Below are 57,671 nucleotides of genomic sequence, written 5' to 3'. Positions count from 1 at the left end.
TTTTCATCTGCGTTAAGAATTTAGCTAAAGGGAAAGATGCGTATATATTACGGCATCCCTGTTCAATAGAAGGATACGCATTTTTCATGCCAAAACCAATGTTCATCCTTGTTAATAATAGACTTACACATATGTGGTCATCCATGAACGTGTTACGCCCTATTTGTAATGGCCGGGATTCCCCTTTATCTTGTTCCTTCCGTATCCATCCTAAACGGCGCCTGTATGAGAATTTTGTTGCTCCTTCTTTTTTTTCTAATTAGCCCACTTCTTCGTGCCCAAGCCGTGTTGGAGAACCTGACCTTTCGGATGCAGTTGGATGCGCGTGGGCGGGTGATATCCTTGTTCGACAAGACACAACAACACGAATATGCCCATCGAGACACTGTTTCTGTGCTGATGCAAGTTCGGCATATAGATCATACTTGGCAGGCGCCATCCGCCATGAAGTGGAATGCCCGGAACAAAGTGCTTTCCCTCTTTTTCCGACCAAGCCCGATTCGGGTGGACATTCGGGTGGAGCAAAAATCCACGCATCTGGTATTTGAAGTAACAAAAGCAACGCCTGCCCTTCAGATAGACCGGGTACTTTGGGGTTCATTCGCCACCACCATCCGAGAAACCATAGGAGAGATTGTGGGGGTGGTTCGCAATGACCAATTTGCGATTGGCATTCAGGCACTCAACCTCAAGACCATAGGCGGATACCCCAAAAATGACGAGGGGTACGACGGTTCACGAGGCTCCACCGCTTTGCCTACACGTTGGGGCAGTACGTTGCAGGCTTATTCCATCAACCGGTCGCGTCCTCGCTTTGCAGATGTATGGAATGGTGTTTTTAAAAATATGCCCATCGAGCCTTTGGAAAAGGAAACGGTAACGGGTTCTAAAATTGCATTATTCGGTGTTCCGGGAGGCGAGGCATTAGACACCATTGGTGCCATTGAACAGGCAGAAGGGTTGCCACATCGGGTTTATAAAGGGGTTTGGATTAAGAAATCCCCTCAAATGGGCCGATCCTACATCATTTCCAATTTCAACGAAGCGCAGGTGGACGAAATGATTGCCTATACCAAGCGGTCAGGTCTGATGTCGCTCTATCATGAAGGCCCTTTTAATACGTGGGGTACTTATGCCTGGAACCCCCTCTTTTTTCCGAATGGAACGGCAGGGGTGAAAAGGGCGGTCGAGAAAGCCCATGCGGCTGGCATTCATTTTGGTGTGCATACCCTAACCAATTTTATTCATCCAACCGATCCTTATGTTTCACCTGTTCCGGATAAACGCTTGGTCAAACGTGGGAGCAGCACCCTCGCCGAATCCATTTCTGCCGATGCCACCTCAATCCCCATTGAAACACCAACGTATTTTGATTATAACCAAGATAACTGGCTACGGCTGATACGTATTGGCGATGAATTGATCCGGTATAGGGCTGTTTCAAAAACCGCACCTTATCAATTATTGGATTGCCAGCGCGGCGCTTTTGGGAGCACGGCAACGGCACATCCAAAAACTGCCGAAGTAGCCAAATTATTTGATCACGCCTACGAAGTGGTTTTTCCCAACCTCTCGTTACAACACGAGATTGCCCGAAAGCTGGCACAACTGTTTAATGAGACAGGCATTGACCACCTAGACTTTGATGGGCACGAAGGGGGCGCTGCAAGTGGGCAAGGGGACTATGGCATCGAGGCGTTTTCTAAAGTATTTTACGATAACGCAAAGCATTTTGTGGTGAATGGGACCAGTAATTCCAAACACTTCTACTGGCATATGAATACGTATTGTAATTAGGGAGAACCTTGGTATGGCGGCTTTCGGGAAAGTATGCAAGAATACAGGATCAAGAATCAATCGCTCTTTGAACGAAATTTTATGCCCAATATGTTGGGCTGGTATCTGATGACGGCCACCACTTCGCTTTCGGAAATGGAGTGGATGCTGGCACGAGCAGCGGGTTATAAAGCAGGTTTTGCGATGGTGCTTCGCGTAAACGACGCCCAAAAAAACCCCTTAACGTCCGTGTTATTAGACGCTATTCGCGAATGGGAACAGGCACGCCTTTCCCATGCTTTTAGTGATGAACAACGCGAACGCCTGAAAAACCCTGAGAATGAATTTCACCTTAGAAAAATAGCCAATAATCAATGGGAACTGTATCCATTTCACTCGTCTCCTTCCTTCCAGCACCAAAAACGAGACCTACAGCCCGGAGAACCCACGGCCAGTAGTTTTCAGGTAACAAACCCCCATGAAAGCCAACCTTTGCAATTTCGGCTGGAAGTCCTCGCATCCAACACCGAAACCGGAGAATCCGGCGCCATCGAACATCCGGTGTTGGTACTCAATCGGTCGGCGGAGTTAAGGCTGCCTGTTAGCCTTCAACCCAATGAAAGCGTGGTGGTGGATGGTACGCCGCTTGTCCGGATTTATGATGCGAAAGGCCGCCAGCGTGCTACCCTAACCCTGCCAATGCCCCCCCCTTCGTTGACGAATGGAGTGAATCAAATATCATTGGAGGCTTCTTTCCGAGGGGAGGCCTATTCGGTTGTGCAAATTAGGTTTAAAACAAAAGGGCCACCAGAATCGGTTCAACCCCAATAAATTTCGGACAAGCTATGATGTGTTATATTTTTCGGACCGATGTGCCCCAAAGCCGTCGGCGTCGTTTAGGATGTCATCTAACGTAAATCCATGATACTGAAATCCGAAGCCATTGTCCTGCGCCGTATGAACTATGGCGAAACAAGCCAAATTATTACCCTTTTCACGCGAAAAAAAGGCAAGGTTTCGGTTTTAGCGAAGGGGGCAAGGTCCCTCAAAAGTCGCTTTGGGGCCACGTTAGAGCCTCTTTCGTATATTCAGGTGGTTTATTACCACAAGCCTACACGGGATCTACAAACACTGAGCGAAACCACCCGACTACACCCCTTTTACGACCTGCTCCGTGATCCGGCTAAAACCGCATTGGCATTTCAGATGGTGGAACTGGTGGATGCCGTTTCCGAAGCAGAGGCTATCAATATCCCGCTCTTTACCTTGTTATTAGAAGTACTTGCCACCTTGAATGATGCGACACAACATGCCGATAACATTTTGTTTTATTTTGAGTTAAGACTTGCCGTTCTGTTTGGCGTTGCACCCCACATTGAAAAAACAACCGTGGAAGCCGTGGGCGAAGAAGGGGGCTGGTTTTTGCTGGAGCAGGGAGCCGTTCTACCAGCGCATACCCCAATTCAAGGTATCGCGAAACGTGCCAGTCGGGCGGCCTTGCGTGCCTTGGCCATCCTTGCTTTGGCCCCTTTAGAAACACTGCTGAGATTTGCACTTAATCCGCAAACCCAAAGCGAGGTACGACAACTCATAGATGCCTATCTGGCCCACCATTTTGAAGGCTTGCACCGATCCCGTACCCGCGACGTATTGGCCCAAATGAACGCCTGATCCACCCTAATTTTATATTTAACATATGTGTGCCTCCTGAAAATGCTTGACAAGACCATTGAAATAATGTATTATATATGTAAGACACAAGTAAAAGCATTGTCATACCAAACCGCCATGATAAATCGCAACCCCCTCACTCCCAAACAAATGGCTTTTCTGCAATTCTTGCAGGATTATGTTCGCGAGACGGGCTTGTGGCCCACGTATAACGATATTTCAGACCGCTTTGACTTCCGCTCCCCAAACAGTGTGACCCAAAACCTGCAAGCCTTGCAAAAAAAAGGATACCTTCGGAAAGATCTTAATGGATACCAATTAACCACGCCCGAAGAAGAACGGCAAAGACGCAAAATCCGGATTCGAGGCGTTATTACTGCTGGTTGTTTGCAAGAAGCGGTTGAGGAAAATTTGGGAACCATTACGATAGACCTGCTCAACCGTCATCGGTATAATCGTATGTTTGCCCTCCGCGTGAAAGGTTCTTCGATGATTAATGCAGGTATTCAGGATGGGGATTTGGTCTTATTAATAGACGAAGACATTCCAAATGGCGGTATTGGAGCCGTTTTATATAATGGACAAACAACCTTAAAACGTATATATACTGACGAACAGGGCCTCCACCTGGTTCCGGCAAATGATGAGTTCCCCGGCGTAAAAATCCACCCAGCCCTCTTCGAGGAAGTTCGGGTACTGGGCCGATACATAGGGAGGGTGAACCACTCCGGCAGAATGGTTATGGCTGCTGCGGCTTAAACGATCAACCTTTTCTTTTACCATGATTAACAGAAAACAACTCACGCCCAAGCAACAAGAAGTGCTGCACTACATAAAAAACTATGTTCGATCCAGTTCTAATTGGCCGACATATGGAGATTTGGTAGATGAATTTGGGTTTCGGTCTCCCAACAGCGTTACCCAAAACCTACAGGCGCTTGTAAAAAAAGGGTATCTTGTCCGAGATGGAAACGGATACCATTTCCCGCATCAGGAATTGGAAATACCCCTTGTCTCGCGCGGCATTCCGGTGTCTGGGATTATTACAGCGGGTGCCTTGCAAGAAGCCGTGGGTGAGGACTTGGGCGATCTGACGTTAGAAGATTTGTTTCCGAAATTAGAGCGGATGTTTGCCCTCCGTGTGAAGGGTAATTCCATGATTGAAGCGGGTATCTTGGATGGTGACTATGTTTTGTTGTCGCAAGAAACCGATTTACCCAATGGAACAATTGGTGCGGTTATGGTAGATGGGGAAACCACCCTTAAACGGGTATTCCGTGAGTCAACCGGATTGCGACTGGAGCCTGCCAACCACGAATTGGAAGACATCCTTGTGGATAAGCAGCGCTTTGAATTTGAAGATGTGCAAATAATTGGTCGCTACATTGGCCGTATTGGGAAAGACGGTGCGATGATGACCATCGGTGGCCCTTAAGGAAGCAATACGGGAAAGAACTTGTTGCCACCACAAAAGCCGAACAAATGTGTTCGGCTTTTTTTTACACTTTTTAACCAGATGGCTCGGAATTCGTCCAAGCACCGTATATTAATCATGTGTTTCTCCCCCCTCAACGCCTACATTATCGTCTATGAAAGCCATGATTTTTGCTGCCGGACTGGGCACGCGCCTGCGTCCGCTAACAGAATCTGTTCCTAAAGCATTGGTCGAAGTAAATGGAACGCCATTGCTTGGCCTGATTATTCTTCGCTTGAAGCGATTTGGATTCAAGGATCTCATCATCAATGTCCACCACTTTCCAGACATGATTGTGGATTATTTAGCCGAGCATGACAACTTTGGGGTCAATATCACCATATCGGACGAGCGAGAGGCCCTTTTGGAAACGGGTGGTGGGCTTCAAAAGGCGGCGTGGTTTTTTGACGATGGCAAACCCTTTCTGGTACACAATGTGGACATTTTGTCTGACTTAAACCTGCTGGAAATTTATGAGGACCACATCAAAAGTGGTGCCTTGGCAACGTTAGCAGTTAGTGGCCGCAAAACCTCGCGGGTGCTTTTGTTTGATGAGCAAGAAGTGTTGTGCGGCTGGCGTAACCTGAAAACAGGCGAGGAAAAATGGGCGCGACCAACTCCGGGGTCTTGTCGAGAGCGCTCGTTTAGTGGCATACATGTCATTTGCCCAGAAATTTTTTCAGAAATCTCGCAAACAGGACGTTTCTCCATCATAGACACCTACCTTGAGTTGGGAGGGCGTTTTCCGATTAAAGCGCATTATCACGATGAATCACATTGGATGGATGTGGGCAAGCCAGAAACATTACAACAAGCGGTTGGACTTTTGGCCAAAATAGAAGCGATTGGGTGAGCACAACTTAGGCTAATCGTTTCGGAAGTGTTTCAGCTAAAATATTCCTTTGTGTTGTTTGGTGGCGTATTTATTGCCTTTTTAGTTCCCAAATCCTACCCAAGTTCAACATTGCTAATGGGTTATCTCCTGCCGATTTGGTCACCCGTAGGGTAAAGGCGTCTTTGGCCCATTGTGTGATCCCGGTTTCAAAAGACATTAACCTTCCATCGGGCATGGTCAGGTTCCAGAGACTCAATCGCAGATCATCGTCCCCCCAATAACCGCCCCCAAAAGCACTGAACAACAGAGGCATTGCCGTCCCCGAATGGAAGGTAAGACGGCCACCTGTTTTGCTTTTATACACCTCTAATGTTCCCCAATGTCCTGCAGTTCCATCAATGGTATGAATGTCCCATTTTCCGGCAATCTCACATTCAAAACCATCACAAGGCAACTCGCCCGAATCACAGCCCGCAACTACCGAGGCCAGAAGCAGTAAGAAAAACCATTTACTCATTGTTTTCGCATCGTCAAGGTCAATTTGTCGGTATAGGCTTCGTTTGGACCCACCTTATAATACGACCAAACCTGTTCTTGTGCGGTATTTTTCTCAACTGTCCAAGCTCGGTCACACCCAATGAGGCTGCTGCACTCCGAGAGAATGAAAATGACACGTTTTGCGGTGGCATCCACGCTAAACGAGCCTTGTCTGGGCATTGGGACTGCTCGAACAGGGCCAGAAAGGGGGCCGTTATAGGTGAAGTCATTGCAATAGGTAAGGGCGCCACCTAAGCCCTCTCCGCAAACGGGGCCTTTAAACGCAACAAAAGTACCCGCGTTTTCTTGCCGGAGTAAGGTCTGCGTGGTACCATTTTGCAGAATAGAAATATGATTCAATTCTGTGATGTCCCATGTCCCCAGCATTTTAGATATATAACGTTCTTTCGGCGCGTCGAAGAGGTCACAACCCGAAAAGAAGCAGATAATGGCCAAGCCAATACATGATAGCCGTAAGTCCATGATTTTCTTCCTAAAATTAAAAATATCAACGGGTTAATAAGATTTCTACTCCGATAGAAATCCGCATGCCGCGAAAGTTACCTTCGGTGATGGCATTTCCTTCGTCCACACCCAAGCGATCTTTGACCCAAAAGTCAAATTCACGCGGGAAGTCATTGGAACGGTAGCGACTGGTGTCGTAATCGGTCATGTTGATAAAGTCGCCTCCGGGAAGCCAGACTGGAAAAGCCACTTGAATGGGAATGATCACCCGCTTTCCGAGTTGTAAACCGGCAGAAACCCCTGCCATAATTTCGGGTGTGGACACCTCGTAATAACCGTTAATGTCAAATTCATAACCAATACTACGCGAACCATCCTGATAAACAGTATAATAGGTGATGGTGCTGTTGCGAAATTGCCCCTGCATCAGCGCATTCAGGAAGCCACGTTTGCCGCCAACGCCCACTTCTATTAACACATCGCGGTTCACGACATCTAAATCCAATTCATTTTTGAGGCCCGTACCCAATGTAGCAGATCGTGGTATATGATGTTTTCCCGTTTGGTATTGAAAAGCCATTGCCAATTTGCTGCCCGCCAATCCGGAACCTCGGTAACCCACTCGAATTACCGGGCCGGGTAATGCCTCTGGAAAAGAAGCATATTTGGCTTTGATATTCGCTGCATAATATGTATTAAACGATTCGACAAAGGAGTTAAGGCTCGCGCTATCTATCCGATCAATACCATAGGCAGCACCAACGGCGAGACCGCCAAAAGCAGATTGGGCATGAAGTAACGCGAATGAATGGAGTAACAACACAACGAGTAATGTTGATCTCATGGGTATGTAGATTCAGTGAACGGAAAGGGAAGAGATGCGAAGAATACTCTTTTTAGCCGTCAATGTCAAGTTATATTGTGTTTTCGTGAACGAGGACATCCATAATCGTTTTCCGACCGAGAAGATTGTTCTGAAGTGGGGTATAGCCCTTAAACTCGGCCCAAATAGAGGCAAAGAAAGTTAAGGTTGTTCTGGGTGTTGATTGGAGGCCGAAGGCTCGATGTATATTTTGCGGTTTGGGTAATCTACGGTCAGTTTATGGCCTAATAGCAATTTTCCGCCGATACTGCCGTCAAAGTCGTTGCGTGCAAAATCGCCAGTTTGTGTAATTTGGATCCGGCTGAGTACGTTTTGATATGTTGTCATGCCAATTAAGTAGGCTGTGTCAGTTAGTTTATGTTAAGCATTTTGCAAAATGGATTCCCGTTTTCGCGAGAATGACGTACTCGGCAATCAAAAGCCCATCATGCCTAACTTGATTGGGCATCCATATCATAAACTATCCAAAAGAACCTACTTAGCCTCAATGGTTGCTGATTAAAAACGTCATCAGGCACATTGGGGATAGCAGAAATAATGTTTTGGACGATTCGCGCTATTCGCGACATTGCCCGGCCATCGGCAACGGAAATAAACTCAACGCCCAATGCTGGCTGATAATCGGATAATCGGTACGCAATAAGGTCGCCAAGCCCGACAACGTAAAGGACAATTCGACGGCAAAAGTTACCAAAATTGCTTAGGTAAGTAAGACTTGGCTTGTTCAAAGGCTTTTTCTAAATCTTTTCCACGCGGACTTATACTCGATAAGCAGTTGGCCTTTCCATATAAGGTCTATAAAGCCTTGTTTTTGATTGGGCTTGCGGACGTTCTGCTCAAAGGTGGCCACCTACTGACGAGCAATGCCAAAAATGTTAAAAAAGCGATCCCAAAACGACTTGGCTGCTGCATCTTTGTTTGTATCACTTTCTGATTCCTTAGAAAAAGCCACCGTACGTTGTTTGATTTCATTCCAAGAGAGGGTCATAAGACAAGGCTATGTTGAATAAGGGATCAAGTCGCTAAATTTCCGGTGGAAACGAATTGGTTATCTATCAACCGCGTTTGGCCAATATACGCTGCAACTGCCACCAAATAATCGGTCTCTGGTTGTAAGTAGACAGGACGTTGGAGTTGCTCGGTGTCCACCACTTCGGCATATTGAACCGATACACCCGCCACCGATTCCATCACCTCGCGCATGGCGTTCTCTACCAGGGCGGGGTTTCGTTCTCCGCCAGCAATCAGGTCGCGCCCTAAAAAAACGGCCTTAGAAATAACCGATGCTTTCTGGCGGTCTGCTTCGGTGAGATACCGATTTCGGGAAGACATGGCCAAACCATCTGCCTCGCGCACGGTTGCCATGCCCACCATCTCGATGCCAAAGTGCAGGTCGCGCACCATCCGCCGAAGGATTAAAAATTGTTGGGCATCCTTCAGGCCAAAAACCGCTACGTGTGGCCGACAAGCCAAAAAAAGCCGTGCCACTATGGTGGTGACACCCCGGAAATGCTCCGGACGAAACGGGCCGCAAAGATGCGTATCTAACCCCACAACATACACCCATGTCTGGTCGTTAGGAGGATACATCTCGATAACGGAAGGGGTAAATACGCCCGATACCCCCCGCTCAGAAAGGGCCGAAAGGTCTGCTTCTAAGGTTCTTGGGTAACGACTGAAATCCTCGTTCGGGCCAAATTGTGTCGGGTTTACAAAAATGGAGACCACCACTTTTTCGGCATGGCGGCGGGCTTCGTCCACCAAACGTAAATGACCTTCGTGCAATGCGCCCATGGTGGGGACAAGCGCCAAACGAAGGCCTGATTGCTGGATACTGGAGGAAAAAGACTGGACTTCGGCAACGGTTTGAAAGATTTTCATATAGGAGGGAACGTTTTGACGGTGAATTCAAGCAGGCATACGTACCTTTTTTAATTGCGCCGGAATGCGCTTTCAATAATCAACAATAATGATATTCAGACCCTATAATCCAGACTGTTATGAGTGAATTTCGTATTGAACGGGACTCTATGGGCGATGTCCAGGTTCCGGCATCTGCTTGGTATGGCTCACAAACCGAACGTGCTAAGCATAATTTTCCCATCAGTGCCCTGCGCTTTCCACGCCGCTTTATCGAGGCATTGGGCATTGTTAAAAAATCCTGTGCCATTGCCAATGAAAAAATAGGTTTATTGGATGCCGAAAAGTCTGCGGTAATTCAGGCCGCTTGTGATAAAGTCATCGCGGGTGAAATGGATGCCGAATTTGTCTTGGATATTTTCCAGACAGGCTCCGGCACCTCAACCAATATGAATGCCAACGAGGTGATTTCTAATCTTGGCACGGTGGCAATGGGAGGGGAACGCGGGGGCAAACTCATTCATCCCAACGACCACGTAAATATGTCGCAATCCTCGAACGATGTAATCCCAACAGCCATGCACGTGGCAGCGCGGGTGGCCATCGAGCAGGAACTGCTCCCCGCCCTAACGACCTTCGAGGAATCGCTAAAAGCCAAAGCCGAAGCCTTTGATCATGTGGTTAAAAGTGGTCGTACCCATCTCATGGATGCCACGCCCGTTCGGTTGGGGCAGGAATTTGGTGGATATGCTGCACAAATCGCCAAAGCCCGCACCCGTATTAAACATGCTTCGGAAGAACTCTCGGAACTTGCACTCGGTGGAACAGCTACCGGAACGGGGATCAACTGCCCGCCTGCTTTTCCCGTGAATGCCATTGCGGCCATCTCCGAACAAACCTTTATCGCCTTCCACGAGGCCGAAAACCACATGGAGGCGCAGGCTTCCAAAGATGCGTATGTCTCGGTGGCTGGCGCCCTAAATGCGCTTGCGGTTTCGGTGATGAAAATCGTCAATGACATTCGTTGGCTCGGTTCTGGCCCAACCAGCGGCCTCAGCGAAATCTTATTGCCCGACCTTCAGCCCGGCTCTTCTATCATGCCCGGTAAGGTAAATCCGGTGATGAGCGAGGCCCTGATGATGGTTTCTGCACGGGTGCAAGGCAACCTGACAACCATTACCGTCGGCGGGCAAATGGGGAATTTTGAGTTGAATGTGATGATGCCTGTTATGGCATATGCCATGCTCGAAAGTGTCTCTATTTTGTCTAATGGTCTCGATGCCTTCCGAACGAAATGTCTTGATGGGATTGTGGCAAACGAAGCCCGTTGTAAAGAATTACTGGAACTCAATCCCTCAATTGCGACCGCCCTCAACCGAACCATCGGCTATGACATGGCCGCCAAAGTGGCCAAACAAGCAGCCAAAGAACACAAATCCGTTCGTGTGGTGGTAAAAGAATTGGGCTTGTTGACCGATGAAGAACTGGATGCTGTCTTGGATGTGCGGAGTATGACCGAGGCGGGAATTCCAGGAAGCTAATGCCCACTTTTCGGGTTTCGATTTGGAAAGAAAGGCTTTCTTGGAGGGAGTCTTTTTTTATCCCAAACACAATATTGGCCGTAGTAAGGCCGTTTCTCCTTCGCTACGATTCATGTTCTGTGGTTTGGAACATCAGACATGCGTCCGAATTCGTTCAGACGCATGTCTTTGGTTTTGTACCTGAAACCCAAGCCACATTTTTGCGTGAAAGCAACCATCTTGTAAACTCTAACCATTCAAAATCTTAACCCATAAGCTATGAAAGACATGAAGCGAAAAGTGCTCATGGGGATCCTGGTAGCGGTCTCCGCCTTTGGCGGTGGTATGGCATTTACCGCCGGTTCCAAATTTTTTGCGCCCAACGAAGTCCATGCTGCTTCCGAAATACCCACGCCGGAAGACCTTGGAAATGCATTTTCTGCGGTTGCCGAAGCCGTTAATCCTGCCGTAGTACAAGTGATCCCCACCCAAAAAGTAAAAGGCATGGCCAATCCGTTTGGTGGCAACTCGCCTTTCCGCTTTTTCTTCGAGGAACAAGAAGAAGGCGGTGAAAACAGTCCTCCCCGCTCCCGCGACCAATTCCAACAAGGGCTTGGTTCCGGCTTTCTGATCCGGGAAGATGGTTATATTGTGACCAATAACCACGTTGTTAAAGATGCAACCGAATTGGAAGTGAAAACCTTCGATAGCAAAACCTATAAAGCGAAGGTCATTGGTACGGATGCGAGCAACGACCTCGCCGTGATCAAAATCGAAGGTAGTGGCTTCCCAACCGTCCAATTGGGAGAGGTGACCAATTTACGGGTTGGACAATGGGTAGTGGCCATTGGTTCGCCCTTCGAACAAGAGCTTGGAAACACGGTTACGGCGGGTATTATTAGCGCGATGGGACGCAATAAAGCAGACCTTACCACTTTCTCTAGCTTTATCCAAACAGATGCCGCCATTAATCCAGGAAACTCCGGTGGCCCACTGCTGAACCTTCAAGGCAAGGTCATTGGGGTGAATTCGGCCATCCTTTCCCGTTCTGGTGGTTTTCAGGGCATCGGATTTGCGATCCCGGCAGACATTGTCCGCAATTCGGTGGACCAAATCATCAACAAGGGTAAGGTGAGCTATGGATTTCTGGGGCTGATGCCCGCACCTGTCCCAAGTGGATTGGCACGTGCGATGAACTTACCGACTGGCGGGGCATTGGTCAGCAGTGTGAATGACGATTCGCCCGCGCAAAAATCGGGGCTGGTCGCCGACGATGTGATTACCGCCGTAAACGGTCGTAAAATCAATGGTCCAGATCAACTACGCTCTATGGTGGCCAATATGCCACCCGGGACGAAGGTGGTTTTAACCTACTTCCGCGATGGAAAAGAAAAGAAAACGACGGTCACTTTGGCTGAACGCCCCGCCGAGACCCTTGCAGATGCCGGAACAGGTGCAGGAGGTGAGGCCGGAGAAGACGAGGATGCCAAAACCACACTCGATAAATTGGGCTTCTCGTTAGAAAACCTGACCACCGACGTGCGGCAGCGCCTGAAATTCGGTGAGAATGCTTCGGGGGTGCTCGTGACCGATGTCTCGCCAATTGGCATTGCCTTTAAAGAAGCCGACTTACGTACCAACTTCCTGATTCAGTTCGTGGGGAAGAGCCGGAATGACATGACGGTGGTGAAATCTAAGACGGATTTCTTGCGCGAATACAAAAGCTATAAGTCGGGGGATGTGGTTTATTTACGCGGCCAATACCCTGGTGGAAATACCGTACTGACGGCATTTACCAAGCCATAACCGAGCTTACATATAGGAAAAGGCTATCTGTCAAAGGTAGCCTTTTTTTATGAGAATTTGTTTTATCTAAGTGCGACTATATGTTGGCCAATCTTGCCAATCTTCTATCGTTATAGCAAGATCGTGAGCGCTGGTAAAAGTAGTAAACAGGTGTTGATGTAGCGTGTTATTCAAGTTTTACCGCAAACATCGCCCCAAGTTGTTTGATTTTGGCAGGCGTTATATAAGAATCAACACTTTGAGGCTGATCTTTAATAATGACCCGTGCGAGGTGTGCCGTCCTTCACAACTTTTGATGTTCGTGATGGAATAAACCGTTCGGGTGCAAGATTCCTCGTTTTTGTTCATATAATTGGTGTACGGAACACCCAGTATGCGATATAGACTTACCGTCGTAAAGACAAAGTTAATCCAGTTCTTCAAACCCAGTCCATGCGTTAATTTGAAGCCTTGTAAGGCAAACTCAGATTTTGCTTCCCGAATATCAATTTTGATCAAGCTACGTTGGGTGCTGTCAATAACATCCAGGCAAAAGACTGATGCCGATTGCTACCTTCTATGACCCTACTATACCTAAGCCAATATCCAGAAAGACCAAAGCCATGTTTTCCATACAAAAAAAGTGAGGAAAAAAATGATGTTGTTATGATCAGGAAAATTTTATACCACTATTGACTTTACTTTATAGTGGTTGTAACTTCAATTCAATTCAATTCAATTCAATTCAATTCAATTCAATTCAATTCAATTCAATTCAATTTCTAAAAGGGAATCACTTTAAAACAAAACAGGAGTTCGTTATGAAAAAGATGTATCTTTGGTTGTTTATCATGCTGTTGGTTTCTTTAGTTGGCTGTGACTTGGGCATTGTTCGGGAACCATTACGATTGCCGCCGCTTGCTAAATTAGACCATACTTGGAAGGTGGTTTCTGGCTCATTGGTCATCAAAAGTGTGGGCGATCAGGAAGCAATGGACTTGGTGGGCATTCTTACGCCGGATGGTGTGGAAAATCTCAATACCGATCCCACCCCCAAGGCTTATACGCTGCAAATGGAAAAGGGGCTGTCTAAACCACTTTCGATAGATTGGAAAAAAGTCCGCGCCTATTATCATTATGACGTACATCAGAAACTGCCATTGGGTGGGGTCGTTTTTATCAATTTAGAAACTACACAGGTGATGTACTTTAATGTAGAGCGAAAAGAACTCAAAAAAAGCGAAAAACAGCAATTATTTGCTCTCCTTGGTTTGTCCAATAATCAACAACGTAAAGTTGTGACTTACGAAGGGTATGGTTTGGCTGAATACCAAGGCTTAATGGTATCGGACGCCCTCAAATTGTCTAAAACAGAAACAGCACTTTTTAGACAATTTGCTCCGTGTATCACTTGGTCTGCCGACAAAGCCCAGCGCGAGCCTTACTGCGGAAGTAGTGCAACGGATCCGGATCGGGTTCCGTGTCTTGCCGGAGGCGAGGATGCGGTAAGTTGTGGGTACGGAACAGCAGGGAGTAACTGCACAATTGCTTGCGGAGATGGTAAAGATGCATGTTGTGGGGCAAAGGCGGGTTCGACGACAGTTGGGTGTAAATGCTGTGAGGTGAAAGACACCCATAATCCACCCAATGGAAGTATGAGAAAGTACTGATCGTAAGGGGTGGCAGACGTGTAAAGCAATTATCCGTGGGCAAAGTTTCTATGAGGATGCCCCTTTGTGTGGTGAAAAACCCATTTGCATCCGCACAATCAAAAGGCGTATGTCGTGCAAAATCTTTGAATGAAGACTTGAAGAAGGCTATTAAAGAACGTCCTTGAAAAGCCCTAATTTCTCTTCGTTTTTCTGAAATCCATTTTGATTCCCACCTCATGCACCTTCAACGCTTTGTAACAGGCCCATTCCAAGAAAACACCTTTGTCATCCATGAAGGAACCGATGCCGTTTTGATAGATCCGGGTTGCGCCACCACTACCGAGCGTCGCCGTGTTTTAGATTACATCAAAGGCAATACGCTCGAAATCCGGCACATCTTACTTACACACGGCCACATTGACCATATTCTGGATCTCAAGTTCTTCTGCGATCATTTTGAGATGGGTTATGAGATGCACGTCGAAGACCTGCCGATGATCACCGAAGCAGAACGAATTGCACAAAAGTACGAGATGCGGATTGCCGTCCCCGATCCACCGTTTCGCTTTTTGACCCCGTCAGACACCATCCAACTCGGAACTACCACTTGGCAAATCCGCCATACACCAGGGCACTCCCCTGGCTCCATCTGTTTTTGGGACGATAAAAACGGATTTGTGGTGGCGGGGGATGTCCTCTTTGCTGGTTCTGTTGGGCGTACAGATTTATGGAAAGGCTCGATGCAGGTATTAACCAACAGCATCCGAACCCAACTCTATACGTTGCCTTTGGAAACTGTGGTTTATTGCGGACATGGACGAGAGACCACCATAGGTGCCGAAATGAGTACCAATCCGTTCGTAAAAGGCTTATAAGGCCTTCTTTTGGGTTATTGCGCGGATCATGTGGATCAGAGCTGTGGCAGAATGAAGTCCGGTTGGTCCTTTGGGTTCTGTAAATACTTCTTGCACCAGTAAACCACGAAATCCAGCTTTGTAAAGAATGTCCAACATTTCGGACAGATTCAGGTCTCCTGTTCCCAAGACCTTCTCTTTCCATCCGGAAGATTGGCCAATGCCGTCGCGCAGTCGCACCAGTTCGGTCCTACCTGCCAGATTCTGGGTAGCCGTTTTTATGTCCTCGCCTAGGCGTATGGCGGTGTATGGATTCCAAGCGCCCCGAACATGGGGATGATTGACGCGAGAAAGTAATTCGGCAAGTTCTGCTGATGTGCCCGCTATTCCTCCTTGTTCGTTTAGAACGGCCAAGGTGGTATTGGCCTTTGCTGCTCGGTCTCCCGCCTTTTGTAGCACCTGAACAGCCTTTTCTATCGCCGATAAACGTTCTTGTGGGGTTTCTGGCGCGGTAAAGGCAGATACCTCAATCAGAGGACAGTTCATCTTTTGGGTAAACGTCAATACCTCATCTAATAAAAAGAGATCGTTCATCCATTGTTGAGTATGAAAAACAGACGATTCAAAAAGACCGGGTGAAACAGCCATAACTGGCATTTCGGCTTCTTCGAGGTGGTGCCGGAGTCGAGGAAGGTTAAGATGAGGTACTCGCCCCTTTTCTACTGTTCTGAGCATTACCCCTTCAAGCCCCCAGAGCATGGTGTAATAGAGGGCACGTTCGGGATCTGGTGTGACGGTATCGGTCAGTAAAATCGGTATCATATTGTAAAAACGAGGCTGTGGGTGAAAATAGAAGGCGTTGGGGAAAATTGGCGATTATTTTTTTAAAATATAAGTTACTGTTTTTAAAGTATTTATTGGTTATTATCGGTTTGTTTGGTAAATGGGTTGAAGTGTTTATGGCCAGAATATTGGTTTTTGGAACGACAATTGCTGCTGGTCTAATCAAACCCCAAAGTCACTCATCAATCTACTGCCGTTTGAAAACCAATTTACAAATAGCGCTTGATGCTTTTCAAGAAATAGAGCAGAACCTCGTTAGAATCAAACGGGCGCTTTGGGTAGGAGGCATGTTTGCCGTCGGGACTGCGCCCATTTTTCTTTATATGTCTGCCGACCTCCCGACTCCTCCGCTGCGGCAGTCGGCCATTTATTTTTTGTTGGTGCTTTCCTCCTACCTGATGTATGGCAGCTTTACCTATCGGAAATTGGTTTATTTAAACCGCTATATCCGTTTAGAGCAACGATTTTTGCACCACCATCAGGCCGAAGACGGACTCTGGCAAACGCTTGGCAATCCCGAACACTTATGGTCACCCAGTTATACCTTTCAGTTTCTTCGGGCAGAACTTCAGCGGTATCTACCGGATAATTCTGCCGCAACCAAGTCACCTGACAAATGGTGGAGGCTTCAGCGCCGGAAAACGCCTCATCCACTTTTACCCACAGAACACTTCGATCAGACGCTGGGGCAGTTGTGTCTTCCGTGGATCAATCTTTCTCTGGCATTTTGGGCAAGTATGGTTTGGATCATGTACCGGACTCCTGCCCGGATTCCTGATCTGATCTGGCAAAACTATGCAGGTTGGTTTGCGGCCTCGGTGCTGGTGCTGGTTTTGGCATTGGGGTTTGAAGTGTGGGGGATTTATAACCGCATCCGGCTCTATCGTTCGTTCCCCTTGCTTCAGAAGGGCATGACGAGTTTTGCAATGGATGTCTTGCAAACAGTCCCCAATCTATTGCCGGATTGGTCTTCCCCAATAGATCAACTTGAAGATAAAAAGGAAGTAGAAGTGCTTCATTTACAACACATTGGGAAGACAAAAATTTCTGTTCCAACCCGTCGCTCCAAGCCTGAGCATCGTCAACTGCGGGTGGTGTCTGCGGAAAAGAAAGTACCCGTAGCAACGCCCCAGCCAGAAGAAGTACCCAATCTCTTCATTCCATTGGATGTTTTGCTTACCCTGCCGACGGCGGAAGTATCGTTGGAGCCAGAGCCTAATAGCCTTTCCGAACATTTTACCTTATCCGTTACACCGGAAAAGACATTGCCCTCGGTTCCTGAAGCAGAACCGGATACAGAGGTGCAACATTGGGTGTTTGAGATGGATGAAGAACCGGATACCATGACTGATGATTGGTTGCCCGTACCAGTATTTGGCGGGAAGCCGATGCCTATTCCACAAGCCGTTGCCGAGGAATGGCCTCGGATCCCGGAACGTCATTGGGGAGATAGCCTTTCGACAAAGAAACCTATTCTGCCTCATGAAGCGTCCAATCCAAAAGAGGTCTTGTTTATCGGGAAATTAAGTGCCAATGCGGCTGGTCAGGCCGTGATAACCATGCAGCCTATTAGCCAGGGAGACCATTTAGCGAATCCACCTTCCTTGCTACCAGAAATTGAACCCGATCCCGAAAGGCAATTGCCTTCTTTTTCTTCTCTTGCGGATTTGGTGTAGATCTGTTTTTGGGCGATGCTGTTCCAAATGCACACCACTTTCGGTGCTAGCCAGCGGCAATAGTTGAAAAAAAGTCCATTTGGTAACAGTCGTTCAGACGTTGGTGTTTTAACACTTCTTTGGATCTTGATATTCCTGATTGCATCTTCTGGGGATATAGGGACGTAGGGTACATTGTTATTCAAAACCAAAACTTATACCAATATGTCACACGCAAAAGAACGCATCAAACAATTAGAAATTAAAGGCAATGAACTGGTCTCAAAAGTAAAAGAACTCATTGAAGAGGGCAATACGCGCAAGATCATCATCAAGCGGGAAGGTAAAGTGCTCATGGAAGTACCGCTTTCGTATGGAGTAGGAGGCACATTGATTGCCGTTGCATTTGCTCCGATCCTTGCTGCAATTGGTGCTTTGGCTGCTTTGGTATCGGATGTAACCTTGGAAATTGTACCAAACCAGTCGGATGATTTGCTGGAAGGGAAAAATGATGATGCAGAAACTAATTAAGGTTTTGCAAAGTAGTTGTAATGAAGCCATGTTCCATAGAGGGATGTGGCTTTCTTTATGGTTCAGATTGGGTCATTTTTTGGGGCAGAGGGCCTAATGATGCCCGGATTCGGAGGATGTATAAAAGAGCACCAATCATGATAAACCCTCCAAATAAGCCTGGCCCAATACCCCCAACTTGGGCCAAAAGAACCCCACCTAAAATCGGAGCAAGGATTCGGGTAAGGCTATCATATGAAGCGCCGATGCCCAAAATTTGTCCTATTTCGTGTGAATCAACCGATTTTGTGATGAGCGAGTTGATCATCGTACCGGTCAGCCCCATCCCAATGGCAAAGCAGGTAATGGCCACCAACAAAATTGGAATAGTGGTGGTAAACGCCCAACCAAAAAGTCCTAAAATCAAAAAAAGCGTACCATACAGTAATAACTGCTGTTCAGGATAGCGTTTCGAGAGAAATCCAATCATACCACCCTGCATAATGGCTGTAGAAAAGCCGACGTAAGTTAAAACATAGCCTGCATGTTGTGCGGAAAGTGAGAGGGGTGTGCCAGAAGCGTACAAGGAAAAAACAGCCGGAAAGATTCCTGCTGCAAGGGTCGTCCAGATTTTTAGCCGAAACAAAGGCCCCACTTTTGGCCTTATTAAGGTGTGCCACATGGTTCCAAATCCCAATTTAGGGCGAGGTGCCTTTAGAATGGCTGCTCGTTTTTCATTGGTTAAGGATTCTGGCAAGAAAAGATAGACCATCATCAGGTTAAATCCCGAAACCGAAAAAGCGACCCAAGCGGGGACAGTGTATCCCCATTGACTCAAAAAGCCGCCGGCTGCTGGACCAAGAATGAAACCTAAGCCAAAAGCAGCCCCCATCAAACCCAAGCCTCGTGCGCGGTTTTGCTCGTCCGTCACGTCGGTTATATAGGCTTGTGCCACCGAGATATTGCCCCCTGTCAGTCCGTCTAACATCCGACTAAGGAAGAGCAAAATCAAAATCAGCTTGTGTGCTCCAGCGGTGTTTTCATCTCCCAAAACAAAAAAACCGATGGGTTCTGCTAATGCTAAAATGATAAACCCCAGTGCCGTTCCTGCCACGCTGGTGAGTAAAATGGGCCTACGCCCCCGAACATCTGACCATCTACCCAAAAGAGGAGCACCCACAAATTGTAGTAGGGCATAAGAAGCCACCATCAGGCCAATCACCACTTCGCCAGCACCATACGTCTTGGCGTAGTAGGGAAGCAAAGGTAGAATCAGGCCATAGCCCAAGACATCCACAAAAAGGATTAGAAAAATGGTTAACAGTTGACGATTTTGCATGTGACGTGGGTTGGCACAAAAAATAAATCAGATAAAGGACATACCCAATCTACGCCTCATTTTGTCAAAAACCATACGTGGGATTGCATTATTAATACAATCCCACGTCTAATCATTCGTATCTGAAAAGAAGTTTATACCCCTGGAACTGGCGTAAGCCAACCATAAGGGTCTTCTCCACGTACCACAACATCAAAGAATTTATCCTGAATCGCGGCGGTTAGTGGGCCACGTTTACCGGAACCGATTTTGTAATGGTCCACCGATCGGATGGGGGTGATTTCGGCGGCTGTACCTGTAAAGAATAGTTCATCTGCAATGTAGAGGGCTTCGCGAGGGATTTGACCTTCTACCACCTTCATGCCCATCTCCTTCACGATGGTAATAATGGAGTCGCGGGTGATACCGGGCAAAATAGAAAGACCTGTTGGGGCGGTATAAAGAACCCCGTCTCGGATAATAAACAGGTTTTCTCCACTGCCTTCGGCTACATAGCCGTTCACATTTAGCATAATGCCTTCGTCAAAGCCTTTCAAGACCGCATCCATTTTTACCAATTGGGCATTCAGGTAGTTACCACCAGCTTTGGCAAGTGCTGGGAAAGTATTCGGCGCCATTCGGTTCCAGTTTGCTACCTGTACATCCACACCGTTTTCTAATGCCTCGGGGCCAAGGTAAGCCCCCCACTCCCACACAGCAATCATGGATTCTACTGTGTTCTTGAGGGGGTTTACGCCTAGTGAACCCATACCACGCCAGACCAGTGGGCGGATATAACACGCCGAGAGCTTTGCTTCTTGTATGGTTTGGATAGCGGCTGCGCAAAGTTCATCCTGTGAATACGGTATTTCCATGCGATAAATCCGTGCGGAGTCCACCAAACGGCGCATATGCTCTTCTAATCGGAAAATGGCCGAACCTTTCTCGGTGCGATAGCAGCGGATTCCTTCAAAAACGGAGGAGCCATAATGCAAGGCATGAGACAGTACATGAACAGTCGCCTTTTCATAGGGAATGAGTTCCCCATTAAACCAAATTTTGTGTTCCATTGTATTGTGTCTTAATTGTATCGCCACTAAGGGGGCAAAAATTCATTTCAAGACCAAAGGTAATATGTGGGGGAAGTCGGATGAAAGCCGCGAGGCATCCGTGATTGCGTTTTTTTGAACAATTCGTCTGTTCAGAAAACCCAACACCTTGTATTAAGTTGAAGACAGTGTGGATTTTTGTCAATATGTTAAAAAAAAGCTTCCATGTTTATTTTTTTAAGTTTCTGGCAATATTTTTGTATTTTAGTGGGGTGCTACCTTGTTGTAAATTAATGTTCCCCCATTCCTCCCCCTCAGGTATTCGTTTTGCAGGATGTCGGCTTGGTGACCGACGGTACAACTTTTTGCGTATGTCCTTCATCGAAGAAAATACCCCCGGTTGTCTGCAAAGTCGGCAAATTTTTTATAACCTACCAAGCCGGAGCCTGCCATGGAGCGCACCTGCCCTCGTTCTGTTTTTCTTGTTCTTTTAGTACTTATCGGTTTCAATGAGGCTTTTGCAAATGTCATGCCTCGTCGGACCGCCCATCGAGACGCAGCCGCCCGTCTGGAAGCCCGTCTTCGTGAAATGACCCTTTCTGAGAAGTTAGGTCAGTTGTTGCTTATTGATTATAATGTTGCAGCGCTTCCGGGCGGATTAAAGACGCCGGATCAGGCGGTTCAGGAATTACACATTGGGGGCTTTTGGATTCAGAAGAAAATGAATCCAGACCAACTCCGGCGTTCAATTGCACGTTTACAAAACAGCAGCGCCATCCCACTTTTTTTTGCAGCGGATTATGAGCGGGGGGCAGGCCATAACGGCAATGTGTTAACAGAACTACCTTCCAGTATGGCAATTGGGGCCACCCGCGATCCACGACTGGCCGAGCTTTCCGGACGTGTCGTAGCCAAGGAGAGCCGTGCCTTGGGGGTAAATGTGGTTTTTGCTCCAGTTGCGGATGTAAACAACAATCCTCAAAACCCGATTATCAATATTCGGTCTTATGGAGAAGACCCGCAATTGGTAGCGGATATGTCGGAAGCATTTGTACGGGGGGCAGAACGTGGTGGACTATTGACCACCCTGAAACATTTTCCTGGTCATGGCAATACGGCGACCGATACCCATTCCGATCAAACAACGGTTCCAGGCAATCGTTCGGAGTTGAACCGTACTGAATTGCGGCCCTATCACCAGATTTTGCGGTCGAAGACCCCTCCTTCGTTTGTGATGACGGGCCACTTAGCTGTGCCGGGGCTTGATCCTTCGGGTGCGCCAGCCACTTTCAGTAAAACAATGCTTCAGGGGATTTTGCGGGATGAAATGGGCTATGATGGGTTAATTATCACCGATGGCATCAATATGGGTGCGATTACAAAACACTACTCTTTTGATGAAACCATTGTCCGGCCGATTGAAGCAGGGGCGGATATTGTGTTGTTACCTACGAACCCACGGAGGGCGATCGAGGCATTGCGGACGGCGGTTTCCTCTGGGCGTCTCACGGAAGACCGGATAGATGAATCCGTTCGCCGGATTTTACGTGCCAAAGAACGGATTGAGATCCCACGTGCATTAACATCTGACACGGGTTATATGGCGGGTACCATTGCCATGGAAATAGGGTCTGAAGGCCCAGAGTTGGCCCAAGTGATCGCCGATCGTGCAGTAACAATGCTGAAAAATGAAGAAAACACATTGCCCCTTGCCGAGCATTCTCGTGTAGCACTTGTGCAACTTACTTTCCAGCGTACCACCAGTGGATTTGGAGATGCGATGAGTGCCCTTTCGCGTGGACTTTCCGGGGCAGGACATACGGTTTCGGAATGCCGGGTGATGGCGGTTTCAAAATTGTGCGATGCCAAAAATACGACGGTTTCGGGCATTATGAACCAAGTAGGCCAATCGGATGTGGTGATTATGAGCCTTTACCTACGACCGAGTGAACGTCGTGGGAATGTGGCTTTGAACGCAGACCAAGCCTCGCTTGCTCGTCAAATTCTGGCATCGGGCAAAAAAGTGGTTGTTATTACCTTTGGAAATCCTTACATCATGGATGAATTCCGGAATGTAGATGCTTTGGTTGTAGGGTATGATCAAGCCAAGCATACGGCTAAGGCCATGGCGCGCTTGTTGGCGGGCGAATTACGGGCAACGGGCAAACTCCCCGTTTCGTTGGAATATTTTGGATTTGGGACCAACTTAGGAGCAGCACAGGCGCCGGGGCGTCCGCAGCCTTCGGAGTCTGTTCGTCAGTGGGTCCCGGCCAAGCCTGAAGCAGTACTTAGAACGTTTTGAGTTGTTTGATGGACGTATAGATTTGCCTCCTTTTTTACGAGAAAGGAGGCTTTTTTTGTGCAAGTACATTTGTGTACTTTATGCCCCACTCATTACCCGTTTGAGATACTCCACATTTTTTTGAACAGGGTTTGGGCCACCAAAAACGGCATTTCCAGCCACCAAAACATTCGCTCCAGCATTAATCAACATGCGGGCATTTTGCGCAGTAACGCCGCCATCCACTTGTAAATACGGGGTTAAGTGTAGGGCATTGAGGCTATTCCGAAGCCTGCGGATTTTATCGGTTGCGGAAGGAATAAATTTCTGACCACCGAAGCCCGGATTGACCGACATGATGAGTACCAAATCTACATAAGGCAATATTTCTTCGATAGAGAGCAAGGAGGTTGCCGGGTTAAGGGTGATCCCAGCTTTTAGGCCAAGGTCTTTAATGGCGTGGATGGTACGATGAAGGTGTGGGCAGGCCTCGACATGAACCGTCAGAATATCGGCTCCGGCATCCGCAAAGTCTTTGAGGTACCGATCCGGTTGTTCAATCATCAAATGCACATCCAACAATGCCCCCGTCTCGCCTTTAAGTGTCTGGAGTGCCCGAACGATTAAGGGACCAATAGTGATATTGGGCACAAAATGGCCGTCCATCACATCCACATGTAGCCAGTCCGCGCCAGCCTCTATGGCTTCCTGACAATGCGCACGGAGCTTTCCGAAATCGGCGGATAAAATGGATGGCGCGAGCAAGGGGGGGGTGTTGTGCATCTCTTAAAGGAATGGTTTTGAAATACAGTCACAAAATAACAACACATTGGTCAACTGATTTCGAGATTTCAAGAAGTCCGATGGATGGCATGATGAAAAAAATGTGGGTAACATTAATCGTGTTAAGAGGTGGCATAGCCCCTTCTTTTCCTTTATTTTGGAAAAAAACTGTATAACAACTGATGTATTATTACTTTCCTATTGCCGACAGCGAATTAGATACCATTCGCAAAACTGGTTTAGCCATTTCTCAGCCCCTGTTGGACAATCCTGATGTGTTAGATCGGGTGACAACTCCCATATTGGTGGTACCGAAACAAGTGGTTCGCCTTGGTAGCACCTTTCTTGCACCAGATCTTTTCCTAAACCTTCATCCTTACCTTCCTGCCCGAAACGTGGTGGCAGCAGGAGGATATGTGGTTCGGAATAAGGATCACGGGCGCGAGGTATTGATAATGTTCCGGCGGGGTGCTTGGGATTTACCCAAGGGCAAACAGGACAGCGGCGAAACCAACGAAGAAACGGCCTTGCGCGAAGTGGCCGAAGAAGTGGGGGCGCAATCACTTCGTATTGTGTGCTCGCTTGGATCCACCTTGCACGGCTATGTGAACCGCTTCAAGCATTGTTTTGATGTCAAAACGACGTATTGGTTCTTGATGACCGCAGCCGATACCCCGTTAGTCGCACAAGCCGAGGAGGAGATTGAAGCCCTAGACTGGATTCCGGTACCTGAATTACCCAACCGCTTGAATTACGAGACACTCTGCACCCACGCCCGTCGGTGGTTGGATGCGTTATTGACCGCTCCCATAGATTGAGCCGTGGTGTATGAGGTGTAGAATAGGGCGACTCTCGTCCGATTGATTGGGAGGCGTTTCGTTTTGTATGGGTTATCCACTTTGCTTCCTTCGTCCGCTTATCGGCGCTTTCTGCTACGCAACAAGACAAGGAGTGTACCGCGAGTCATAAAAAACTATATAAACTTGTTTGCACAGCATCTAATAAATATGTATTTATGTTTACAAACCTAAAACGCTTATGAAACGTCTGTTCCTTATCTGTATGCTGTTGCCTGTATTGGCGGCGGCCCAGCATTCTAAATCTTATACCCCACCGGACGACCCATTGGTACAGGCAAAACTCACTGAGTGGCAAGACCTAAAGTTTGGTCTGTTGATGCATTGGGGGACGTATAGCCTATGGGGGATTGTGGAATCGTGGTCCCTCTGCCCCGAAGACGAGGGCTGGACCGTTCGCCGAGGGCCATTTTCAACCAATTGGTACGAATATAAAAAGGCTTACGAAAATTTATCCACACAATTTAACCCAGTAAAATTTAATCCAGAAAAATGGGCGGAGGCAGCAAAAGCGGCAGGAATGCGCTATGTGGTTTTTACGACCAAACACCACGACGGCTTTTCGATGTTTGATACCAAACAAACGGATTATAAAATTACCGCGCCACAAGTGCCCTTTTCTTCCCATCCTCGAAGCGATGTGTCAAAAGAAATTTTCGCGGCATTTCGTCAAAAAGGGTTTATGGTGGGGGCGTATTTTTCGAAACCAGATTGGCACAACGAAAACTTCTGGTGGCCCTATTTTCCACCCAAAGACCGTCATGTTAACTACGATATTAAGCGCTATCCCGAGCGCTGGGAGCGCTTCAAGGATTTTACCTACAACCAAATTGAAGAACTGATGACGGGCTATGGGAAGATGGATATTTTGTGGTTAGATGGTGGTTGGGTGCGGCCACAGTCGAGTATAGATTCTTCGATTTCTTGGCAAGCGAGTGTGCCGTTTGGGCAAGATGTGGATATGCCGCGCATTGCAGCGATGGCACGTAAACATCAACCGGGACTGATCATTGTGGATCGTTCGGTTCCGGGATTGTATGAGAACTATACCACGCCCGAACAAGAAGTGCCTGAAGAACCACACGATTTTCCATGGGAAACCTGTATGACGATGGCGGGGTCGTGGTCTTATGTGCCTAATGATACTTATAAGCCTGCCCGAAAACTCATACACCTATTGGCAGATATTGTGGCTAAAGGAGGGAATTTTTTACTAAACATTGGGCCAGGGCCGGATGGAACTTGGCATGACGAAGCCTATGTACGGCTACAACAAATCGGGAGTTGGATGCAAGTAAACCAAGAAGCGATCTATGGTACAAAACCCATTGCCCCTTATGTGGAAAATCAATGGCGGTTTACCACCAAAAAAGATGCCTTATATGCTATTTATTTGGCCAAAGAAGGCGAAAAGATGCCAACATCCTTTACGATCGCGCATTTCTCACCGCCGAAAAACGCGGAACTTTTCCTGCTGGGCTATACCAAACCCTTAAAGTGGAAGATTACCGTTAATGGAACCGTCATTGCAATTCCGCCAACCTTGCAACAAAATCCGCCAACAGACTGGGCGTGGGTGATCCGTATGAAGCGTTAAAGTACGTTTCGGGGCGATATAACCTGTTTTGTTCACTACTGTCGGTGTTGCCTCTGAATTAAACCCTGCTTTTAAAAGGGGAAGTGCGTACAGATCGGTCGCCGTGTCAATGGGTTCATTCTTCGCTATCGGTATAGGTCACTTGCCTTTGTCTCTGGCAGGTCACTATTTTTTTTGTTACCAGTCCAGAAATATCCGCAGGAGCTTTCTCAAGGTGGTAATATGCCTAATATGCCCCCTTCTCCTTCGTGTATTTTAAAGCATGAGCATATAGGATAAAGCAGTTTCTGAAATTTACCCATAGAGCAGCCTTTATTTATCGCAAAAAAAGTTGGCGAACATCGCATAAACACTATGTTTAAACCTTGATGTTTGTGTGGAAAAAACGTTCATTCTTGTAAAAGAAAACACTACACAAAATCATGACGTTATGGTTTTTTATAGATGAAAAATGTCTTATTTTTAATTAAACAGACCTTTCTCTGGTTTACACCTTAACCACCATTCATATGAACAAAATCTTTTCTTATACATCACGTTTATTTTTTGTCATCCTTTTGGCGGGTTCCAGTTGTGCGCTTTTGCAAGCACAAGTTTCTGGATTGAGCTACACCTTGTCTCCTTCGGGAGAATACGTCCGTTGGCATCCTGAATTGGGTCTACAAAAGGCGCCTTTGTTGGGCGGACAAGTAGGATTTGGCTTTGGTGAATTTATTGAACTACGGGCCTTGTACCTGTGGAATAATAAAATGGAAACAGATTGGGAAAATGTGATAGGGCTTGCCACTTTCCAAAAGAACGAATTGGGGACACAAGTACTATCATACCGAAAAGTGGGCGGCGATCTTCGCTTTAATTTATTGCGCGGAAAGGTATTTCCCTTTATAAATCTTGGCGCGGGTGTTCAGACGTTTCGTCCATCTGGCGATGATGGCCGTTCTGTCATCTACCTCAATGCTGGTGGTGGGCTTACAGTAAGCTCCATAGATCGGCTTACGTTCTCCCTTTATGCACGAAATACCGCATTTCGTCTGAACCCAATTGCCACGTTTGTGGATGTACAGACCCTAAAGGAGTTAGACATAGATGCGGCTGTTACAGAACGGCGGAGTTTTACGAACTGGAGTGCAGGTGCTTCGTTTGCATTGTACCTCGGTGGACGAAAATCGGGTCAATTGACCAAGGTGGACCGCGAGATGATGCGGCAATTTTCTGGTGGATTCTCTGGATTGAGTGTTCCTGCCCATGCGTTCTTTGGTAAACTGGACTTCTCGGATAACCTCCCTTTCCGGAGTACGCGATTGGCTGGTGCAAATGCAGGACTTAACTTTGGACCTTTGATCGGGATACGGGGATTTTACTGGCAGAGCATGAAAGAAGAGGCGTGGAAAAAGGACGACTTGCGTTTGTACGGAGGTGAACTGAACTTTCGTCTGAACGAAGGACAAGGCATAACTCCCTACTTAGCAATGGGTGGTGGATTGATAGACGTGGGACAAAATTATCTTGGAAAAAGTGGTCTGACGCCTGACGATACGCCTTTTGTGATGGGTGGTGGTGGGATTACGATTCCTATTGGGCGGTTTGTGGAGCTGAATGGTGGCGCAAGAGTCCTTTTGGCAAGCAATCAGGATTTGGATCGCTTGGATCAACCAGATCAACTCCAAACCAATTGGATGTATCATGCCGGAATCAACCTGATCATTGGCCGAAAGCCCAATAAGCCCAACGTTGTGCGGAAAGACCAGGTTGAATCCGACCGTGCCTTGGCGGAACAGGCGTGGCAGGCGGAGAAGAATGCCTTGCGTGCTTCCTATGAGGAAAAGATGTATTCACTCGAAGTGGCGATTGCCCGCGCCGAGGCCCGTGGCGATTCGTTGGCTGCCCTACATCTCCAAAAAGCCCTTCAGGAGACCCGCGCCATGCACGATGCGGTTCCGTTGACGCCGATCAAACCCGTAGATGTGCTGCATCGCGCCACAACGCCTGTTGCTACACAAGGTCAACCGCTTCAAAAGGGGGAACAGAAAAATGGCATTCGGGAAAGTACAGAGGGACGTGTAATCACGTTGCCCGTTTTGGAAGAAGGCGAGGTTTATATCCGCTTTGGAAAATCACCTGCTACCATGCGTCCCGTGATTGACGGAAAAACGTCGCCCTCCGATTCTGGATGGTTGGTCAAATTGCATAAGTTGGAGCGGAAAGTGGACTCTTTGCAAACCTTGTTGGCCAAACGAGATACCCTACAACGGAAAATCATTATAAGCCCAGCACCGGTCATTCTACGGATGGATCATCAGCAAGGAACTCCTCCTGCCGATCCTGCACCTGTGCCGTCGGTCTCGGTAAAAGGCGTGGCTATGGACAAAGCATTCGCAACAGAAAAGACGGCTGTTACAGATACATTGGAAGTTGTAACGCCCGTTCCTCCTAAAAGAAGGGTTCATTTTTTGGAAGGCCGTGTTTTGGCTGGTTTGGGTCTTGGCGCACACCAAAATGGCGTGCAATTGGGTACCCAGGCATGGTTTGCGTTGATGGGAACAGCCCTCAAAATTGTACCTGAATTGGTGTATAATACGGGTAGCCGCAATGGTATTGGTGGTTCGTTGAATGCAGTGATGGGGTTACCTAACCTTAAAGCCCGTCCCATTGCGCCTTTTCTGGGAATAGGATATGGCGTCCGATTTATTGAAAATACCAGTGGTACTGGCCGGGAGTCGTTCCGTGGGCTAAACCTAATGCTGGGCGGGGAGTTGAAATTCAGGAAGGCAAATGTCTTTATCGAAGTCTCTACATTGCGGCTGTTAGATTACGCCCGAATAGCCCTCGGCTATCGGTTTGATTTTTAAAAGACGATGACATCCAGCCCCCAGTCTCCAAACTTGGGAGAGATGGGGGGCTGATGTCATAAAAATTCATCTCAAAAGCCTCAAAAGCGTTCCTGTATTAAGGTTGTGGCGTTTTCCCGCGGAAGAAGACCGAAAGAACCAGTAATACAAATGGAAATCCATGATAGACCAAGTCAAACCAATCTAAAGCCGTCATGCCAATGGCGCCACCGGCTACCCACCGTAGTTTTCCCCAAAGGTGTGGTTCTGGATAAAAAGGGGCCAAGCCCAAGGTGAGGCACATGACCAAAGCAATTTTCCAGTCGAGGTACTTAAATAGGGTTTTCATAGGGTGATATTTGGTTGTAATGACTTGATAGAACAACTTGAATTCTTGTAGAGCCATTCGGTTCCTGCTGATTGTTGTAAAGAAATCATGGAGTGTTTTACCTTTCAAAAAGCAAGACATCTATCTTAGTCCCACAATACCAATGGTGTACACACGCCACCTGTTGGTGTACACACGCCACCTGTGTGCGCTACCATCCAAGAAGAGGTTCATTACACATGAAGCGACGAGATTTTTTTACGCATCTTGGTATGGGGTCTGCCCTTATGGCCTCGTCGGGGGCTTGGATGCCAAATACCAATCAAGCAATCCTTTCTTTGCAGTCTTGGGAAGAGGTACGCAAACAGTTTCCACTTCAAGGTTCTCGTGTCTATTTTAATACGGGTGGTATTGGCGCTGCGCCTTATTCGGTTATTCAGGCGGTACAAGATGCCCTGCTTCGGTATCAGACACTTGGGGAGCCGGGTCACGATGTTTTTGCGGCTACCCATGCGCCTTTGGCTGGTTTTTTGGGGTGCAGTCCGGAGGATTTGGCCTTGAATCGTAATGCCACGGAGGGAAATAGCACAATTGCTTTTGGGTTGCGTCTAAAACCCGGAGATGAAGTGATTTTGGACAACGAGGCACATCCGGGTGGCGCCATCCCTTGGATGGTTTTGCAAAAGGAGTTTGGTATCAAGGTTAAGGTTTTTACCCCCTCGCCTACAAGTATTTCGCAAAACATCAAGGCTGTGAAGGCATTGTGGACGCCCAAAACCAAAGTCGTACAAATCAGTCATGTTACCTCGCCCTCCGGAATTCGTATGCCTGTTCAGGAAATTGGGGAATGGGTACGCGAAAAAGATATCTGGCTTCATGTGGATGGGGCACAATCGGCAGGCATGTTTCCTTTTAATCTTAGAGATTTGCAATGCGACTCGTTCGCGGCCAGTGCGCATAAATGGATGCTGGCCCCGCATGGGATTGGTTTTTTGTGGATAGATCCGGCCCGTCGAGACCGTATTATTCCCACCGATGTGGGAGCATACTCTAATGGGGATTACGAATTGCCCCACACACTCTCGTATCATCCTACAGCCCAACGGTATGAGGCGGGTACGCAAGACGAAACGAAAGCAGCGGGGCTTGCAGCGGCTATTGCCTTTCTGAACCAGTTGGACATGCGTCAGGTGGCCAATCACGGCTTTGGCCTGGCGCGGTTTCTGAACCAAGAACTACGTAGTTTGTTACCGGTTGAGGTACTTTCCCCGACTAACCCACTTTTGGCCAGTTCTATCACCACGTTCCGGCCAAAAGCAGGTGATACGGGTTCATTATTGACCTATTTGTCTAAAAATGGTTTTCGTGTCCGTTCGGTTACGGAGGCCAACCTGAACGCCATCCGTGTTTCCACACACATTTATAATAGCATGGAAGAGTGTATCCAGTTGCTTCAAGTAATAAAGGCGTATTGGAAGGCATAGAAAATCGCCCCGATTCAGGGTGTTTTCGTCGCCTCTAAAAGCCTAAGCACATCCACTTAAGCAAAAAACGATTCAGGATCGGAACCTGTTTGGGTGGGAAACGTTTGGTATGCCAACGATAACCAAGCCTATATCTTATGTTACCTGTATTGTTTGCAACCCTGCTCATTCTGGGCGTGGCGTTTGCCCTGATGAGCGTCCGCGTATTATTTAAAAAAGATGGCGAATTTCATGGTACCTGTGCCACAAACAATCCGATGTTGAACAAAGAAGGATTGGCCTGTGGGGCCTGCGGCCGAAAGCCAGAAGAATGTGACCGCCGGAAAAATAATGCGATTTCGCTTCACACAAACTAAGATTCTTAATCGTCACGTTGTTTTATCCACAATGGTTGTGATGATCCATTTGTAGGATTTCCTGATCTCAAAAGATTTTAGAATATCACCTAAATAGCAGGGGAGCGTCTTGGTACGGCTCCTTTTTTTGTTTTAGTACCGTATGTGAGGGGCCAAAATCGGGTATTAATCCGCCTAGCATCGGTTAATAGATTCGCCACTTTACACCCGATAGAACCCAACGGGTTCCAATGTTCCCATGTTTATAACCAATGGCATCCTACATACGAGCCGTATCCATTGCTTTGAACCAATTTCTACAAACATCTAAAATCCCTATAAACATCCAATCTCTTTGGGATTGAAATAAACGTGCATTCTTAATTTTTGCCCGTCTTGCATTGGTATGGCGCCTTCAAATAAATGTTTGTGACAATTTTGTCATACATTATCGGGACTTGTGTAGGTACTTCTAAACCATCTTTACTGTTTATGTTCGTTTCTTATAACCAGAAACGCTAAACCATCTAAACCCCTAAAGCCATGACCATAAATCCAAATGTAGCCGTTAGCGAAGGTGGATTCGTCTTTCACGCCGAGCGTGGTGACTCCTTCTCGGTCAATCCGGTTGGAGCGGAAATTCTCCGGTTATTGCGACAAGGCCAAACCACAGCCGAAGTGGTGCGGGAGATTGAGCATCGGTATGATGCCGATCTTGCCACTATCGAGAAAGACGTGTCCGATTTTTTTGACGTATTACGCCACTATCAAATCTTGGAGGCATCATGAGCAAGCCCCTTTATACCATCGCTGTTACAGGTCTCAATGCCATAGACAGTCCAGGGCCGGGTATTTCCGTTATTCGGGCACTTCGTGAAAGTACTTATTTTGATGTACGGATTGTGGGATTGGCGTATGAAGCCTTAGATCCTGGGATATACATGAACGAATGGGTGGATGTAGTCTATCAGATTCCTTATCCCTCTAATGGCCATCAGGTGTTGTTAGACCGTCTTTTGGTGATACACGAGCAAGAGCAAATGGATATGATTATCCCAACATTGGATGCCGAAATTACTGGATTTATTAAACTTAAATCTTTTCTTTCGGATATGGGGATAAAAACGTTTTTACCAACGTTGGCGCAATTTGAGGAGCGGTTCAAGCATCAGCTGAACCAATTTGGCGAAGCGCACGGGATTCTGGTTCCATACTCCGAAACAGTTTATTCAATTCCGGAATTCGTAAAAACCCTTCGGACGTTTGAATATCCTGTGGTTGTAAAGGGCAAATACTACGAAGCCTATACCGCCCACTCGGAGGCCGAGGCCATTCAGTACTATTACAAACTGGCTGCCAAATGGGGGACTCCAGTGGTCGTGCAAGCGCACATTACGGGTCAGGAGCTAAATGTGACGGCTTTGGGAGATGGAAAAGGGGTGCTGATTGGGGCGGTAGCCATGCGCAAGACCTACATCACTCAGGCGGGAAAAGCTTGGGCCGGAATCTCTATCCGTGATAACGTCCTATTAAAGATGGCCGAGCGGGTTATGCACAAGACAAAATGGGCAGGGGGCATGGAGTTGGAACTGATCAAAGAAGAAAAAACGGGTAAGGTGTACCTGATCGAGATCAATCCCCGCTTTCCTGCCTGGGTATATCTTTCTGCTGCTTGCGGACAAAACCACCCCGAGGCCTTGGTTCGGCTGGCGTTTGGTGAAGAAGTGCCGCCAATGGTGGGTTATGAAGTCGGAAAAATGTTTATCCGCTACGCCTTTGATATGATCTGTGAACTTCGTGACTTTGCGACATTCTCTACACAAGGGACGCTGGAACATCGTCCAAAACTTCAGGCGTTTTACTGGTAATCCTACCAGATCATTACCCCCGCTTCTTAACTTTCAAAATAGCAATACGATGTCTAAACTAAGATATGAACGTCCGATAATCCGGATGCTCAACAGTACCATCACCCAAAAGTTTGGGGCTTCTCCAGGGTTCAAGCCTTTTACCCATATAGATGGCATGGCCGTCAAAGAGTTAATCGCCGATTATGGCTCTCCGTTATTTGTGATTTCCGAGCGGACCCTGCGCCAAACCTATAAAGCGGCCTACCGTGCATTTTCCACCCGTTATCCCAAAGTGCAATTTGCGTGGTCGTATAAAACCAATTACCTGAATGCGGTTTGTCAGGTTTTCCATCAAGAAGGTTCTTGGGCGGAGGTGGTTTCTCGGTTCGAGTTTGAAAAAGCCTTGCGAAATGGTGTTCCGGGCAATAAAATTATCTTCAATGGTCCGGAAAAAACCGAAGATGATCTGAGAACGGCGGTTCAGCATGGTGCTTTAATTCATATAGACCACTTTGATGAACTGAATATGTTGTCTATGGTGGCCGTTGAACTGGGCATCAAGCCAAAAGTGGCGATTCGTGTCAATATGGATACGGGTGTGTACCCCACCTGGGATCGTTTTGGGTTCAACTATGAATCTGGACAGGCAATGGAAGCCGTTCAGAAAATTATGACAGGCGGCATTTTGGAGTTGCTGGGTTTACATTGTCATATTGGCACCTTTATGCTTTCGACAGATGCTTACCGAATAGCAGCGGAAAAATTATCCAAACTGGCGCTTCATATCGCCGAACACTTTGGGCACTCGCTCTCGTATCTGGATCTGGGTGGGGGGTTTGCCACCAAAAATACCTTGCGTGGGGCCTATTTGAATGGGACAGATGCGGCGCCTTCTTTTCACGACTATGCCGAGGCCATTACAGATGTCTTGCTGAATGCTGGATTTCAGGCAGGGCAATTACCCACCTTAATCTTGGAAACGGGAAGGGCACTGGTGGATGATGCAGGATATCTTTTGGGATCGGTTATTGCCAATAAACGGCTCTCGGATGGTCGCCGCGCCACCATATTAGACTTTGGTGTCAACATCCTTTTTACCGCTTTTTGGTACGAACATACCATTTCGACAGCGCAAGCCTGCGGCCAATATGGAGAAGATGCCGTATTATATGGCCCTTTGTGTATGAACATTGATGTGATCCGCGAGCATATTAAACTCCCACCCCTCAACCGAGGAGATCAGGTGGTGGTACATCGGGTTGGTGCCTATAACATGACACAATGGATGCAGTTTATCACACTGCGCCCGAATGTGGTGCTATTGGATATGGATGGGAAACCACACATTATCCGTGCCGCCGAGACCTTAGACGACCTCGTCATGAACGAATCTACTCCTGAACACCTGATGGAATTGGTCCATTAAAAAAACAAGTTGTGTCATGCCCAAAACATCCCAATTGTTGCTGAAAATCTGGCGGTTGTGGCCCTTGTGGTTAGAGAGTACCCTGAACAGCTATGGCCAACTGTTTTTCTCCCAAAGCCGTGTACTTTCGGTTATGGTGATGGTGGCCTCTTTCACCAATTGGGAAGTGGGGCGTTGGGGGCTTCCGGCCATTTGGCTCACACATGCTCTGGCGTGGATCGCCGGATTCGATAAATCGCTTATCCGTGGCGGCATGTTGGGGCTTAATAGCCTGTTGGTCGTTTTTGGGTTGGCCCTTTTATTTCAGGTAAATTTCCCTTTTGTCCTTTTGTTGGTAGCGGCTTGTATGTTTACGCTCGTAATAGGGGTTGCGCTACATTACGGCCTCTCGCATTGGGGAGTTCCGGTACTCAGCCTGCCTTTTGTGTTGGGTATTTGGATGATGGAAGTGGCCTCGCGGCAATTTGCTTTGCTGGAGTGGAGTACCGGTTCTATCTATACCCTCAATGAACTTTATAAATGGGGTGGAAGTGGATTGGTTCAGGCTTATGAAGCCTTTTTAGGGGTGCAATTACCCAGTTTAATGGAAGGTTATTTGCGTTCGTTGGCTGCCATTTTGTTCCAGAACAATTGGTTTGCCGGGCTTTTGATTGCACTGGGATTGTTGGTTGCTTCGCGTATTTTGTTTTCGCTTTCCATTATGGGTTTTTTGCTGGGCTATGGTTCGCAATGGATGTTGGGTATGGACCTCACAACCTTAAATTACGGCACATTAGGGTTTAATTACGTCCTGACAACCTTGGCGCTGGGGGGGTACTTTTTTATTCCTAATGTACATAGCTATGGCCTCGCTATGGCCGTTATTCCGTTGGTTATGACGTTGAATGCGGGACTATCTGAGTTCGCGAAGATGTTTCAGGTGCCTATATATTCGTTGCCTTTTGCACTGGCAACTGGCTTTATGATGTACGTCATTAAGTTCTCTAATCGTACCGATGTATTGGCACCCGTTTTGTTACAATTGCGTTCGCCAGAAGAAAATTTATATGCGTATCACAATCAAAAACAAAGGTTTAAAGGATTTGTTTGGCAGCAAATTTATTTACCCTTTTTTGGAACATGGCGTGTATCGCAAGGGCATAATGGCGGAATTACACATCGGGAACATTGGCAATACGCTTGGGATTTCGATCAGACGGATGCCGAAGGGAGAACGTTTGAGTATCCCGGCATGCATCGAGAAAATTATTATTGTTATAACCTTCCGGCTTTGGCACCCGCAAATGGGGTTGTTGTGGCTGTACAAGACCACATTCCCGAAAATGAAATCGGACAGATCAATCTTGGGCAAAATTGGGGCAATACAGTGGTTATCCAACATGCAGAGGGCCTTTATTCCAAATTGAGCCACTTGAAAGCGGGGACGGTTTGTGTAAAAACTGGCGATATTGTACAAACCGGACAACGTCTCGGTGTAGTAGGGAATTCTGGACGTTCGCCAGAGCCTCATTTGCATTTTCAGCTACAGGCCACGCCTTATATTGGTGCTGCTACCCTTCGGTATCCCATCGCAGCCTATTTAACCCATTCAACAGAAGGGGTAGCACTAAGGCAATATGGCTATCCCGAAGAAGGAGAACAGATATCGGCTGTCCAATCCCATGCAGGTTTAGCTGCCGCTTTTGCTTTTCTCCCTGGTCAAACGGTTTCTTTCCAACGAGAAGACAAGGAGGGCGAAGTAACCCATTGGCAAGTGGAAACAGATGCTTGGAATAAGACCTGCTTCCATGAAGTTGCTTCGGGTACACGAGCCTATTTTGTGAATGATGGAACCGTTTTTTATTTTACCCATTATGAAGGCGACCGAAAAAGTGACTTATTTGCCTTTTATATGGGGTGTCATAAGGTGTTATTGGCATTTTATCGGGGGGTTTCTGTTTTTGATGAGTTACCACTCCACCAAATCTGGCAAACTCCAAGGCGCTGGATTTCTGACTTCTGGTCTCCTTTTCATGTAACGGGGAAAGCTGCATTTACGGCCATCAATGAAGCGCCCGAAGAAGTACCTCAGGATATCACCGTCCGTTCATCGGTCGAGTTATTTATTGGAAGCCATAAAAAACAACAATATGCCTTTAAAACCCAAATTGTACAAGGGCATATCACGGCGTTTTCGGGGCAATTTGGAAACGTAAACCTTACCTTAAGGCGTATTTCTCCCGCATTATAAGCCACTTAAAATACATGAAATCCATTCGTCTTTGCCTCTATTTGTTGTTACTGTTCACCACTTGGGGAAACGTAAAGGCACAAGAAAGGTCCTTGTCTTATCCGGAAATTTTGGATCAAACCGATGCCGCCTTTCAGAAAGCCCATTGGAAGGAGGTGGTACAAATTTGTGAAAAAGCCCTCGCGGAAGGCAATGATGCCTTTGTGATCCGGCAGTATTTGGGTATTGCGTATTATCGCCAAAAGCAATACACGCAAGCCTTGCCACACTTTCGCAAAGCTTTGGCATATTTTGGCTCCGAACCCATTACACAAGAATACCTCTACTTTACGCTATTGTTGCTGGATCGTGGTCTGGAGGCAAATGCAGTAGCGAGAGAGATGGAGCCAGAAGACCAAGCACGATTGGGACTGAAGCCTAACCGAAAGTGGATGTTCACTTATATAGAGCCGGGTGCAAAGTTAAGCACCCTTGAAGGACTTAAACCCATGGTATTGAGCACCCTTGGCATAGGCCATCGACTGGGTCGTACGATGGAGGCCTACCATGCAGGGGCGTACATCGCTCAGGAAAATAATGGATTTCGTTATCAACAGTACCAATATTATTTGCTGAATCAAGGACTCGTTGTGCCAAACCAAACCGTCGAAACAGCCCTGCATGTGGTTGGAATGAATGGCAAAAGCAACACCTTTGGCATGGAACAAAAGGGCCTCGCGTTATATGGAGGCTGGAGGTGGGCCCCCACTCGCTGGGAAATAACCCCGCAGGTAACTTGGACGCGCCTACAAACGGCACTCCAAACCAGTGCAGGGGCTACAGTTAAGGACTCCAGTGCAACGACCACACAGGTGGGCTTGTCCGTGGGGTATTGGCCGCGAATGGGGAAAGGGCGCATATGGCTGGGTTGGCAAAATGAAGTGGCATTGCATAAATATGATACCTTACTTGAGGAGAATAGCCAAGTCTTCTTTTTGATGAAAGCCCGGATCTGGGCCCAAATTCACCCGAAATTGAACCTTACTACCTTCTATTACGCTGGACGTGTTCCTTTGGCTTCTGAAGATAAGGGAAGTTTGTTCCTCAATTCACCGGATCTTACGACGAAAAAGTGGGGCTTAATGGCTGAATTCCCTGTAACCCCCAACGTTTCATTGTACGGCGTTTATCAGTTGGAAGCCAAAGAAAAATCCAACACGTCCTATCAAAACCATGCGATCATAACCGGAATTAAAATAAAACCATGAAACGCTTTAAACTTACTTCCTTTATCTGTTTAATCGGATTTTTTTACCTGTTCACATCCGTAAATAATCTTTATGCACAGGACGTTCAACAGGCTTTTAAGAGCAGTTATACCGCCGAGAATAACAAGGATTATGCATCGGCAATCACTTCGCTACGTCGGGTGTATAGCAATACATATGAAATGAACCTCCGTTTGGGCTGGCTTTATTATTTAGACGGTAAGTACCAAGAATCAATAAGCTATTATGAAAAATGTATCCAACAAATGCCGATGTCCATCGAGGCCCGGTTAGGGTACGTTCAGCCTGCATACGCACTTGAAAAATGGAATGACATGCTCAATCAATATTTGGCAATTCTCCAGATAGACCCCAATCATTCAAAAGCAAATTACCAAACAGGGGTGGCTTATTATTATCGTAAAGATTATCCTCGTGCGGAAAAATATCTTCAAAAAGTGCTCAATATGTATCCTTTTGATTATTACAGCTTGCTGATGTTGGGTTGGACAAAGTTTAACCTCGGTAAAAGAAACGAAGCCAAGGTATTGTTTAATAAAGTCTTGCTCTATGCACCTGATGATACTTCTGCCAAAGAAGGTCTGAGCCTGATTCGTTGATCGAACATCGTCTTGCAGGTTTGTGGGGAAGAGACAAGGCGTTTCTTCCCTTTTTTTATCCTCCTACTTTGCCACAGATGAGACAAAAAACGGGAAATTTATAGATATTGCTTTAGCCATGGGGTGTTCCCAGTTGCTTACCTGCCTATTTTTTGGAAAAGCCCTTTCAGAAGTCTGATTTTGGAATTATATTTCCAAAATATTAATCTTCTGCTAACCCTCAATCGTACCCATCCTATGAAAACATTGACACCATTTATTTTAATGTTATGCTTTGGAACAACTTCCCTTTATGCTCAGTTCACCACCAACTGGAGTTTGGCGCATGGTTCTATGCCCGGACTTGGCCAAGGAAGTTCCTCGTTGGATTTATACCGTGGCTTGGCCTATGGTGTGGTAGGTGGAAATGAACGTCTCTACTATGTTTCGCGTTATACGGGCAACCATATTTACATCTTAAATGCCAATACGGGTGCTGCGGCTTCTCCCGCCGAGTTGTCGTTGACAGGTGTAGCAGGCGGCGCTTTGGTGCTGAATGATGTTGGGGTAAGTGAAGATGGAGTAATCTTTGCCTGTAACGTGAGTGCAAACTCGGATGCGGCCTCGCCCTTTCGTTGCCACCGCTGGGATACAGAAAGCCAACTTGAAGCCACGCACTATACCTTCCAAACCCCAGCCGCTGCTCGGTTGGGCGACAAAATAACCGTTACCGGAAGTGTAAGTGGGGGCAACCTGGCCATTTGGGTGGCAAGTGTGACCAATAACAAGGCATATAAACTCACGCTTCCGGCTAGTGGGACTGTGTTAAGTGGAACAGAATACAGCACCGATGCCACCATCGGTAACCAGGCCTCCGTTTTCCCTTATGGCGCAGGATTTGTGGTGAATGGTAACAGCACCGCTCCTAAATATTATGAGACAACCAGTGCGACCGTCGCCGGAACCTTGCCGGCTGCTTCGATTGGTGGGACGGTAAACAACAATGCCCTGCGGATTTTTTCTTCGGGTGGGAAAACGTTTTTAGCCACCTTTGCTTATAGTGGAACGATTGGTGCTGCTGGGGCACAATATAGCATCCGTGTGGCCAATCTCAGCAATACCTTTGCTACGGGATGGAGCTATGGCTTTTTTGATATTGCCAATCCAGCCTCAAGTGCCAATGGGAATGGCGCTGGAGATGTGGATGTACGAATCAATGGCGATGGAACGGCCACTATTTTTGCCATGGCTACCAACAATGGCATCGTATCGGTGAATACCACCAATTCTTTGGCTACACTTTCCGATCGCGAGGAAAACCCACTACCTACCGCGTTCTACCTGAGTGCCCCGTATCCCAACCCCTTTAATCCAAGTGCAAACGTCACGTTTTCGGTAAAGCAAGGCCAATCCGTCACACTTACGCTGGTTAACCTCTTGGGACAGTCTGTTCAGGCCTTGTTTACCGGTTCGGTTCCGGCCAATGCCTTACAAACCGTGCGTATCAACGCTGGTAACCTACCCGCTGGAACGTACTTCGTCCGGCTTTCTGGCGAAACCTTCCATACCACCCGACCTCTTACCTTGCTTAAATAAACCCATCACTTATTCATTCATTAAACACATAAGGTTATGAAAACAAGAATACAAATTGTCGGGCTTACGCTTCTGGCGTTTTGTTTGCCGAAAGTGGCAGTAGCCCAATGGACTTTTAGTGCTGGCTATAATGTTTTGGATGTTGCCAACGACAATACAGGCGGTATCACAGGCATTACCAGTACTAACTATGGCAATACTACAGGTCAAGAACGCGGCATTGCCTACCGACCGGGTTCCCCCGGAATTGTCTATATTGGCAGAGGTGGTACCACAACAGGGGATGGGCGTACCGGTGGTGTTGTTGGTATTGCCGCCATTAAGTTGGAAGCCTATGGGGCATCTAACTATACGGATACCGGGCTAATTACCTCTGGTGGTACACCTGCGAACTTTAGCTTTATTCAAGCGATTTTTTATGAGCCTACTTGTGATAAAGTATGGGTGATTGACGGCGCTAGTTCTACTGCTCGGCTATGGTACTTTAGCGGAGGCGCACTTGGTGGCTCTCCTTCTGGTGGTGGGGTTGCAAGCACGGCAAACGCAACAGGTATTACACACATCACGCAGATGAGCAATGCTTCTGGAGCGGGCGGTACTGGAAGGGGACTGGCAGTACGAGTTTCTGGAGATTGTAGTACAGGAACGGTAACGGCTGCCGTGGGCATGGGTACGCATCTTGAAGTATGGGAAAGTACAACAGGCGTGGCTGGAACTTATACCATGAAATTTGAAAGTGCGACCGATATGGATGGTGCCGGAACAACTTATGCAGTTTTTGGGTCAAGTGCTGTTCGAGATGTAACGTTTGATCCCGAAGGAAATATTTGGATTGGGGATCCTGCGAATTCTAAAAGGGCCATACATGGGTTTGCATTCGCTTCCAGTGGGACAGGTGTATTGCCTTCAAGGAGTATTCAGTTACCTCGTACTAACTTAGAAACTTTTGAGGGTTCTGGTGCTACCGGTAATGTCAATAGTGTGAAAATGTACAAAGACGGAAGCTATGTGTATTTGCTTGCATCATTTCGTACCTCTGATACTGCTTCAGCCTTCAATCGTTTTGTACGTACTGGTAGCGATATGGCCTCTTATGCTTTTGTATTAACGGATGGCTTTGGGCAAAGTTGGGGTGGGGGAGCTACCTACGCAGATACCAAAGTACAAACAGCGCGGTATAGGGTTGGATCCTCTGGTACGCAGCCCGGTAGCGCAACACAAGCACTTATGTATATGTCCATGCCCTATAGTTCTAGTAGTACCTTGGAATTATCTGATCAGAGTGTCTATATAAACACTTTTATTACGGATTCAGATAAAGGACATACAAAACCGACATCAGGGGTTCATCAAATTGGTATGCCTGCGATGGTTTATGCCGAACGCACTTTTGATGCTGGGACAGGAGCCAGTACAGATCCTCCTACAACAGACAAAGAATACTTGGGTTTCTCACTGAATACAGATCATGGTACCGCTACTGTTACGGAAGCCCGTTGCTTTATCGCTTCTGGGTCAACTGCAACTACCTCTGATATTGCAGCCGTAAAACTTTGGTTGGATGTAAATGGCGACAATTTAATTGATGGCGGAGATACGCTATTGGGTACTGCAACCCATGATGGTACCGATTATGTAGTGACGGGCTTGTCTCAGTCAATCACAGCTACTGCGAAACGATATATCTGGGGGGTTGACCGTGTGGGCAGTATGGCTCTTGGTAAAACAAGCGCGGGTCCTACATTGGCATTGCGAATGGATTTTTCTACAACCGCTCAAGACGTAGTGGTTGCAACAGGTGGGATATTGGCTCCCCTAAATTTCCCCATTCAGAATGCATCCTCTACCCCCCTCCCCATCGAGTTGGCGGACTTCACGGCGCAGGCGACGAAAGATATGGTTACGCTGAACTGGCAAACCATCTCGGAGGTGAATAGCGATGTATTCGAGGTGCAACACTTGGTAGATGGCGCGTGGAAAACCGTGGCCACCGTACAAGCAGCAGGCTCCAGTACGGATGTACGTTCCTATACCCAAGCCATACAAGGCTTGCAAGTGGGTACACACTACTTCCGCTTGAAAAGTGTGGACAAAGACGGCGGGGTAAAATACAGCAAACAGGTCACTGTTTCGGTAGAAGTTCCGGGTACGTTTGTGATGAATCCCGCGTATCCCAACCCGTTTAATCCGCAAACCACGCTCACCTTTGCCGTTGCCCAAAAACAAGCCGTTACCATGACGCTGTTCAATGCGTTGGGACAACAAATTTCGGTCTTGTACCAAGGCGTGCCAGAAGCCAATACGCTCCAAACCATCCAACTGAATGGCAGTACCTTACAAAGCGGTGCGTATTTTGTGCGTCTGATGGGTGAGAACTTCAGCGGAATGCAAAAGGTGATGTTGGTGAAATAAGCCCACATCTGCTTCTTTTTCTAAAGCCCGGAGCCTAATGGTTTCGGGCTTTTTTCGGCATTTTTGTATTCACAATTGCCCAAAATTGTAGCCTAAACTTATCCACACCTGTCTTCTTTGGTTTTTGCATCGCGTGTGTTGGCTTTATAACCCCAAAACGATGTGTACCGACACACTTTTCCACGAGTGCATTTCAAAACTTTCCAAATTACCTCGTGAACACCTCTTTCACATTTTATGCGGCCTGCTGGATTCTCGTATGATGTCGCTCCTACGGAGCTTTTCTCAATGGTAAGTAAAGATTTCCCCTCATCTAAGGTGCATCGTAATGTCTATGGGCATTTTTGAAAGGTACCCCTTTTCCACCTGACTTTTACCTACCAAACGGAGCTATCCAAAAAATACAGGCCCTACACCTCGGCGGAGGTGAAGGAAAAAGCCTCACCGCTAAGTTTGGTACATTGCCGGATATTTGGATGATCGGATAAAATCTTGAACCTGTACGGAAAGGCCATGGCCGCACAACGGTTGGAGGATGTGGCGCTGTAATTGGTTCCAAATTTTTTGATACCAACCTTTTCCTAAGACTTCTGTGTTGTCGTAGAGCTTCTTATATGGTTAGGGAATTTAGTATCGCCAGCTCCGCACATCTGCGCCCGGTGGTGCTGAATCTTCGATGCGTTTTAGAATCATGGGCAGGTATTGCCAATTGTAGCGAAGACGGCTGATGGCATTTGGATTCTCAGGATCGCCGTTCCAGCAATGTTCTGCACGATCGCCATAAGCAATGACAGCATCCGATTTGGGGTTCTGGGTGCGGTTGCGCAAAAAGTCCTCCATCAAGTACACCGCATTATTCAAATAATAATTGTCCATATCGCCGCAGTAGAGGTGGATCTTTCCTTGTAATTTAGGGCCGAGTTTAGCCCAGTCCCGTTCCATGATATGTCTTAAGTCGTAATTTTCTCGCCAGTAAGCAGCGACTTCTGGGTTTATTTTGCCAGTTTTTTTATCAAAAATGCGTTTGGGATAGCCATCGGAACCCTGTGGAGAATAAACTGCTTCCCAGATGTCCCACTGATCGCCAGAGCGGGATTTGTCTCCTAAAACCAGTTCATAATGGTTTTGATCTCGGACTGTGGCGGTGACTTCTCCTAAATAATTGCGATAGCCCGGTTTTTCTATTTCGCGGTGTGGACCGTGCCAAGTGTAAGCATTTTTGTCTTCATATAGGTTGACGAGCGTATATGCACGGAAGTCCACCGGGTCCGGACAGGCTGCGAAAGCACCGTTGAAGGCTTCTGGGTAAAAGACTTGTGCAGCCAAAGCCTCCCAGCCCCCAGTAGAGCCACCATAGGTAAAACGTGCCCAGCCTTCGCCAATGCCACGAAACTTCTGCTCGATGGCCGGAAGTAGTTCTGTCATAATGGCGTCTCCGTAGGGGCCTAAATTTGCAGAATTGACGGCGTATGAATCGTCGTAGTAAGGGTTTGCATGTTGAATTTCCACGACCAGATAACGGGGGAAATCTTTGCTAATCCACTTCTGATAAAAATTGTAGGCTTCTTGTTGTTCTATTCGGTTATAACAGTCTAACCGGAATCGTTCGCTATATGCACAAATCAGGCTTGGGTCAGGGGCTGATGTCCGGAATCCTCCAAAATCTGCGGGGAAATGGCCATGAAACAACATCAGCGGATAGCGTGCTTCCGGATGCGCATCGAACCCTTCCGGAACCAAAACATGTGCCCCCAAATACATAGGACGTCCCCAAAACTCTGTTAGCAGTTTGCTTTGGATTTTAATGTGGCGGATATAAGGGGTGTCTTTTGGCGGCGTGATTTCTGGGTTGATTTCGGTAAGATTTAGTCGGATAATCTGTTTCTTTGTAGGGTCAATACGCAATTTTTGGGGCTTGGAAAACAAATTTCCTGGTTCCTTTCTCCAATTTTGGCCCGCATCCCATGAACGGGGTAATTTAACCTGGTGCCCGGTTTTTAGGTTAAAAGTTTCATAGCGGTTCAGTGCGGCTTGTACATAGTACTCGCCGGCAGGTAGGTCCTTCAGGCTTTCGTAGGGGTATCCGAAAATCGTATGGTCTATGACTTGTGGCTGATTGGGGCGCCAACTTTCTGCATTTTTCCCAAAGATGGGTATGGCATTCAGGCCCCATCTCACCTGTGACTTGGGTTCTGATGTATTGTCTTTGGTAAACATCAAAATAATCCGTCCATCCAAAGGCTCCAGAGACAGTGTTTTAGAAAATGAGATTTCAAATACTGGTTGTGCAAAAGAGGGTGCAGTCGAAAGCAGTATAGTAGCCAGCCAAAATCCGATTTTTTTTCGCATATACGCCGAAGTTGATGTGGAAAAGGAATTCTGTAAAATAAGGCAAAATTGCCCTTCCGTGACAGTTGTGGCCTTACCCATGTACGATAAATATATACAGGTGAAAAGGTTTTTTTAGGATAAACAGCCCTACTATCCTGCATTACATTCTACTCAAAACGAAACGAGTGATCTGCCATGATGGATGTACATCATTTATATGAAGTGGACGTTTCTTGGACGCATGACCGGAAGGGGTTACTGACCTCGCCCGTATTGTCGGAACTAATTGAGGTAGCCACTCCGCCAGAATTTACAAAAGGCGAAGTTGGTATTTGGTCGCCAGAACACCTGTTTGTGGCTGCCCTAAGTAGTTGTCTGATGACTACATTTCTTGCCATCGCTGAAAATAGTAGGTTGGATTTTACTTCTTTTGGCTGTAATGCAGTTGGGAAGTTGGAAAAAGATGGCTTAGGAGGCTTTGCGATCACCCAAGTAGTTCTTCGCCCCGAAATTGAGTTGACCTCGGAGGCTCAGGTAGAAAAGGCGCAACGCATTTTGGAAAAAGCCGAAAAAGCATGCCTTATTTCCCGGTCAGTTAAGTCGGAAATTGTGCTATCCCCGAAAATTCGGGTCACAAAGAACGTTCCTTCTTGATACGAAATGCCGTGTTACGGCTATGTGGCATGGGGGTCCACATAAACGGCGTACTCATTACATAGGGTGCGCCGTTCTTTTTGAATGTTGGGTTGTGTGATGTGGCAAATAGTGGTTACGTTTTAGGCCCTTTCTCTGATAGAATAAAACCCCGTACATGATATAAGTTAAGTCTCAGGTGGTTAGGGTTTTACATTAGTTTTTTTGCATAGCGCAATGTTTTTCTTTTAGGGCACGGTCTTTTAGGCCTAATTGCTCTGCAAGTGCGATATCGGCGCATCCACCTGAGACATCCCCATATTCTAATTTGGCAATGGCCCGATCTAAGATGGCCTCTGGATAGTTGGGCCGAAGCGTTAACACCTTGGTATAATCGGAGATGGCTTCTGTATATGCCTTTCTTTGCGTTTGAATATTGGCACGGGCATAAAAATAGTCAGGATAATCGCCCACGAACGAAATGGCGCGATTCAGGTCATGCAAAGCCTCCTCTAAGGCTCCTTGTTTTAGGCGTAATTCTCCCCTTAGGTGGTAGGCACGGGAGAAAGTCGAATCTTTTTTCAGGGCTTCGTTAAATGCTGCCAATGCACCAACTTCATTCCCTTCAAAAAGTTTTTCCATCCCCCGTTCACATAATTGCGCTGCCAATTCGTATGGTTGAGGGGTTTTGTTGATGGTGCTGGGCTGTCTGGTCTGCCCCCAGACGGTTATACAACAACCGTAAAAGGCCAGTATAATCGGTAAAAGGGTTTTCATTATCCATAGATGTTTAGTCGAGAAGGCTGCCTAATATAAATCGGAACCGATCTTAATTACACAAGCAAAAAAAGAGTTTTTTTACAATCTCTCATAAGAAAACTTGATTCTGAGCGATGTTTGAACAATATCGCGATATCCGCCTTCCCACTTACCAAAGAAGGGCGGGTAACATGTCTATAGACAGTTCTTGTATTGAGTACTAAACCAATCTTTATGATGTGAAATATTCAAGTAGAAAAGGTTTGCAAAAAAAACAAATTTGCCCCATAATTCGTATGTGGCCCAAACCAAACCCCATTCCTCATATGAAACCCAAACCGATTCGCAAGCCCATTGTCGCCGTCATTGGTGCTGGATTTGGCGGCCTCGCCGTTGTACGTGCTTTGAGAAACGCCCCCGTAGAAGTCCGCCTCATTGACCAGAACAATTACCACACCTTCCAACCATTATTATATCAGGTTGCAACGGCTGGTTTGGAGCCTGAAAGCATCGGAAGAAGTATCCGGAGTATGCTCCAGCGGCAGAAGAATGTAGATTTTGTGTTGGGCAAAGTGATTGCCGTGAACCGATCCGATAAGAAAATTACTTTGGAAACGGGATTCACGTGTTCATACGATTATTTGGTTTTAGCAGCAGGAGCAACCAATAATTTTTTTGGCATTCCGGGCGTGGCCGAACATGCTTTTACCCTTAAAACCATGCAAGACGCGATGGTACTGCGCAGCCACGTCTTATCCGTTTTTGAAGAAGCAAATCTTTATGCCGATCGGTACGATGATGGCTTGTTGCATTTTGTGGTTGTTGGGGGAGGGCCTACCGGAGTGGAAATGGCGGGTGCGCTTGTTGAATTGTTTGAAATGGTGTTGAAAAAAGATTTTCCCCACTTGCCCATTCACCGTGCAAAAGTATCACTGATCGAGGCCAGTTCGCATTTGTTGAATGCGTTTAATGAACGATATCGCAACTATACTGTAGCAGAACTAAAACGACGGGGCGTTCAAGTTTATCAAGGGACCAAGGTGGTGCGTGTATCGGCCAATGACGTGTTGCTACACACGGGAGAGCGCCTTCCAACAGCAACCCTTATCTGGGCTGCAGGCATTCGGGTTAATCCACTTGCAGATTTGATGGGTGTAAAACAAGGTGCTGCTGGGCGCATAGAGGTGCGGCCTGACTTAAGCCTTCCTGATGATCCAAATGTATTTGTGATTGGGGATATGGCCGCCAGTACCGATGAAAACGGGAACCTGCATCCACAATTGGCTCCAAATGCCATTCAGGCGGGGAAACATGTGGCCCTACAACTGAACGCATTGATACATCATCTCCCAACCCAGCCTTATCGGTACTTTGATAAAGGCATCATGGCCACCATTGGTCGTAATGCTGCTGTTGCAGAAACGCCTTGGGGTTTTCGAGCAAAAGGTTTTGGCGCTTGGCTGGCTTGGCTTTTTGTTCACCTGATGTACTTGGTAGGGTTTCGTAATCGCTTGCTGGTTTTTTTTGATTGGTTATGGAACTATATTTCTTATGATCGCAGTGCGCGGATGATTTTTCCGGATCCCTTCCGGAGTCGTCCTACTTCTGCTGATATGATTACCCTTTCCGACGAAAAGAAAACCCCGTTCGTCCTTGAGAAGGAGTGGGTACGATGAAGTCAAATCTACGGGCGGGCTACTTTCGGTTTATTGAAAAATAGCCCGCCTTTATAAGTTACTTCTGCCCTGATGCGTAGCATCATTTACGGCTTTTCAGGGGCAGGTATCTCAATCATCTGTAAAAATTGTGCCTCATCTAAGACTACGATTTGCAGTTTTTGCGCTTTCTCCAATTTGGACCCTGCATTTTCGCCAGCCACTAAATAATGGGTTTTTTTGCTCACGCTATCGGTAACTTTTCCTCCTGCCTGTTGGATGCGTTGTGCGGCCTCGGTTCGTCCCATTGTTGGCAATGTACCCGTAATGACAAATGTTTTTCCGGCCAGCGGCAAATCGGCGGTAATGGGTTTAGCCGCTTCCTCTGGCATTCTTTCGGTACGAACCCCCACTTCTTTTAATGCGTGTACCAACGCAATATTCTGAGGCGTAGCGCTCCAAGATGCGATACTTTCAGCAATTTTAGGCCCAATACCTTCAATGGTTTGTAGGTCTGCGGGGGTAGTCACCAAAAGTTTTTCTAAGGATTCAATGTGGGGAACCAAGAGTTGCCCTGTGGTTTGACCGACAAAGCGGATGCCAAGTGCCCAGATAAGACGGGCTAAACTACGGTTTTTGGATGCTTCTATACCGTCTAATAGGTTTTGTGCTTTCTTTTCCGCAAAAGCCGGAAGGGCCAACAGATCGTCTTTCTTAAGGTGGTACAAATCCGGTAATGCTTTCACTAACCCTTTTTCTACCAAAAGCGCGGCCATTTTTCCACCAAGTCCCTCAATATCCATAGCCTCGCGGCCCGTAAAATGTTCTATGGCTGCCGTTAGCTGTTCGGGTGTGTTGGTAAGAGTGGTGTAATAGTCTGCCTCACCTTCATACCGCTGAACAGGGAGGCCAGCAGCCGTGCAGGCATTTTTGAAATCCCAAGCCTGCTCTGCGCCAGTGCGTGCCTCTATGATGGCTTGAACCACTTGGGGAATGACATCTCCGGCTCGCTTGATCAGAACCGTGTCTCCAATTCGGATATCTCGGCTAACGATATAGTCCTCATTGTGCAAAGTAGCTCGTGAAACGACCACGCCACCGATGGAGACGGGTGTTAAGAGGGCAACGGGCTTTACCACGCCTGTTCGACCAATGCTCAGCTCAATGTTTTCGAGGCGCGTGGTTACTTCCAAAGAAGGGAATTTATAGGCCACGGCCCAACGAGGCGCATTAGACACAAAACCAAGCGCTTGTTGATGATCAAAACGATTAATTTTAATCACCAAGCCATCAATCTCATAGTCTAAGGCTTCGCGTTGGTTGGTCCATTTTTGAATCATATCCACAACTGCCTCCAAATCCGAACATCGTGCTTTGTGCGGATTCACCGGAAAGCCCCAAGCCGCTAACTGTTCCTCCATTTCGAAAAGTCCGTCTGGCAATTCGCCAGAAACAGGTCCAATTCCGTAACAAAAGAAGCTAAGAGGCCGCTTCGCAGTCATTTTGGAGTCCAATTGCCGTAGGCTACCCGCAGCACCGTTTCGAGGATTGGCAATCGGCGGTTTTTGTTCGGCAAGAAGACGTTCATTATACTTCTGAAAATCTGATTTACGCATATAAACCTCGCCCCGTACTTCGATACGGTCTGGAATTGGAGGTAAATTTATGATTTCATAAACAGGTATTTGTAGTGGAATACTGCGAATAGTTCGTATATTTTCCGTTACATTTTCCCCGGTTTGCCCATCTCCTCGTGTGGCTCCCATTACCAAGTGTCCTTTTTCATAGGTCAGCGCAATGGCCAAGCCATCAATTTTTAACTCCACGAGCAATTCGGGTTGGGTGACACCAAAAACGGGCAGCAAACCTTTTATACAACGGTCGTACCATGCCCGTAAATCACCCTCCGAGAATACGTTTCCGAGGCTAAGCAGCGCTTGTGGGTGCTGGTGCTTCTGAAAACCATCTAAGACTGCTCCACCCACGCGCTGGGTCGGCGAGTCCGGTGTTTGAAGCGATGGGAAATGGGCTTCAATGGCCTGCAATGCCCGAAACAAGCGGTCATACTCGGCATCTGCAATGATGGGTTGGTCCAAGACATAATACCGATGGCTATGCGCGTGTAAAACCACCGCCAACGTTTGGGCCAATTGTGCTGCTTCGTCATGCGAAAGATCCTGAATCTCCATTTCGGAAATCTGATGGAGTATGGAATAGGTTAAAGCTAGATGTTCCATTCGTTGAAAATATCAAGCGCAGAACAAAGTTGCCCTACGCTTGATATGGGTGATGTCTTTGGATTTATTGGCTGATCAGTTTTGTAATCATATCGCGGCTAAGCGTCACAACCTGAAGCGAATCGGCGCCGGGGATGGCAAAGGCTTTTCCTTGCACCATAACACGTGCATTTTGAAGCCCCCCTTCCAATTTAAGCGATTGCTTCACGTAGAGTGGCTGATTTTTAAGCTTCAACTCCAATGTGTCTCCTAGTTCCACCCAAACGGGGAAACGTGGTTTGGTATCTGGCGTCAACTTCATACCCGAAATCGGCTTATCTATAGACAAAATCGAAACCATGAAGCTATCCGCAAGCGCCTTGCCGTTTGCAGAAGGCGTAGAGGCATTGGTATCAACAGTCGTATTGGTATGAGGACTGGTGGTCGGCTCTTGGGTTGTACTGGCGGTATTCGAGTCGGCTAAAAGACTTTCGCTTTCAGCCGAGTTCCATTCACTATAAATAAACCATACAAAGACTCCCAATACTGCTAAAACAGCAATCGGAACCAAAATTTTAAACCAGTTGATGCCATCCGATTCTGGTTCTAAACTTCGGATGGGGGGAGAAGGCGGGCGAATACCACGGGTATCATCAAAAACAATCGGCTGGGTCTTGGGAACGGTACTGCTCGCTGTACTGATAGGCTCCTTGGGTGTTGGAGGTGGAATGCTTAGTTTTACCGGGTTTATGGGTTCCTTTGCCTCTGGTGCCAAGTTTTCTGATTCGGGTTCTAGGGAGGGAGCCGCCGGAAGTTCTCCGCTGGACTCCGGGCCTGGTAAAGGATTTGGAAGATCAACGGATAAATCAAGCGGTGTTTCTATGGTTTTTTCTTTTTCTACACGCGATTTGGAGGGTTTGCGGGCTTTTGTGGGAACGGCTTTTTCCTCAATGGGTTTGGTTGGTGTTTCTGTCAAGGTTTTTGTCGGCGCCTCGGGAAGGGGCTCCGTTTTAGCCGTTGCTTTAGGGGCTGGCGCAGACCGAATTACCACAGATTCCGGGTTGATAAACCCTTTCAAAGCACCTGAGTACTGACCCTGTAGCATCTCTTCCAAACTCGATACCGCTACTTCTTTGGGAATATTCAGCGCTTCGGCCAAGGTTCGAACAAATGCTTTCAGATAGACGGTATTAAACCGAGGATGACCTAAAAGAGCGCTTCGTTCAAATTCTTCCAAAATGTCTGCTGTCACCAGGGTGGTACGGCTCAACTCCGCAATGGAGATTTTACGGGACTCACGTATGCGCCGGAAGTCGTCGGCGAATACATTTCCGGTGATATTATCCGGTTGATCCATATTCAACAGGGTCTGGTAAAAAAGGAGGGTTTTGGGGGCACGTTTAGCGTCAATATAAAATAAAAAAAGCTCGGCCCCAAAAAACAAGACCGAGTCATTTTTTTATTTATGTCGGGAAGACAGGATTTGAACCTGCGACCCCCAGCACCCCATGCTGGTGCGCTACCGGACTGCGCTACTTCCCGTAAGCAAGACCCACAAAATACGGAATAAAGCGGGTCTTGGCAAGGCATTCGTGTGCTTTGACGCTGATTTCATGTGCAGCTTTGTCACTTTGCTTAATGAATATTGCCCCAAACCCGAATAGACTCTTCCACGTCGCGCACCATCTGGTCGGTTCCAATATATACAGGGGTGCGTTGGTGCAACATCTTGGGCTGAATTTCCAAAATTCGGCGATGCCCATCGGTTGCTCGCCCACCTGCCTGTTCGATGAGAAATGCCATAGGATTGGCCTCGTACATCAGCCGAAGTTTACCAGCAGGACTACGGGTATCGGCAGGATAAATATAAACCCCACCCTTGATTAAGTTACGGTGAAAGTCTGCTACAAATGAACCGATATAACGTGCGATATAAGGCCGTGTGCCATCTGGGGCTTCTTCCTGAACCCATTTAATGTACTTTTTAAGTCCCAATGGCCAAGAATGATAGTTTCCTTCATTAATCGAGTATATTTTTCCGATCTCTGGAACCCGCATATTGGGATGAGACAAGATGAATTCGCCAATTGAAGGATCTAACGTAAAACCATTTACACCATTTCCAGTGGTATATACCAACATCACCGAAGAACCATATAAGATATACCCTGCTGCCACCTGATTGACACCCGGTTGAAGGGCATGCTCCAGTTCAGGACTTTCAGCCCCCTCGGGCAAGCGAAAGATGCTGAAAATGGTTCCGATTGAAACGTTTACATCTATATTGGTTGAACCGTCTAATGGATCCATGAGCACAATATAACGTCCTGCTTTTGCCCCGCTGGCCGGACGAAGTGGAATGGCTTCGGCATGTTCTTCCGAGCCAATCAAGCAGCATTCGCCACCGCGTTCTAATGCCTTAACAAACTCCTGGTGGGCAAGTCGGTCTAACTTTTGCTGAATTTCGCCCTGAACATTGGTTTCGCCAGAGGCTCCGAGAATATCCACCAATCCGGCACGGCGAACATCCCGCTGTACAATCTTTGCAGCAATGCTGATGTCACGGATAAGGCGCGAAAAAGCCCCTGTAGAACCCGTGACGGCATCCTGACGATCTACGATAAACTGTTCGAGGGTCAAGAGACGAGTAGTTGACATAATAAATAAAGAAATTAGAGGAACATAGGTCACCAGAAGCGCTTCCGGAAATTTTAAAAGAGATTACAGCACTTGCGGATAGTTCTTGGTCAAGATTTGGACAAAATGGCGTGTATTTTGTGCAACATTTTCCGGAAGATTTTTTAAATCTGCTTTAAGCCGAACCAAATCTTGGGGTGTATCTACATCATACCACTTTGGTAAAATGGAAAGTGACGCTTCTGTTGTTTCGATTCGTGCAAGGGTTTGTTTGAAGACATCTGGGTGGCTATAGTGCATCAATTCGAAGGCTTCGGGATACCATTCGTTCATGCCCAAAAGATAATACCCCCCGTCTTCGCTGGGTCCAATCACCATACTATACCGCTCGTTTAGGGCTTCGAAAGCCATCTCCAAAAAATCATCTGGGAGCGTAGGATGGTCTGTCCCCACAATGACAATCCGTTCGTATCCAGCCTTGAAGGTTTCGAGAAAAGCCATCAACATCCGCTCGCCGAGGCCAGATCCTTGTTGGGTAAATATGGGTGCTTGTTTGGGTATCCATTCGCTTCCAGGCTTCATAGGGGGGGGCACATACAGGCGCAGGTCGGCCTCTATTTTCTGATATTGAGACCAAGCATCCTTCAGGAAAGCAGCATAAAGGCTTGCCGCTTCATCGGGCGTAAGCAAAGTAGTCAAACGGGTTTTGACCGCTCCAGGAATAGGTTCTTTGGCAAAAACAAGAAGGGCTGCACGCAACATAAAAGGAGGCTAAGTATTTGTAAAATATGTTAAGGCGTCGTTTAGAGTAGTACACCACGCACCAGAAAGGCTGAATGCTTCGGCAGACTCCTCGAAGTGGGTGGCCCAATCCGGATACTCGTCTTGGTCATAAATTACGTTATGCCACAAGCCCACCAAAATGCCATTCAGATTTTTCGTTATCTCCAGCCATGTCTTTGTTCTTTCGAGTGCTGCATGGGCTGTGAGTGCCCTGTATTGCATCAAGGTGGTGTCGTGTAGGCACAAGGGTACTTCCCATACAGTCGTGGGCTTGTTGTTTAGGTGGTCATAAAGAAGAAATGGAAAACAAGTGCCATTCCGAAATCCGTCGCGATCTACAAAACTGAGCCCGGCATCCAATACAAAGCCATTTAATTGTTGAATATTTGGGGTTTGATGGGCATCCCATCGTAGATAGTGTTGCCGAACGCTTGTGTTTTTGTGAGGCGTATGTTTTCGTAGGTATTCGGCCTCGCTTCGGAAAAAAGCTGGATGGGCATGGCTAAAATACGCTGGATGTAACCCGATTTCGTGCCCGTTCTGGTGGAGTCTTTGGAATAATGTTTGGACAGCAGGCGAGTGAAGCGGGTAAAAATGGTCTTCGGGTGCATTGGCACCTGCTTTGAAAAACCAAGTTGCTTTTAAGTTGTACCGACGGTCCACGGCCAAAAGTCGTTCAAGGCCCCGCTGATAGCCGTCTATTCTTTGAAAAAAGGGCTTTATAGGGCGTTTCTCCTTCCACCATCGCCGGAGTGTCCATTTATAAAGATGGTCTATGTCGTGCGTCATACAAACGGTAAATGGATGCCCTTGCCAGCTAGGTGGTTCTATTGGTAGCCCCATTTGCTGGAGTTTTTCCCGGATGGCGAGTCGGTAATAATCCACAAAAGGGAATGGTTCCTCGCCCCATTTTGCTTGAAACGACGATTCATACCGAAAACGTCCGTGTGCATCGCGTTCCTTTATGAGATAGGTTTGTACATCTGCCAGCCAGAAAAAGGCGGAGGCAACCCAATCAGCACCATGTTTATTGGCATATACGACCGGAATGCGCCTGCCCTGAATCCACACATAGCAGTGGCAGGGGAGGTTGTTGTCCGGCCATACATACGGTATATGCACTGTTCTATCGTCAGTGGGCAATAGAGGGCCATAATATATCTGCCCTGTTGTCTGTCCTTCTGTAAAGGTAGGCGTCAGGCCCAATGGCTTTAAAAGCATCTGAAAAGCATACACAGCTTGTGGCTTACGATTTTCTGGAATGTCTAAATGGACAGGAATGGCTTGCATCGTGTAATCTTACGAAAATTCCAAAGACGGGCGAACCGTTTTTAGAAAGAAGTTGTACTTTACCCCAAGCCATAAATTACATCATCCACTCCTTAAATACCTTATTGCCATGCTGATTCGTATTGTGCGGATGACTTTTCGTCCAGAAACCGTCCCCGACTTTCTGGCATTGTTTAAGGAAATCTGTCCTGTCATTCGAAATATGCCCGGATGTCGTCATCTGGAATTATGGCAAGATGCCGATTTGCCGGAAGTCTTCAGCACGTTTAGCCATTGGGAGGCTGCTGAAGACTTAGCACGTTACCGACAGAGCGAATATTTCAAGGCTACATGGGCAAGAACAAAGGTTCTGTTTGGTGCACCGCCACAGGCATGGAGCCAGACGAAAGCCTTTCCGGTTGATTTGGAAGGTGAAAGCGATTAACTTTCTCGGAACCATGCGTGGGTCTTCGGGTATTAGCATTCCACCATTCGTAAATACCCACGCCAATATTGTATTACACCCCAATTAAGAAAATAATGGTTGGTATGGAATTTACTCCATTGGATGTACAGGATTCGGGCCATGAGGGTTTGTATCCCTATCTTATGCCCCTGATTTTTTGGCTTTCGCTTGCAATCGGCTTTACCGCCATTCTGCTGTTTCTCAAGTTGGGACTTTTGGGGCTTCCTGCGCTAATGATAGCTTTGTTTATACAGATTTGGGTATTGGCCACCAATGAAATTTCTGGGTTCCCTAAGAGCCAAGATGGCATGTTTAGGGCGCAATTCCAGAAAAGACATTTTTTGATGATCACCTTAATGTTGGTGGTGTTGTTTTTTCTTTGCATTATGGCGCTTATGGGAAATTAAGTGATACCATTGGCGCGTTTTTTGATACAGGTCGTTACCAGATGGCCCATGGGGCCGTCTTACGACATAAGAAGCATTTCCTTTTTCTAGCGACGTAACGGAGTGTGTATGCACGAACAAACCGCTTCACTGGTTCAACGGATTCACGAGCGCTTGGTGGTTGCTGCTCGGCGATTAACTTTGGCAAATTTTTTTTACGGGCTACTTTTTCTGGTGGTCGTAGGTGGGAGTATTTGGCTATTGCTTACGGGTTTAGAAGCTTGGTTATGGCTACCTACGTGGCTCCGTTCGGCGTTGTTTTTCCTGTTTTGCCTCTCCCTACTGGGTGGTATAGGCTGGTTTTTGGTTCGGCCATTGGTGTCGCGCCCAAGCGAAGAAGTCGTTGCAAAGCGTATTGGCGAGCGATTTCCGGAGGTTTCTGATCGCCTTACCAATTTGCTCCACCTCTCCGCAGGCCGCCACTCTCAGGCCCCTAATCCGCTTTTAAATGCTGCCGTTGAACGATTGAGCAACGAAGTATCTGTTGTTCCGTTTGAACAGGTGGAAAATTTTAGCCAACCAAAGCACTTCAGTAAATGGCTGTTGGTACCTTTGTTGGCGTTTGGCTTGTTTATTGGCTTGGCACCGCAATCATTTTTGTCGGCAACAGAACGCCTTCTTGCGCCGGGTACAACCTTCGAACCACCTGCTTTATTTCGGTTTGTGGTGGAGCCGGGTAATACCAAGGTGGTGAAAGGGGCTTCTCTTCCCATGAATGTGCGTACATATGGTACGGTTATGCCCATTCAGGCTACTTTAGAAATGGGGTTGAAAGACGAAGAGCACACAGATAAAATTCCACTTTCGGCCAATGCAGAGGGCCGTTTTACGCATCAACTGACCAATATCCGCCAAACTACCCGATATCGCATGGTGTCCGATGGGATCGAGAGCGCATGGTACACCATCGAAGTTTTAGAACGTCCTGCTGTCCGAAGCCTGAATGTTTCGATCAATCCTCCCTCTTATTCTGGACTTGGTGGTCAACGTCTCGATAATAATGTTGGGGATGTGGTCGGGTTACCGGGCACTTTGGTCAACATACGCCTTCAACTCAACCAATCCAATATTACCGAAGCCAATTTACTTTTCGATGATGGTGAACATCTGCCACTCACCATCAATGGAGAGGAGGCTTATGGTGCTTTTAATATCCGAAAAGACGGTAACTACCAGGTTTTATTGCGTAATGCACATCAGATTACCAATGAAAATACGATTACGTATGCCATTTCTACGATGCGTGATGCGCCGCCTAGTGTGGTGATTACGGAACCCTCGGATAATCAAATCATGAGCGAGTCTCAGCGGGAATTGGTGGTGGCACGGGTAACGGACGATTATGGGTTTTCTAAAGCCTCGTTGTGCTGGCGATTGGCCGAACGCATAGAAGGACAAACGATGCCGGAAAGCCGCTGTATTGGACTGGGTATTAAAGGCCGAGAATTGGATCAGGAATTGGCCTATGAATGGTTAGTTCCCGAAGCAACAGGGCTTGATTTGCGGGAAGGGGATGTCCTTGAATACTACATACAAGTTTGGGACAATAATGCCGTTGCAGGATACCAAACGGCCCGTAGTGCCATTTTTACCCTCCGAATTCCATCGCTCACGCAACAGTACAAGGAACTGGAAGAAAAATCTGACAATATTGAGGATCAAATGCGGAATATGCAACATGAATCCTCGGACATGAACCAGATGTTCAACGAACTCCAGCAACAACTTCGGCAAAAACAGGCCCCCGAATGGAATGATGAGCGCAACCTGCAACGATTAATGGAAAATAAGCAGCAGATGGAAAACCGCGCCCAAGAACTGAAAGACCAGATACAAGAACTAAACGACCAAATGCAGGAGCAAAATCTGGTGAATGAAAAGACCTTGGAGATGTTTAGAGAACTGGAACGTATTGCCGAAGAAATCAAAACACCTG

Annotated in this window: 50 protein-coding genes and 1 tRNA gene (2 of these 51 cut by a window edge); 31 read left to right on the top strand and 20 right to left on the bottom strand. The window is 47.2% G+C overall.

Features of this window, described 5'->3' with window-relative positions:
- Positions 1-7, bottom strand: partial view of a hypothetical protein gene (locus tag JNN12_15870; protein MBL7979814.1) — the 5' portion only. Its footprint begins 539 nt before the window's first position; 7 of the gene's 546 nt are visible here — the first part of the coding sequence; its start codon is at positions 5-7; its stop codon lies off the left edge, out of view.
- Positions 8-225: 218 nt separating this feature from the next.
- On the opposite strand from JNN12_15870, the gene JNN12_15865 reads away from it, so the two are divergent.
- The 6 genes from JNN12_15865 to JNN12_15840 all read left to right on the top strand — a co-directional run bounded on the left by JNN12_15865 (position 226) and on the right by JNN12_15840 (position 5,774).
- Positions 226-1,797, top strand: a complete 1,572-nt coding sequence (locus JNN12_15865; GenBank protein MBL7979813.1) for a hypothetical protein — start codon at positions 226-228, stop codon at positions 1,795-1,797.
- A gap of 33 nt (positions 1,798-1,830) precedes the next feature.
- Positions 1,831-2,607 carry a hypothetical protein gene (locus JNN12_15860; protein ID MBL7979812.1) on the top strand — a complete coding sequence of 259 codons (777 nt, stop codon included), beginning with the start codon at positions 1,831-1,833 and terminating at the stop codon, positions 2,605-2,607.
- Between the two features lie 90 nt (positions 2,608-2,697).
- On the top strand, positions 2,698-3,447 hold the full coding sequence (gene recO / locus JNN12_15855; GenBank protein ID MBL7979811.1) for a DNA repair protein RecO: 750 nt from the start codon (positions 2,698-2,700) through the stop codon (positions 3,445-3,447).
- 120 nt (positions 3,448-3,567) lie between these two features.
- Positions 3,568-4,206, top strand: coding sequence for a repressor LexA (gene lexA, locus JNN12_15850; protein ID MBL7979810.1), 639 nt, complete (start codon positions 3,568-3,570; stop codon positions 4,204-4,206).
- 25 nt (positions 4,207-4,231) lie between these two features.
- Positions 4,232-4,882, top strand: a complete 651-nt coding sequence (gene lexA / locus JNN12_15845; GenBank protein ID MBL7979809.1) for a repressor LexA — start codon at positions 4,232-4,234, stop codon at positions 4,880-4,882.
- 154 nt (positions 4,883-5,036) lie between these two features.
- Entirely contained in the window at positions 5,037-5,774 is a 738-nt protein-coding gene (locus JNN12_15840) for a nucleotidyltransferase family protein (GenBank protein ID MBL7979808.1), read from the top strand.
- Between the two features lie 70 nt (positions 5,775-5,844).
- Here JNN12_15840 and JNN12_15835 read toward each other — a convergent pair whose 3' ends face one another.
- The 6 genes from JNN12_15835 to JNN12_15810 all read right to left on the bottom strand — a co-directional run bounded on the left by JNN12_15835 (position 5,845) and on the right by JNN12_15810 (position 9,522).
- Positions 5,845-6,273, bottom strand: a complete 429-nt coding sequence (locus JNN12_15835; GenBank protein MBL7979807.1) for a hypothetical protein — start codon at positions 6,271-6,273, stop codon at positions 5,845-5,847.
- On the bottom strand, positions 6,270-6,776 hold the full coding sequence (locus tag JNN12_15830) for a hypothetical protein (protein MBL7979806.1): 507 nt from the start codon (positions 6,774-6,776) through the stop codon (positions 6,270-6,272). The genes JNN12_15835 and JNN12_15830 overlap by 4 nt, the downstream gene beginning before the upstream one ends.
- 25 nt (positions 6,777-6,801) lie before the next feature.
- The gene (locus JNN12_15825; GenBank protein MBL7979805.1) at positions 6,802-7,602 is read right to left on the bottom strand and encodes a hypothetical protein; all 801 of its coding nucleotides are present in this window, start codon (positions 7,600-7,602) and stop codon (positions 6,802-6,804) included.
- Between the two features lie 180 nt (positions 7,603-7,782).
- Positions 7,783-7,968, bottom strand: a complete 186-nt coding sequence (locus JNN12_15820; protein MBL7979804.1) for a hypothetical protein — start codon at positions 7,966-7,968, stop codon at positions 7,783-7,785.
- A gap of 523 nt (positions 7,969-8,491) precedes the next feature.
- Positions 8,492-8,629 (bottom strand): hypothetical protein, encoded by a 138-nt coding sequence (locus JNN12_15815; protein ID MBL7979803.1) that lies wholly within the window; start codon positions 8,627-8,629, stop codon positions 8,492-8,494.
- 26 nt (positions 8,630-8,655) lie between these two features.
- Positions 8,656-9,522, bottom strand: a complete 867-nt coding sequence (locus JNN12_15810) for a pantoate--beta-alanine ligase (protein ID MBL7979802.1) — start codon at positions 9,520-9,522, stop codon at positions 8,656-8,658.
- Positions 9,523-9,641: 119 nt separating this feature from the next.
- On the opposite strand from JNN12_15810, the gene JNN12_15805 reads away from it, so the two are divergent.
- The 4 genes from JNN12_15805 to JNN12_15790 all read left to right on the top strand — a co-directional run bounded on the left by JNN12_15805 (position 9,642) and on the right by JNN12_15790 (position 15,333).
- Positions 9,642-11,042: a class II fumarate hydratase gene (locus JNN12_15805; GenBank protein ID MBL7979801.1), complete on the top strand. Its 1,401-nt coding sequence runs from the start codon at positions 9,642-9,644 to the stop codon at positions 11,040-11,042.
- A gap of 258 nt (positions 11,043-11,300) precedes the next feature.
- On the top strand, positions 11,301-12,827 hold the full coding sequence (locus JNN12_15800) for a Do family serine endopeptidase (GenBank protein ID MBL7979800.1): 1,527 nt from the start codon (positions 11,301-11,303) through the stop codon (positions 12,825-12,827).
- 800 nt (positions 12,828-13,627) lie between these two features.
- On the top strand, positions 13,628-14,476 hold the full coding sequence (locus JNN12_15795) for a hypothetical protein (protein MBL7979799.1): 849 nt from the start codon (positions 13,628-13,630) through the stop codon (positions 14,474-14,476).
- Positions 14,477-14,694: 218 nt separating this feature from the next.
- Positions 14,695-15,333: an MBL fold metallo-hydrolase gene (locus JNN12_15790; protein MBL7979798.1), complete on the top strand. Its 639-nt coding sequence runs from the start codon at positions 14,695-14,697 to the stop codon at positions 15,331-15,333.
- On the opposite strand, the gene JNN12_15785 is transcribed toward JNN12_15790, so the two are convergent.
- Positions 15,328-16,134 (bottom strand): sugar phosphate isomerase/epimerase, encoded by an 807-nt coding sequence (locus JNN12_15785; GenBank protein ID MBL7979797.1) that lies wholly within the window; start codon positions 16,132-16,134, stop codon positions 15,328-15,330. The two genes, JNN12_15790 and JNN12_15785, sit on opposite strands and share 6 nt — an antisense overlap.
- Before the next feature lie 218 nt (positions 16,135-16,352).
- Between JNN12_15785 and JNN12_15780 the strand changes: the two genes are divergently transcribed.
- Together JNN12_15780 and JNN12_15775 are read left to right on the top strand one after the other, a co-directional pair.
- Entirely contained in the window at positions 16,353-17,831 is a 1,479-nt protein-coding gene (locus JNN12_15780; protein MBL7979796.1) for a hypothetical protein, read from the top strand.
- A gap of 204 nt (positions 17,832-18,035) precedes the next feature.
- Complete coding sequence (locus JNN12_15775; GenBank protein ID MBL7979795.1) at positions 18,036-18,341, top strand: DUF4342 domain-containing protein; 306 nt, start codon at positions 18,036-18,038, stop codon at positions 18,339-18,341.
- 55 nt (positions 18,342-18,396) lie between these two features.
- Here JNN12_15775 and JNN12_15770 read toward each other — a convergent pair whose 3' ends face one another.
- A complete protein-coding gene (locus tag JNN12_15770; protein ID MBL7979794.1) occupies positions 18,397-19,659 on the bottom strand; it encodes an MFS transporter in 1,263 nt (420 codons plus the stop codon).
- Positions 19,660-19,793: 134 nt separating this feature from the next.
- A complete protein-coding gene (locus JNN12_15765) occupies positions 19,794-20,708 on the bottom strand; it encodes a branched-chain amino acid transaminase (GenBank protein MBL7979793.1) in 915 nt (304 codons plus the stop codon).
- 508 nt (positions 20,709-21,216) lie between these two features.
- Between JNN12_15765 and JNN12_15760 the strand changes: the two genes are divergently transcribed.
- A complete protein-coding gene (locus JNN12_15760) occupies positions 21,217-22,989 on the top strand; it encodes a glycoside hydrolase family 3 C-terminal domain-containing protein (protein MBL7979792.1) in 1,773 nt (590 codons plus the stop codon).
- Between the two features lie 78 nt (positions 22,990-23,067).
- On the opposite strand, the gene JNN12_15755 is transcribed toward JNN12_15760, so the two are convergent.
- Positions 23,068-23,751: a ribulose-phosphate 3-epimerase gene (locus tag JNN12_15755; protein ID MBL7979791.1), complete on the bottom strand. Its 684-nt coding sequence runs from the start codon at positions 23,749-23,751 to the stop codon at positions 23,068-23,070.
- 182 nt (positions 23,752-23,933) lie between these two features.
- Here JNN12_15755 and JNN12_15750 point away from each other — a divergent pair, with 182 nt between their 5' ends.
- The 3 genes from JNN12_15750 (at position 23,934) to JNN12_15740 (ending at position 29,054) form a co-directional block, all read left to right on the top strand.
- The gene (locus JNN12_15750; protein MBL7979790.1) at positions 23,934-24,569 is read left to right on the top strand and encodes an NUDIX hydrolase; all 636 of its coding nucleotides are present in this window, start codon (positions 23,934-23,936) and stop codon (positions 24,567-24,569) included.
- 220 nt (positions 24,570-24,789) lie between these two features.
- Positions 24,790-26,205, top strand: coding sequence for an alpha-L-fucosidase (locus JNN12_15745; GenBank protein MBL7979789.1), 1,416 nt, complete (start codon positions 24,790-24,792; stop codon positions 26,203-26,205).
- Between the two features lie 509 nt (positions 26,206-26,714).
- Positions 26,715-29,054, top strand: coding sequence for a hypothetical protein (locus JNN12_15740; GenBank protein ID MBL7979788.1), 2,340 nt, complete (start codon positions 26,715-26,717; stop codon positions 29,052-29,054).
- A 97-nt stretch (positions 29,055-29,151) separates the two neighbouring features.
- Here the strand turns inward: JNN12_15740 and JNN12_15735 are convergent, their stop codons facing one another.
- Positions 29,152-29,382, bottom strand: coding sequence for a hypothetical protein (locus JNN12_15735; GenBank protein MBL7979787.1), 231 nt, complete (start codon positions 29,380-29,382; stop codon positions 29,152-29,154).
- A gap of 218 nt (positions 29,383-29,600) precedes the next feature.
- On the opposite strand from JNN12_15735, the gene JNN12_15730 reads away from it, so the two are divergent.
- The 10 genes from JNN12_15730 to JNN12_15685 all read left to right on the top strand — a co-directional run bounded on the left by JNN12_15730 (position 29,601) and on the right by JNN12_15685 (position 42,540).
- Positions 29,601-30,845 (top strand): aminotransferase class V-fold PLP-dependent enzyme, encoded by a 1,245-nt coding sequence (locus JNN12_15730; protein MBL7979786.1) that lies wholly within the window; start codon positions 29,601-29,603, stop codon positions 30,843-30,845.
- Positions 30,846-30,982: 137 nt separating this feature from the next.
- A complete protein-coding gene (locus tag JNN12_15725) occupies positions 30,983-31,201 on the top strand; it encodes a hypothetical protein (protein MBL7979785.1) in 219 nt (72 codons plus the stop codon).
- Between the two features lie 522 nt (positions 31,202-31,723).
- Positions 31,724-31,969 carry a PqqD family protein gene (locus JNN12_15720; protein MBL7979784.1) on the top strand — a complete coding sequence of 82 codons (246 nt, stop codon included), beginning with the start codon at positions 31,724-31,726 and terminating at the stop codon, positions 31,967-31,969.
- Complete coding sequence (locus JNN12_15715; protein MBL7979783.1) at positions 31,966-33,048, top strand: ATP-grasp domain-containing protein; 1,083 nt, start codon at positions 31,966-31,968, stop codon at positions 33,046-33,048. Before JNN12_15720 ends, JNN12_15715 begins: the two co-directional genes overlap by 4 nt.
- 49 nt (positions 33,049-33,097) lie before the next feature.
- On the top strand, positions 33,098-34,456 hold the full coding sequence (locus JNN12_15710) for an alanine racemase (protein MBL7979782.1): 1,359 nt from the start codon (positions 33,098-33,100) through the stop codon (positions 34,454-34,456).
- Between the two features lie 16 nt (positions 34,457-34,472).
- Positions 34,473-36,686: an urea transporter gene (locus JNN12_15705; protein ID MBL7979781.1), complete on the top strand. Its 2,214-nt coding sequence runs from the start codon at positions 34,473-34,475 to the stop codon at positions 36,684-36,686.
- Positions 36,687-36,700: 14 nt separating this feature from the next.
- The gene (locus JNN12_15700; protein MBL7979780.1) at positions 36,701-37,933 is read left to right on the top strand and encodes a tetratricopeptide repeat protein; all 1,233 of its coding nucleotides are present in this window, start codon (positions 36,701-36,703) and stop codon (positions 37,931-37,933) included.
- Positions 37,930-38,553: a tetratricopeptide repeat protein gene (locus tag JNN12_15695; protein ID MBL7979779.1), complete on the top strand. Its 624-nt coding sequence runs from the start codon at positions 37,930-37,932 to the stop codon at positions 38,551-38,553. The genes JNN12_15700 and JNN12_15695 overlap by 4 nt, the downstream gene beginning before the upstream one ends.
- 237 nt (positions 38,554-38,790) lie before the next feature.
- Positions 38,791-40,128: a T9SS type A sorting domain-containing protein gene (locus JNN12_15690; protein ID MBL7979778.1), complete on the top strand. Its 1,338-nt coding sequence runs from the start codon at positions 38,791-38,793 to the stop codon at positions 40,126-40,128.
- Between the two features lie 36 nt (positions 40,129-40,164).
- Positions 40,165-42,540, top strand: coding sequence for a T9SS type A sorting domain-containing protein (locus tag JNN12_15685; protein ID MBL7979777.1), 2,376 nt, complete (start codon positions 40,165-40,167; stop codon positions 42,538-42,540).
- A gap of 627 nt (positions 42,541-43,167) precedes the next feature.
- On the opposite strand, the gene JNN12_15680 is transcribed toward JNN12_15685, so the two are convergent.
- A complete protein-coding gene (locus JNN12_15680; protein MBL7979776.1) occupies positions 43,168-44,889 on the bottom strand; it encodes a hypothetical protein in 1,722 nt (573 codons plus the stop codon).
- 177 nt (positions 44,890-45,066) lie between these two features.
- Between JNN12_15680 and JNN12_15675 the strand changes: the two genes are divergently transcribed.
- On the top strand, positions 45,067-45,525 hold the full coding sequence (locus JNN12_15675; GenBank protein MBL7979775.1) for an OsmC family protein: 459 nt from the start codon (positions 45,067-45,069) through the stop codon (positions 45,523-45,525).
- A 195-nt stretch (positions 45,526-45,720) separates the two neighbouring features.
- On the opposite strand, the gene JNN12_15670 is transcribed toward JNN12_15675, so the two are convergent.
- Positions 45,721-46,281: a tetratricopeptide repeat protein gene (locus tag JNN12_15670; GenBank protein MBL7979774.1), complete on the bottom strand. Its 561-nt coding sequence runs from the start codon at positions 46,279-46,281 to the stop codon at positions 45,721-45,723.
- A 308-nt stretch (positions 46,282-46,589) separates the two neighbouring features.
- Here JNN12_15670 and JNN12_15665 point away from each other — a divergent pair, with 308 nt between their 5' ends.
- Positions 46,590-47,939 (top strand): NAD(P)/FAD-dependent oxidoreductase, encoded by a 1,350-nt coding sequence (locus JNN12_15665; protein ID MBL7979773.1) that lies wholly within the window; start codon positions 46,590-46,592, stop codon positions 47,937-47,939.
- 86 nt (positions 47,940-48,025) lie between these two features.
- Here the strand turns inward: JNN12_15665 and ligA are convergent, their stop codons facing one another.
- From ligA to JNN12_15635, 6 genes are all read right to left on the bottom strand, one after another.
- Positions 48,026-50,155, bottom strand: a complete 2,130-nt coding sequence (gene ligA / locus JNN12_15660) for an NAD-dependent DNA ligase LigA (protein ID MBL7979772.1) — start codon at positions 50,153-50,155, stop codon at positions 48,026-48,028.
- Positions 50,156-50,219: 64 nt separating this feature from the next.
- Positions 50,220-51,491 carry a helix-turn-helix domain-containing protein gene (locus JNN12_15655; protein ID MBL7979771.1) on the bottom strand — a complete coding sequence of 424 codons (1,272 nt, stop codon included), beginning with the start codon at positions 51,489-51,491 and terminating at the stop codon, positions 50,220-50,222.
- A 111-nt stretch (positions 51,492-51,602) separates the two neighbouring features.
- Positions 51,603-51,676, bottom strand: a tRNA-Pro gene (locus JNN12_15650).
- Between the two features lie 93 nt (positions 51,677-51,769).
- Positions 51,770-52,792 (bottom strand): class 1 fructose-bisphosphatase, encoded by a 1,023-nt coding sequence (gene fbp, locus JNN12_15645; GenBank protein MBL7979770.1) that lies wholly within the window; start codon positions 52,790-52,792, stop codon positions 51,770-51,772.
- Positions 52,793-52,855: 63 nt separating this feature from the next.
- Positions 52,856-53,533, bottom strand: coding sequence for a TIGR04282 family arsenosugar biosynthesis glycosyltransferase (locus JNN12_15640; GenBank protein ID MBL7979769.1), 678 nt, complete (start codon positions 53,531-53,533; stop codon positions 52,856-52,858).
- Positions 53,534-53,542: 9 nt separating this feature from the next.
- Positions 53,543-54,844 (bottom strand): polysaccharide deacetylase family protein, encoded by a 1,302-nt coding sequence (locus JNN12_15635; protein ID MBL7979768.1) that lies wholly within the window; start codon positions 54,842-54,844, stop codon positions 53,543-53,545.
- A 109-nt stretch (positions 54,845-54,953) separates the two neighbouring features.
- Between JNN12_15635 and JNN12_15630 the strand changes: the two genes are divergently transcribed.
- The 3 genes from JNN12_15630 to JNN12_15620 all read left to right on the top strand — a co-directional run.
- Positions 54,954-55,268 (top strand): antibiotic biosynthesis monooxygenase, encoded by a 315-nt coding sequence (locus JNN12_15630; GenBank protein ID MBL7979767.1) that lies wholly within the window; start codon positions 54,954-54,956, stop codon positions 55,266-55,268.
- A 104-nt stretch (positions 55,269-55,372) separates the two neighbouring features.
- Positions 55,373-55,696 carry a hypothetical protein gene (locus JNN12_15625; protein ID MBL7979766.1) on the top strand — a complete coding sequence of 108 codons (324 nt, stop codon included), beginning with the start codon at positions 55,373-55,375 and terminating at the stop codon, positions 55,694-55,696.
- A gap of 108 nt (positions 55,697-55,804) precedes the next feature.
- Positions 55,805-57,671, top strand: the 5' portion of a protein-coding gene (locus JNN12_15620) for a hypothetical protein (GenBank protein ID MBL7979765.1). It continues 1,520 nt past the right edge of the window; 1,867 of the gene's 3,387 nt are visible here — the first part of the coding sequence; it begins with the start codon at positions 55,805-55,807; the stop codon falls past the right edge of the window.

Source organism: Bacteroidetes Order II. bacterium (genome assembly GCA_016788705.1).
Classification (GTDB): domain Bacteria; phylum Bacteroidota; class Rhodothermia; order Rhodothermales; family UBA2364; genus UBA2364.
The sequence above is the reverse complement of the archived record's forward strand: the minus strand, read 5'-3'. Positions and strand labels throughout refer to the sequence as shown.

Bases quoted from the DNA above. Each gene is read 5' to 3' on its own strand.
- JNN12_15840 (MBL7979808.1), top strand. From the start codon at position 5,037: ATGAAAGCCATGATTTTTGCTGCCGGACTGGGCACGCGCCTGCGTCCG.
- JNN12_15760 (MBL7979792.1), top strand. From the start codon at position 21,217: ATGCCTCGTCGGACCGCCCATCGAGACGCAGCCGCCCGTCTGGAAGCC.
- JNN12_15730 (MBL7979786.1), top strand. From the start codon at position 29,601: ATGAAGCGACGAGATTTTTTTACGCATCTTGGTATGGGGTCTGCCCTT.
- JNN12_15665 (MBL7979773.1), top strand. From the start codon at position 46,590: ATGAAACCCAAACCGATTCGCAAGCCCATTGTCGCCGTCATTGGTGCT.
- JNN12_15820 (MBL7979804.1), bottom strand. From the start codon at position 7,968: ATGACAACATATCAAAACGTACTCAGCCGGATCCAAATTACACAAACT.
- JNN12_15740 (MBL7979788.1), top strand. From the start codon at position 26,715: ATGAACAAAATCTTTTCTTATACATCACGTTTATTTTTTGTCATCCTT.
- JNN12_15695 (MBL7979779.1), top strand. From the start codon at position 37,930: ATGAAACGCTTTAAACTTACTTCCTTTATCTGTTTAATCGGATTTTTT.
- JNN12_15860 (MBL7979812.1), top strand. From the start codon at position 1,831: ATGCAAGAATACAGGATCAAGAATCAATCGCTCTTTGAACGAAATTTT.
- JNN12_15800 (MBL7979800.1), top strand. From the start codon at position 11,301: ATGAAAGACATGAAGCGAAAAGTGCTCATGGGGATCCTGGTAGCGGTC.
- JNN12_15790 (MBL7979798.1), top strand. From the start codon at position 14,695: ATGCACCTTCAACGCTTTGTAACAGGCCCATTCCAAGAAAACACCTTT.
- JNN12_15795 (MBL7979799.1), top strand. From the start codon at position 13,628: ATGAAAAAGATGTATCTTTGGTTGTTTATCATGCTGTTGGTTTCTTTA.
- JNN12_15830 (MBL7979806.1), bottom strand. From the start codon at position 6,776: ATGGACTTACGGCTATCATGTATTGGCTTGGCCATTATCTGCTTCTTT.
- JNN12_15685 (MBL7979777.1), top strand. From the start codon at position 40,165: ATGAAAACAAGAATACAAATTGTCGGGCTTACGCTTCTGGCGTTTTGT.
- JNN12_15835 (MBL7979807.1), bottom strand. From the start codon at position 6,273: ATGAGTAAATGGTTTTTCTTACTGCTTCTGGCCTCGGTAGTTGCGGGC.
- JNN12_15775 (MBL7979795.1), top strand. From the start codon at position 18,036: ATGTCACACGCAAAAGAACGCATCAAACAATTAGAAATTAAAGGCAAT.
- JNN12_15705 (MBL7979781.1), top strand. From the start codon at position 34,473: ATGCCCAAAACATCCCAATTGTTGCTGAAAATCTGGCGGTTGTGGCCC.
- JNN12_15710 (MBL7979782.1), top strand. From the start codon at position 33,098: ATGTCTAAACTAAGATATGAACGTCCGATAATCCGGATGCTCAACAGT.
- JNN12_15715 (MBL7979783.1), top strand. From the start codon at position 31,966: ATGAGCAAGCCCCTTTATACCATCGCTGTTACAGGTCTCAATGCCATA.
- JNN12_15700 (MBL7979780.1), top strand. From the start codon at position 36,701: ATGAAATCCATTCGTCTTTGCCTCTATTTGTTGTTACTGTTCACCACT.
- JNN12_15755 (MBL7979791.1), bottom strand. From the start codon at position 23,751: ATGCACAACACCCCCCCCTTGCTCGCGCCATCCATTTTATCCGCCGAT.
- fbp (MBL7979770.1), bottom strand. From the start codon at position 52,792: ATGTCAACTACTCGTCTCTTGACCCTCGAACAGTTTATCGTAGATCGT.
- JNN12_15810 (MBL7979802.1), bottom strand. From the start codon at position 9,522: ATGAAAATCTTTCAAACCGTTGCCGAAGTCCAGTCTTTTTCCTCCAGT.
- JNN12_15655 (MBL7979771.1), bottom strand. From the start codon at position 51,491: ATGGATCAACCGGATAATATCACCGGAAATGTATTCGCCGACGACTTC.
- JNN12_15675 (MBL7979775.1), top strand. From the start codon at position 45,067: ATGATGGATGTACATCATTTATATGAAGTGGACGTTTCTTGGACGCAT.
- JNN12_15745 (MBL7979789.1), top strand. From the start codon at position 24,790: ATGAAACGTCTGTTCCTTATCTGTATGCTGTTGCCTGTATTGGCGGCG.
- JNN12_15815 (MBL7979803.1), bottom strand. From the start codon at position 8,629: ATGACCCTCTCTTGGAATGAAATCAAACAACGTACGGTGGCTTTTTCT.
- JNN12_15690 (MBL7979778.1), top strand. From the start codon at position 38,791: ATGAAAACATTGACACCATTTATTTTAATGTTATGCTTTGGAACAACT.
- recO (MBL7979811.1), top strand. From the start codon at position 2,698: ATGATACTGAAATCCGAAGCCATTGTCCTGCGCCGTATGAACTATGGC.
- JNN12_15785 (MBL7979797.1), bottom strand. From the start codon at position 16,134: ATGATACCGATTTTACTGACCGATACCGTCACACCAGATCCCGAACGT.
- JNN12_15735 (MBL7979787.1), bottom strand. From the start codon at position 29,382: ATGAAAACCCTATTTAAGTACCTCGACTGGAAAATTGCTTTGGTCATG.
- JNN12_15640 (MBL7979769.1), bottom strand. From the start codon at position 53,533: ATGTTGCGTGCAGCCCTTCTTGTTTTTGCCAAAGAACCTATTCCTGGA.
- JNN12_15865 (MBL7979813.1), top strand. From the start codon at position 226: ATGAGAATTTTGTTGCTCCTTCTTTTTTTTCTAATTAGCCCACTTCTT.
- ligA (MBL7979772.1), bottom strand. From the start codon at position 50,155: ATGGAACATCTAGCTTTAACCTATTCCATACTCCATCAGATTTCCGAA.
- JNN12_15750 (MBL7979790.1), top strand. From the start codon at position 23,934: ATGTATTATTACTTTCCTATTGCCGACAGCGAATTAGATACCATTCGC.
- JNN12_15680 (MBL7979776.1), bottom strand. From the start codon at position 44,889: ATGCGAAAAAAAATCGGATTTTGGCTGGCTACTATACTGCTTTCGACT.
- JNN12_15630 (MBL7979767.1), top strand. From the start codon at position 54,954: ATGCTGATTCGTATTGTGCGGATGACTTTTCGTCCAGAAACCGTCCCC.
- JNN12_15720 (MBL7979784.1), top strand. From the start codon at position 31,724: ATGACCATAAATCCAAATGTAGCCGTTAGCGAAGGTGGATTCGTCTTT.
- JNN12_15765 (MBL7979793.1), bottom strand. From the start codon at position 20,708: ATGGAACACAAAATTTGGTTTAATGGGGAACTCATTCCCTATGAAAAG.
- JNN12_15670 (MBL7979774.1), bottom strand. From the start codon at position 46,281: ATGAAAACCCTTTTACCGATTATACTGGCCTTTTACGGTTGTTGTATA.
- JNN12_15770 (MBL7979794.1), bottom strand. From the start codon at position 19,659: ATGCAAAATCGTCAACTGTTAACCATTTTTCTAATCCTTTTTGTGGAT.
- JNN12_15725 (MBL7979785.1), top strand. From the start codon at position 30,983: ATGTTACCTGTATTGTTTGCAACCCTGCTCATTCTGGGCGTGGCGTTT.
- JNN12_15635 (MBL7979768.1), bottom strand. From the start codon at position 54,844: ATGCAAGCCATTCCTGTCCATTTAGACATTCCAGAAAATCGTAAGCCA.
- JNN12_15825 (MBL7979805.1), bottom strand. From the start codon at position 7,602: ATGAGATCAACATTACTCGTTGTGTTGTTACTCCATTCATTCGCGTTA.
- JNN12_15805 (MBL7979801.1), top strand. From the start codon at position 9,642: ATGAGTGAATTTCGTATTGAACGGGACTCTATGGGCGATGTCCAGGTT.
- JNN12_15625 (MBL7979766.1), top strand. From the start codon at position 55,373: ATGGAATTTACTCCATTGGATGTACAGGATTCGGGCCATGAGGGTTTG.